A 56,609-nucleotide genomic window follows, 5' to 3' on the forward strand; every position below is an offset into this window, starting at 1 on the left:
ATGGACGCAGACTTCGCCAAGGAAACGGCAGCACTGACCCGCTCACAGATTTTGCAGCAGGCTGGCACCGCCATGCTGGCCCAGGCCAACCAGTTGCCCAACAACGTTCTGAGCCTGTTGCAGTAATGAAATAAACCACACGACAGCGCTATTAATAGAGGATTATCCGCCCTTCAGGGTGGATAATCCTTTTTCTATTTTAAAAGCAATTAAGATTATTTAAATAATTTAATTAATTCTCTTAAGTTTGACTGAAAACCTCCGTTAATCGAATTGTCAGTAAAAGAAACTGTACAAGGGTTAAGTAACCCAAAGCGACATAACCCTTCACACAGGTCATGTCAACTCAACCGCTAGGAGGTCCTATATGTTAGGCATCAATACCAACGCACCTTCATTGGGTGCACAAAACAATCTGAGCAGATCTGCCAGCTCCCTTGAAACTTCAATCGCTCGCCTGTCTTCTGGCTTGCGTGTTAACAGCTCCAAAGACGACGCTGCCGGCCTGGCCATTGCAGAACGCATGACCGCACAAATCCGCGGCTTCGATGTCGCAGCTCGCAACGCCAACGACGGTATTTCACTGTTGCAAGTGGCCGACGGCGCACTGGGTAAAATCAGTGACAACCTGCAGCGTATGCGTGAATTGGGCGTTCAGGCCAAAAACGGCACCTTGAACGACACCGACCGCTTGAACCTGAACCGTGAATTTGTAGAACTGGCCAATGAAGTGGGCCGTGTTGCAACAGGTACCACCTTCAACGACAACAACGTTTTTGCCGCAGCCAACAAGTCTGTTGAATTGCAGATTGGTTCCGGCAACGATGCTGCTGACACACTGAACGTGAACTTGACAGACGATGGCCTGGCTGCCGGTAATGACCTGCAAACCACCCTGGGTGGCGCAACTCAAGCCGCAATCGTGACCGCCTTCGGTGGTGTAGACACTGCCGCCAACGCAGAAACCGCGATTGACACCATCGACACTGCGATTGACGACATCACCAACCTGCGCGCGACCACTGGTGCGGGCCTGAGCCGTCTGGAACAAGTTGTTTCCTCACTGGAAACCACCAGCAGCAACCTGAGTTCTGCCCGTGGCCGAATCATGGATGCTGACTTCGCCAAGGAAACTGCGAACCTGACCCGTTCACAGATTCTGCAACAGGCCGGTACTGCCATGTTGGCCCAGGCCAACCAGCTGCCCAACAACGTGTTGAGCCTGCTGCGTTAATTCAGACCCAGTCTGATCAGTGACAAGAACCCGCCAAAAGCGGGTTCAAATCAAACAAAAAGCCCGGTGAATCAAGCTCACCGGGCTTTTAACGTTAAAGAAAACCCCTAAACCTGCCGTTAATCAAGTCATGGGGGCTTGTTGTGGCCTCGTAAAATTCGCAAAGGTGGCGAAAATGAATATTTCAAACATGGCTGATTATGCAACTGCCCTGCAAAAGCCGCAGGACGCAACGAACACTAGACCCGTCCAGAATACGGAAGTCAAACCGCCCATGGGTGGGAAGGCTGAATTGACCGTGGGCGAAGTGCTTGAAGTGGTTCAGAAGGCCAACGCGGCCCTGGCCAGCAATCAGTCCAACCTGAAATTTCTGGTCGACAGCGACAATGGAAAACCAATTGTTCAAATCGTGGACCGGGAAACCCAGGAAGTTTTGAAACAGATTCCATCGGTTGAAATGCTGAAAATCGCAAAAGCCATCGAGAAAATGCAAGGCGTTCTAATGTCTCGCGAAGTCTAGAGCGCAACAAGGGGAAGAAGTCATGGTAGGAATTTCATCTGCAGGTATCGGCTCAGGGCTGGATATTGAGGGCATCATCAGCTCTTTGATGGCCGCCGAGCGCATTCCTTTGGGCAAAGTGAGCCAGGAACGCACAGCGATCAACACCAAAATTTCAATTTACGGCATCATCAAAAATTCGTTCGCCGACTTGAAAACTGCCGCAGACAAGCTGAGCAGCCTGAACAACCTGAACCCCCTGAAAGCCACATCAAGCGACGACAAAATAGTGTCTGCCACCGCCAGTGCGGCGAGTGCCAAAGGCAGTTACAGCATTGAAGTCAGCCAACTGGCCAAGGCTCAAAGCGTTGCGGCACTGGGTGTAGCCACAGCCGACACCACAGTGGGTACAGGTAGCCTCACGATTACCTTGGGCAGCTACGATTCCGGCACCAACACCTTCACCAACAATGCCGACAAAACCCCCGTGACCATCAACATTGGCACAGGCCAACAAACCCTTGAAGGCATCAAACAAGCGATTAACGATTCAGACGCGGGTGTTACAGCCTCCATCGTCAACGATGGTGCAGGCTCGCGCCTGGTGCTGACCAGCAAGGACACCGGTGCTGTCAACGGATTCAAGCTGGAAGTGGCCGATGCCGATGGTAACAACACCGACACCACCGGTCTTTCCCTTCTGGCCTACGACCCCACTGCTGCCGCAGGTGCAGGTAAAAATGCAGACACACTGCAAGTGGCACAGAATGCCAACTTCACGATCAACAATTTGCCAGTCAGCAAAGCCAGCAACACGGTGACCGATGCTGTGGCAGGCCTGACCCTGAACCTGAAGGCCCAAACCACATCGCCCATCAATCTGGAAGTGGGTCTGGACGACACGGCCTTGAAAACCACACTGGATGGTTTCGTTGCTGCCTACAACAAAATACGCGGCAACCTGAAAGACCAGCAGCAAAAGGACGCGACACTGTCCAAGGAAACAACACCTTCAACACTTGAACGTGGCTTGCGCAATATTTTGCGTGAACAGGTTGCGCAATACGGCATCGGCTTAAGCGACATTGGCTTGAGTTTTGACAAAGACGGTGTGCTCTCGCTGAACAAATCAAAACTAGACACCGCGGTGGCCGCCGACCCCTCCATTCTGGAAAAAGTATTTGCAAACACCGCAACCACAACCGATGCGCGTGTGAAATACCTTGGGGCGTCCAGCAATACACAGGAAGGCACTTACGCAATCAACATCGACACCGCCTACGATGGCAGCAACACCATTGCCGGCACAATCAACGGCATCGCAGGAACGGGCACAGGCAATGTGCTCACTGGCGCCACGGGCAACCCTGCCGAAGGCTTGCAGTTTTCAGTGGTGCAAGGTGAATCAGGTGCGATGGGTTCCATCACCTTCAGCAAAGGCCTCGCCGAGCGGCTCAGTGACTGGATCGGCAGCCTGACTGATGAGGGTGGCACCCTGGTATCCAGAACCGACGGCCTGAGCAGTCGAAAGTCTCGCCTGGACGATCAGGAAGACCGCATTAACCTGCGCCTTGAACAGGTTGAAAAACGCTACCGCGCCCAATTCTCCGCACTGGACGCCATGTTGGCCAGCATGCAGCAGACGAGTTCTTATCTGAGCCAGCAACTGGCTGCACTTGCCCAACAGCGGTAAGCGCGGAACTGTGCCCTAAAACCCCTGTTTTTAGCCAGATCAAACAGGGGGCACTGACCCTACTATTTGTTTAAGACAAATTACCGAGTGATCGCACCATGATGTACGGCGCAAAAGCATATGCACAAGTGGGACTGGAAACAGGCATCAACAGTGCCTCGCCACATGGCCTGATTGTGATGCTTTACGAAGGAGCCATCGAGGCCATTCGCAAGGCCAAAATTTATCTGGAAATGCAGAACATCGAAATGAAGACCAAATCGGTGGACAAAGCCCTGCGCATCATCAAGGACGGCCTGACTGCATCACTCGACGTGAACGCCGGCGGTGCGCTGGCCCAGCAACTGCTATCCCTGTACGACTACATTGGCAAAGAACTGATTTTGGCCAACGCCCAGAACAGCCCTGAACGCATGGACACCTGCATCGCCTTGCTGGATGACCTGCGCAGCGCCTGGCTGGAAATCGGTCAAACTGCCACCAAACCATAACAAATTATTGAGGACCGCTCTCGACCATGATCTTCGCGACAGACAACAACGGTGCAATCATGAAGCTGTACGCCGCCATAGCGAATCAAAGCCAAGTGATGCTTGATTCGGCCAAGGCTGGAAATTGGGATGAGCTGTGCGCTGCTGAAGAACAGTGCTCAAGGCTGATCCACGAGCTTCAAGCCATCAAGGAAGCACAACAAACTGAATTGAACGAGAAAGAACGCAGTGAGCACATTGGTTATCTGAAAAAAATTCTGGCCGATGATGCTGCCATTCGTGACATCACTGAACCCCGCCTTAAGCAGTTGGAAGAATTTCTTCGCGCAGCCAACAACTCGCAGAAACTCAGCAACTCTTATGGGTCCAACTAAGCCATTGCGCTAAAGCAACGGGTGTGAGACATGACATTAACCCCGGTTAAATCGGCTCCACCCAACGTCAATTCCGTTCTTCAATCCAATCCGGGTGACCGGGTCAGTTCCGGCAAAGGCGAAATCGCGCCTGTTGTTGCCATACTGACCCGTCAGCTGCCCCTGCCCCAAGCCCAACAGCTTGCCGGGCAAACTGCATTGGTCCGTGTTGTCAAAGGCGGACCAGGCAACGAGGCAGAACTTGAATTTGCGGGCCAAAACATTCAGGTTAAATTGCCCCCGGGGCGACAACTGACTGCCGGTGAAATGGTCACCGTTGCCTTTGCGCTGTCCGGCAAAGGCGATGACTTGTCCGCCGGTGGCACCAGTGGCGGAAAAAAGATAGTCGATGCCCGCAACCTGCTAACCACATTGCCCACAATCACTGACGATGGCGAAGCACAGGATTCACCCAGTTTTGTGGATCGGCTTTCGGGAACCGCACGCCTGATTGGCCTGCTTGAACGCCTGGGACAGGGCTCGCCCACCCAGGTGTCCACTTCAGTGATGACCAGCCTGAAGCAGTTAAGCACCCAATTTCAAACACAAGCCACCGTACCGGGCAGTTTGCTTGCTGAACCAGACAAGGCAACACCCGATGCTGCCCGTGCTCCTGCCCAGCAAAGCACTGCATTGAACACTGCAAACACGCTGAGCAGCGCGCTGAACAACAGCCTGGCTGGCGTACTGGCGAAACAGGTGAGTGCTGCCGTTGAAAACAGTGGCTTGTTTTATGAATCGCACCTGCAACAATGGGCCAACGGACAACGCAGCACGGATCAAATTACAAAAGAGCCCCAGGCCAGATTCGGTCAAGAGCAAGTCATTTCCGAGAAAGGACTGAACCCGGCAGCAGCGGAGCAATCGGTCAAACTGGTGACCGCACAACTGGCCGCACTGGACAACAACCGCATCTCACTGGCGCTCAGTGGCTTGTTGGGGCATCCAGTTCAAATTGACATTGAACCCGACCACGAAGACGCCCCCAAACAAGAGGAACAAAACAGTGAAGAAGCCGCACGTCCCTGGGTTGCACGCTTGAAGCTGGACATGGCACATTTGGGTGAACTGAATGTTCGGGTGCGCATGGTAGGTTCACAATGTGACGTACAAATAACCGGGCCTGCGCACAGCAAACAAGCGATTGATCCCCATTGGCAAACCTTTCGGCAAGCCATGGAGGACAAGGGCTTGAAGCTGGTTCACGGTCAGTTCATGGTTCCCACGGGGTTTGAAATTGGCGAATAAACTGAGCCCACAACAAGCCGTGGCACTGGCTTACCTTGAACACTCGGGCGCACCAAAAGTGGTGGCCAAAGGTCAGGGCTTGATTGCTGAACAAATTATCCAGAAAGCGAAAGAATCGGGGGTGTTTGTTCATGAAAGCCGCGAGCTGGTTTCGTTGCTGATGAATGTCGATCTTGACCAACAAATTCCACCTGGCTTGTACCAGGCAATTGCGGAATTGTTGGCCTGGGTGTATCAAATAGAAAACAAAGAATTCAGTACAGAGGGAAAGTCATGAGTCACAACACCAGCATTTCACCCGAACGCGATCAAAAGCTTCTTGAAGAGTTCAGTTTAAGCGCATTGCCCACCTTGAAAAAACTCCTCAACACCATTGAGGAAGACGAGCATGAGTTGTATGTTTACCTGCAATCGAACCACACCCAGTTTGTCACCGAAATACTGAACATTGATTGGGCCAGTGGCCTGATGTGGCTGGGTACACCGTATGAAAAATCACTCAGTGCCCACTGCAACGCTTCCACAGCGTATGTCATGGTCAGCTTTCCCGATGGTGTCAAGGTACAGTTTGCTGGCATGGGTATTTTACAAAGCCAGTATCAGGGTGCCGACGCCTTGCGAATTGCCATACCCAAAACAATCGTTCGCTTGCAGCGGCGCAATTACTTCCGCGTAATGGCCGACGAGGAATTGAATGCGCAAGTGAAACTTGAAATTCCATCGGTGAGCAGCCCAATCAGCCTGATTGACATCAGCCTTGCCGGCTGCGGATTGAACCTGCAATCTGCACCCAGCCAGCACCAGGCGGGTGAAGTAATCAAGGATGTTCGCCTGACATTGCCCGACGGTGATGGCAGCATGCTGGTGGAACTGGTGGTGCGAAACATCAAACCCTTGGCAGACCACCCGGAGATGGTACAACTTGGATGTGAAATGAAACCCCTTGAAAAAGGCGCTGAGCGACGCCTGCAAAGATTTCTACTGGCCACCGAACGCAGACAGCGCGCAAACTTGCATTCAATCGACTAAAGGATCAAGCGCCAATCAACGGCGCTTGCTGCCCCCCATTAGCGAACCCAGAATACCGCGCATCAGTTCGCGGCCAACTTGTGAACCGATGCTGCGCGCCGCACTTTTTGCCATGCTCTCGGCCACACTTTGGCGCTTCCGACCGCCTGCGCCACTGGTGCCAAACAACATGTCACCCAATCCACTCAAAGTGCTTTTTTCCTCGGCAGTTTGTGTGCCTTTTGCAGCAGGTGTTTCCGCTGCATTCTGCGCCGCCATGGCCTGCTCGGTGCGTGCTTTGAGAATCTCGAATGCCGATTCACGGTCCACCGTTTTCTCGTACACACCCGCCACCAGTGAATTGGCAATCAATTCCTTGCACTGCTCGGGACTGGCCGGGCCAAACTTGCTGGCCGGTGGATAAACCCAGGCACGGCAAGTGGGGCTTGGTGTGCCCTTGGGATCAAGAAAGCTGACCAAGGCCTCGCCCACTCCCAGTTCAGTAATGGCTGCCTCGATGTCCAGCCCCGCGTTGGGGCGCATGGTTTCAGCAGCCACTTTCACTGCCTTCTGGTCGCGAGGTGTGAAAGCACGCAAAGCATGCTGAACCCGGTTGCCCAACTGCCCCAACACAGAATCGGGTACATCCAGGGGATTCTGCGTCACGAAATAAACACCCACACCTTTCGAACGGATCAGGCGAACCACCAACTCCACTTTTTCAATCAAAGGCTTGGGTGCATCGGTGAACAGCAGGTGTGCTTCGTCAAAGAAAAACACCATTTTGGGTTTTTCGACGTCGCCCACCTCGGGAAGATTCTCAAACAATTCAGACAACAACCACAGCAAAAACGTGGCATACAACTTTGGCGAATTCATCAACTGATTGGCGGCCAGAATGTTGATGATGCCCTTGCCGTTTGAGTCGGTTTGCATCAGGTCATCGATGTTCAGCATGGGTTCGCCGAAAAACTTGTCGGCACCCTGCCCTTCCAGGGCCAGCAAGCCACGTTGAATCGCCCCCACCGAGGCTGAAGAAACATTGCCGTATTCGGTGGTGAACTGCTTGGCATTTTCGCCCACGTATTGCAGCATCGCACGCAGGTCTTTCAAATCCAGCAACAACATGCCGTTGTCGTCTGCAATTTTAAACACCAGGTTCAACACGCCTTCCTGTGTGTCGTTCAAACCCAGCAAACGGCCCAGCAACAAAGGTCCCATGTCGGAAATGGTGGCACGCACAGGGTGTCCCTGCTCACCAAACACATCCCACAAAGTGACCGGGCTGCCAGCAAATTCTGGCACGGGAATGCCCGTCATTTTCATGCGCTCTTCAAATTTCGGGGAGGTTTTTCCGGGCTGTGAAATACCGGTCAGGTCGCCCTTTACATCGGCCATAAACACCGGTGTACCAATTCGCGAAAAGGCTTCAGCCAGCACCTGCAAAGTGACAGTTTTACCCGTACCGGTTGCACCTGTAATCAAACCATGCCGGTTGGCAAGCTGAGGCAACATGTGCAAGTCAGTTGCTGTTTCAGCGCGGTTGTCGCGGGCAATCGGGAAAGGTGCAATCATGGGCCGGGCTCCAATTCATCAATGGGTTCGATGAATTGGATTGTGCCACAGCCTCTCTGGAATTCAGAACGAATTCAAAACATTAAACAGGCATGTTCATGATGTCGTTGTAGGCTTGAAGAATTTTGTTGCGGGCCTGAACCACCGCCGTGAATTGCAATGACGATGTATTCATGGCAATCACGGTTTCTTCCACCGAGGCTGTCGGGTCATCCATCTGCAAGCGCTTTCCAAGGTCGGCAGCCTTGTCAGCCGACAGGCTTGCGCTTTCCAAAGCCTTGGCAATTGCATCCGCAAACGAAGCCTGGTCCAGGGCCTGTGGCTTGCTGGTCAGCGACGGGCTTTTAATCGCATCGGTTACCGCACTGCTTAACAGGCCACTCACGGCCCCCATTTTGTCGATCATAAAACACTCCAACGCGGAATTATTGTTTGTACCCTCTCTTTGTACAGGCAAGCGGGGTAAGCCATTGCCGCAAACAAGGGGCAAAACCCCCCTTATTTTTTAAACACCACCCTCAAGTTTTTGAAATAGATGCCGTTAAGGCCCCCTTTTTACCGGTTTGCTTGCGCACCGGCCAAAGCACAATGCATGGGTAGAACAATATTTAACCCACATGCAGGTATTACATGGCAGAAGCTCTCAGCAGCCCCGAAGTGATCGGCCCGGTTGGCAACAACCCGATTACCAATATGCAGCAACGTTTCGCAACACTGCCCCAGAAAAACAAAATGGGTATCCTGATTGGCGTGCCATTGCTGATCGCCATGATCGCCTCCCTGCTGATGTGGGCCAACCAGACCAGTTACCGTGTGTTATTCAGTGGCCTGAACGACCAGGACGGTGGTGCCATTGTTGAGGCACTGACCCAAATGAAAGTGCCTTATGAGTTCAACACTGCGGGCACGGCCATTCTGGTGCCTTCCGACAAGGTGTACGACACCCGCCTGGCCCTGGCCAGCCAAGGCCTGCCCAAAGGCAGCGTGAGCGGCTTTGAAGCCATGGACAACCAGAAGCTGGGCATTACCCAGTTTCAGGAACAAGTGAATTACCAGCGAGCACTGGAAGGTGAACTGGTTCGCTCCATTCAATCCATCTCGGCCGTGCAAAGTGCCCGTGTGCATTTGGCCATTCCGAAGCCATCCATTTTCATTCGTGAAAAACAAACCCCCAGCGCCTCTATTGTGCTGAACCTGTTTGGCAGCCGCACGCTGTCGGAGCCGCAAATCAACGGCATTGTGCATTTGGTGGCCTCCAGCCTGCCCGGCATGAACCCGGAGGATGTCAGCATCGTTGACCAATCCGGTCGCTTGCTCACTGGCAAAACACAATTGGAAAGTGGTTTGAACCCCACGCAACTGGCCTACACCAATCAAATTGAACAAAGCCTGACCAGCCGCATTGTTGACATTCTCAGCCCGGTGTTCGGCAGCGAAAACGTGCGCGCCACGGTGACTGCGAACATGGACTATTCCACTTCTGAGCGCACCGACGAAATTTACAAACCCAATGGCGACGCCACACAGGCCACCATTCGCAGCCAGCAAATCAGCGAGTCCAACGACGGTAGCAGCAACGCCAACCCCCAGGGCATTCCTGGCGTCATGGCCAACACGCCTCCGGGCGAGGCAGCTGCCAACATTGGACAAAACCCGCAGCAGGCCCTGGCCAATGGCAACAACGGCGCCACACAAACCAACAGCAGCACCCGCAAAGACTCCACCGTGAATTACGAAGTGGACAAATCGGTGCAGTACACCAAATCGCAAGTGGGCAAAATTGAACGCCTCTCAGCCGCCGTGGTGGTGAACTACAAAACAATCACTGACCCACGCGGCGAAACACGCCAGGTGCCATTGACACCCGAGGAAATCACGCAGCTGGACAGTTTGGTGAAGCAAGCCATTGGCTTTGACGAACAACGTGGCGATGCCGTGAATGTGGTGAACCAGGCCTTCACCAAAGTTGAAGAAGCAACAATCCCCATGTGGGCACAACAGGAAACCATGGACCTGGCGAAATCATTGGGCATGCCAATTGGCATTGCACTGATTGCAGCCATTCTGGTGTTCGGCCTGTTCCGCCCCATGATGAAACCCGCCGAAGTTGATTTGTTCGACGAAGGCCCTGAACTGCTGCCTGGCCAACGCATGCCTTTGCTGGCCAACCAGGTGGGCGGCGACAACGACGCAGAGTTGCTTGAGCAGCTTCAACGCGAAGGCACCCTGCCCGGCATGAATCGCCAGGAGAAAATGGAAAAGCTGCGCCAATTGGCCAAAGAACACCCACAAATTGTTGCCAGCATCGTGAAGAACTGGGTCAACGGCGAAACACAGAACGGCTAAGGCCCGCCTGACGAAGCACAACAAGGAATCAAGACCATGGCAGAAAGCGAACTCGGCATTCAAAAAGGCGCAATCCTGATGCTCAGCTTGGGCGAGGAAGAAGCCGCAGAAGTATTCAAATACCTGGGCCCCAAAGAAGTTCAAAAGCTGGGCCAGCAAATGTCGAAAACCAAAGATGTACCCATCGACCGCATTGAAGAAATTGCGGGGGAAGTGGTGCAAATTGCCCAAAGTCAAAGTGCATTGGGTCTGGATTCGGATGCCTACATTCGCAGCGTGTTGACTCGCGCCCTGGGTGAAGACAAGGCCGGTTTTCTGTTAGACCGTATTTTGCAGGGCAGCGACACCTCTGGCATTGAAGGCCTGAAGTGGATGGACCCGGGCACAGTGGCCGAACTGATTAAAAACGAACACCCCCAAATTATTGCCACCATTCTGGTTCACCTGGAACGCGACTTTGCCGCTGCAATTTTGAATCTGTTTGTCGATCGACTGCGCAGCGATGTGGTGCTGCGAATTGCGACCATCGATGGCATTCAGCCCAATGCATTGCTTGAACTGAATGACGTGCTGTCCAAAGTGTTGGCAGGTGGCGACAAGCTGAAGAAAACAACCCTGGGTGGCGTGCGTGCTGCGGCGGAGATTCTGAACTTCGTGGGTACCACCTCCGAAAAAACAGTGCTCGACACCATTCGCGAATACGACAACGAACTCAGCCAGCGCATTCAGGATGAAATGTTCACCTTCGATAACTTGCTCGACATTGACGATCGCGGCATGCAGAGCATTCTGCGTGACGTTCAAAGTGACCTGCTGGTGATTGCACTGAAAGGCGCCGACGAAGCCATTCGCGAGAAGGTGTTCAAGAACATGTCCAGCCGTGCGGCAGAAGCGCTGCGCGACGACCTCGAAAGCCGCGGCCCGGTTCGCCTCTCCGAGGTGGAAGCGGCACAGAAAGATGTATTGAAAGTGGCCAGAAAACTGGCCGATGCAGGCGAAGTAGTACTGGGCGGAGGCGGTGAAGATGCGTTCATCTAACCGCATTATTCGCGGCCTTGATGCCGCTGAATTGCCCAACTGGTCAGTTGAGCTGATTGGCTCACGCTACGAGAACCCGGTTGACCGCATGATGGCGGAAATTGACCGACACCAGAAAGAAACCAGTGCCCCACCCGCAGCCCCCACCGAGGAAGAACTGCGCTTGAAAGAATGGGAAGCGGCGTTGGCACGCCGCGAGAAACAGCTGGAAGAACTCGAGAAAGACACCCTGAAGCAGGCTGAAGAACGCGGTCAACAACTGGGCTACGAGGCAGGCTGGAACGCGGCACACAATGAACGTGTGGTGCTGGTTCAAGCGGCCACCACCATGGAAGAAGAATTCGAGCGCTTCAAAAGCGAGCTTTCGGAAAAGCTGCTTGACCTGGCCGTGCTGGTCAGCAAAAAAGTGATCGGCGACACCCTCGCCATGCACCCCGAGCAGGCTGCCGAGTTGTTGAACCACGTGCTGGAAAGCATGCAGTTGCACGGCAAAGCAGTCACGCTGCGTGCCCACCCCAACACCATCCGCGTACTTGAGGCGCAGTTTGGTGACCAGCAAATGCTGGGCAACCTGCGCCTGATCGAAGACCCCAAGCAACTGCAAGGCGGCTTCCTGCTTCAACACCCGGAAGGCGAAGTGGATGCCACGCTGCAAACCCGCTGGCTGAGAGCCATCGAAGCCCTGGGCCGCAACAACCCATTAAGCCCAGAGGACACTGAGTAAATGGCCGACCTGCTGGAATGGATTGACGAATGCAAATTTCTGGTTGAACACAGCCAACCCCAAATTGCTACAGGCAAACTGACCCGTGTGGCCGGTTTGGTGATGGAAGCCGTGGGCCTGAAACTGCCCGTGGGCAGCGTGTGCACTGTGGTGCAAAAAGGCGCCCCACCACTTGAAGCCGAAGTGGTTGGCTTTAACGGCGACAAGCTGTTTTTGATGCCTGCCACCGATGTGCACGGCATGACACCCGGCGCCAAGGTGATTGCCCAAGAACCCCCACCCATCGCACCCAAACTGGGTGTCAAAGCCCACCCCTGGCGCAGGCCCGAAGACAAAACCAAACACCTGCCCGTGGGCGACAGCCTGTTGGGCCGGGTAGTCGACAGCAATGGCCGCCCGCTGGACACCTTGGGCGAGTTGAAATTCGAAAAGCGCAGCCCTTTGGCTGCACGCCCAATCAACCCGCTGGAACGCGAACCCATTACCGAACCAATGGACGTGGGCGTGCGCGCAATCAATGCCCTATTAACCGTTGGCCGTGGCCAGCGAATTGGCCTGATGGCCGGTTCTGGAGTGGGTAAATCGGTGTTGCTGGGCATGATGGCCCGTTACACCAAAGCCGACCGTGTGGTGGTTGGCCTGATCGGCGAACGTGGCCGAGAAGTGAAAGAATTCATTGAACAGATTTTGGGCGAAGAAGGCCTGAAACGCAGCGTGGTGATTGCTGCACCAGCCGACGTCAGCCCACTGCTTCGCATGCAAGGCGCAGCCTACACCCAGGTGGTGGCTGAGCATTTTCGGGATCAGGGCCACAACGTGCTCATGATCATGGACTCGCTAACTCGTTATGCCATGGCGCAACGCGAAATTGCACTGGCCATTGGCGAGCCCCCTGCCACCAAAGGCTACCCGCCCAGCGTGTTTGCCAAACTGCCCACACTGGTTGAACGCGCTGGCAATGGCCGCAAAGGCGGTGGATCGATCACCGCGTTTTACACGGTGTTGACCGAGGGTGATGACCAGCAAGACCCCATTGCAGACTCCGCCCGCGCCATTCTCGACGGTCACATTGTGCTGTCGCGCCAGTTGGCTGAAAGCGGCCACTACCCGGCCATTGACATTGAACAATCCATTTCACGCGCCATGCACAACATTGTGCCCGCAGGCCACCTGAATGCGGCCCGCAGCCTGAAAGCTGCCTTCTCGAAAGTGCAGCGCAACCGAGACCTGATCACCGTGGGCGCTTACGCGCCGGGGGCAGACCCGCAATTGGACCATTCTTTGGCCCTTTATCCAAAGATTGAAAACCTGCTGCAACAGTCAATGTTAGAGAGTGCAAGTTTCGATGAAGCGCTGTCAGGCCTTCAATCGTTATTTCCCAATGAATTCAAGAACGACAAACACTAAACCGCTTGGACGCCCATGAGCAATGTGCTGCAAATCCTGATTGAACAGGCCAGCGAAAAGGCCGACAACCTGGCCCGAGCAATGGCCAGCACCCAGCAAAAGCTGGTGCTAGGTCAAGACAAACTGAACATGTTGCAAACCTACCGCGACGAATGCGAAGGCGGCATGCACAACAAGGCCACCACTGGCATGACAGGTCAACAACTGCGCAACCAATTGGCCTTTGTCGGAAAAATTACCCAAGCCATTGAACAGCAAACCCGTGAAATCGAATTCCTGAACACCACCCTGGCCCACCAGCGCACCCAGTGGCAAGAAGCACTGGCCGAGCAGCGCAAGTTTGAAGCCTTGGTGGAACGTGAAAAAATCAAACAGGCGAAGCTTGAAAACAAGCGTGATCAAAAAATGAATGATGAATATGCAGCGCGTATTTACCGGGTTCACACCGCAGGGGAACCCTCATGACCTCGAGCACTCAAGCCATGAACAACGTCAACAAAGTACAAACTGCCAATAACAGCAACAAGCCCAAGCCGGGTAAGGAAGAGCCCGGCTTGAATTTCAATGACTTGTTCAGTTCAGCCATGGGCCAATCGGCGCCCAAGGCCCAACTCAACAGCATTGAAAACCAGTTGCGGGAGAGTTTGTACAAACAAGACAAACCCAAGAAAAACAACGACAGCACAGCCAACGCCGAGGCCGCACAAGCCGCGCAGGCAGCTGTGTGGGCGCAACGCAACTGGATGCAAGCTGCACCCGCGCAACAAGCAGCAACGCAAGCCACGGCCAAAACCGCTGAGCCTGTGAAGCAGGCTTCCGCACCTGAAAGTGCACCGCGTGCAAGCGAAAAAACAGCAGAAAAAACAGCAGAGAAAGCACCTGACAACAATACCGACAGGAAGGCCACAGCTGGCGACACCACCAAGGCAGCGGACACACCCGCCACCCCTGAGAAAGCGTCGGCCACCGAAGCAACAGCTGACACAGCCCGCATGGCGGCTTCCAGCAGCAGACAAGACACCCAAACCCCATTGGCCAGTGCCACCAACAGCCCTGTTGCCCAGGAAAAGCCGCTGGACGCAAAAGCCAGTCTTGGCGCTGAGTTGCCTCCAGGCACATCGCCCCTGAACAGCACAGAACAGAACACCCCGGCAGAGCAGCCCGGTTTGGACAAATCACGCCCTGAGGTCAAAACCACAGCCCAGCTGAAAGCAGATGCAGCGCTGGCCAACAGCTCGGTACAAGTGCGCAATGAGTCAGCCACCACAAGCAACACAAGCGCCGTGACTGGCAACACCAACGCGGTGGCAGCCCAACTTGCGCCACAAATTGCCCAGCAGGCAAAAGGCATTAGCGAGGGCTTTGGCGAAGAAGGTTTGAAAGTGGGCCAGAAAATTCTGGCGGCAGGCAACCTGCAATCCACAGGCACAGCCACCGGCATTGCAGCGGGAACAAACGGCCTCACCGGCACAGCGGGTAGCGCACAGCAGGCCTTGATCAAAACACCAGTGAATCAACCCGGCTTTGCCAAGGAACTGGGACAAACCGTGCAATGGGCCATCGGCAAGAATTTGTCGACGGTGGACATCCGCGTGAACCCCGAAAGTTTTGGCCCCATGAACATGCGCCTTGTGCAAAAAGGTCAGCAGGTTCAACTCGTCATTCGCACGCAAGATGAAGCCTCGGCCAACCTGTTGACACAAGCCCTGGGCGGCCTGAAGGAAGTACTGGCCCAAAACGGCCTGCAACTGAACCAGGTTCAAGTTCAACACGGCAACACGCCAAACCCGCAGGGTCAGGCCAACCAGGGTCAAGCGCAGTTTGACCAAAACCGGGGCCAGGGCCAGGGCAATGGGCAACACGCAGCCAATGGCGACAATTCCCAAGCGGAACCAGGTACACCGGCCACCACAAACACAGCCAGAAAGCCGGAAGGCAAGCTTGACCTGTTTGCCTGACCAGCAAGGCCTGATCAACGAATAGGGTACAAACAACACGGCTTTTCGGGGGTTTGCTCGGAAACCTTTCAGACACAATAGAGTTTGAAAGTGACACCAACAGCATTTGAACTTACGGAGTTAAGCATGGCCAGAGTCGCCCCGGCACCCGCTGCAGCAGCCCCTGAGGCCACAGCGCCCGAAAAAGGATCCAAGAAAAAGCTGATCCTGATTCTTGCAATCGTATTGACCGTGCTGGCCGCAGGCGGCGCAGCAGCATTTTTCCTGCTGGGAGGTCAAGGTGGTGAAGGCGCTGCAGAGGAAAAGGTTGAAGAACCGGTTGGCCCGCCCACATTCGTGGTGATGGACCAATTTGTTGTCAACCTGGCCGAACCAGACACCACCCGTTACCTTCAAATTGGCATCACTTATGAAGTCAGTGGCCCGGCACAAGCCGAAGAAATCAAGAACTTCACACCGGTAATCCGCAGCCGCATTCTGTTGGTGCTTTCTGGCAAAAACGTCGGCAACCTCACCTCCATTGAAGGCAAACAGCAGCTGATGGATGAACTGGTTGATTTGGCCCGGGTCACCATCAAAGGCGATCCGAAAGATCCCACCCGCGGCATTCGCGACGTGCATTTTTCCAGCTTTGTGATTCAGTAACAGGAAGCCCAGCGCCATGCCCGGAGAATTTCTTTCACAAGACGAAGTCGATGCCCTGCTCAGGGGTGTCAACGGCGAAGAGGAAACGAAAGACGCGTCTGAGACTGCTGAAGGCGTTCGCCCTTACAACCTGGCCACCCAGGAACGTATTGTGCGTGGCCGCATGCCCACGCTGGAAATCATCAACGAGCGTTTTGCTCGCTTGATCCGCATTGGCTTGTTCAACTTCATGCGCCGCAGCCCGGAAATTTCGGTCGGCCCCGTGAAGGTATTGAAGTACAACGAATTCATTCGCAACCTGGTGGTGCCCACCAACCTGAACATCATGGCCATGAAGCCATTGCGCGGCAACGCCCTGTTCATTTTTGATCCCAGCCTGGTGTTTGCGGTAATCGACAATTTGTTTGGTGGCGACGGGCGTTTTCACACCCGGGTTGAGGGTCGCGATTTCACTCAAACCGAACAGCGCATTATTGCCCGCATGCTTGAAGTGATTCGGGAAGAATTTGTGAAAGCCTGGGCACCGGTGTTTCCCCTGAAACCCGAATACCTGCGCTCTGAAATGCACACCCAGTTTGCCAACATCGCAACCCCGTCCGAGATTGTAGTCACCACTTCATTCTCGATTGAACTGGGCGCTGGTGGTGGTTCGCTGCACATTTGTATTCCCTACTCCACGATGGAACCCATCCGCGATTTGCTGTATTCCAGCATGCAGGGTGACCAGGCCGAGCCCGACAAACGTTGGGTCACCATGCTGAAAAAGCAGGTGCAAATGGCAGAAGTGGATTTGGTGGCCAGCCTGGCAAGCACACAGCTGACCGTGGCCGACATCATGGAACTGCGCATTGGCGATGTCATTCCGATTGAAATTGACAAAGTGATTGAAGCACGCGTGGACAATGTACCCGTGTTCAATTGCAGCTACGGCACCAGCGGTGGCCAGTATGCACTGAAAGTTGAAGAAGTTCTGGCTGTGAGCAATGACTCCCATGCCGACGCGCTGAATCTGGAAGCCTTGCTGAGCAAGGAAACCAAGCAGGCTGAAAAAACACACGAATAGCGATCAAGATAAGGAACACACCATGTCTGAACAGCAAGTAGATACTGCAACCGACGCAGCCGATGACTGGGCAGCCGCACTGGCCGAACAAGCCAGCACCACGGCCACCAGCACCAGCGACACTGACAACCTGTTTGCACAGGCCAGCGACGCGAAACCGGCCTCTGGCTTGTTCCAGCCCTTTGCCGGAAGTGTGGCTTCGGGCACCCAGAACGACATCGACATGATCCTCGACATCCCGGTTCAGTTGACTGTTGAGCTGGGTCGGACGAAGATACCGATAAAGCACATCCTGCAACTGGCTCAGGGTTCCGTGATTGAACTGGACGGTCTGGCCGGCGAACCCATGGATGTGCTGGTGAACGGCTACCTCATCGCTCAAGGCGAAGTGGTGGTTGTCAATGACAAATTTGGTATTCGATTGACCGACATCATCACGCCCTCCGAGCGTCTGAGAAAGCTCAACCGTTGATACCCCTTTGCAGTACAAAGGCATGCAACTACAACAAAAAAACATGAATACGGTGGGAAAATTGATCACAAGGCGCAACCCTTTTTCAAAAGGCCTGCGCCTTTTGTTCTTGTCAGGGGCCTGGTTGATTCATGGCGCACTGTACGCGCAGGAAGCAGCCACTCCCGCAGCGGCGAACGCTGCCGACAACCCAATGGCAGGCCATCTGCTGCAAACCACACTGGGCTTGTTGTTCGTGGTGGGTTTGCTGCTTGCACTGGTTTGGCTGCTCAAACGCATGGGCATTGGCAACCAGCAACGTCGCGGTGGTTTTTACAAGGTGCTGGCCACCTCCGCATTGGGGCCACGCGAAAAAATCGTGCTGGTCGAAATCGGCGACACCTGGTTGGTGTTGGGCATGACCAGCAACAGCATCAATACCCTGCACACCATGCCCGCGGGCAGCATTGAACTGGATGAAATCCAGAACCCTGCCGTCAACTTCGCAAAAATGCTTGAACGTGTGAAGGCTGGCAAGGTGAAATCATCATGAATACCCTGCACTCCTCCACAAGCAGGTTCAGTGCACTTGCTGTGTTGCTCACATTGCTTGTGCTGGCCTTGCCAGAAGCGCAAGCCCAACAGGTACTGCCCGGCGTTACCGCCAGCCCAGGTGCCAACGGCACCACCAACTACAGCGTGCCCATTCAAACACTGCTGTTTTTCACCTTCCTCAGCTTCCTGCCTGCGTTGCTGTTGATGATGACGGGCTTCACCCGCATCGTAATTGTCATGTCCCTGTTGCGCATGGCCTTGGGCACACAAAACTCGCCGCCCAACCAGGTCATCATCGGGCTCAGCATGTTCCTCACTTTTTTCATCATGGCACCCGTGTTTGATCGCGTGTATGAAAACGCCTACCTGCCGTTTTCCAACAATGAAATCGAGTTTCAGGAAATGACTGAGCGGGCCAGTGTGCCCATGAAAGACTTCATGCTCAAGCAAACCCGAGAACCCGATCTGGCACTGTTCATGCGCTTGGGCAAAGTGGAAAATGTGGAGAATCCGGAAGACGTGCCTTTGCGCGTTTTGATTCCTGCCTTTGTCACCAGCGAACTGAAAACCGCCTTCCAGATCGGTTTCATGATTTTTCTGCCATTTTTGGTGATTGACCTGATCGTTGCCAGTGTGCTGATGTCCATGGGCATGATGATGCTTTCGCCCATGTTGATCTCACTGCCCTTCAAGATCATGCTGTTTGTGCTGGTCGATGGATGGACACTGCTGGTGGGCTCGCTGGTCGCCAGCTTCGAGACTTGAACTGAACTGAATTAAACTGAATTGAGCGTACGAACATGAACAGCCAAACCGTATTGAATTTGGGCCAGTCTGCACTGGAAGTGATGCTGATGGTGTCAGGCCCCTTGCTGGTGGTGGCCCTGGTGGTGGGTTTGCTGGTCAGTATTTTGCAGGCTGCCACGCAAATCAATGAAATGACCTTGTCGTTCATTCCGAAAATTCTGGGTATTTTTGCAACGCTCTTGCTGCTTGGCCCCTGGATGCTGGCCACCCTGGTGGATTACACGCAGCGTTTGATCATGAGCATACCCACCGTGATCGGCTAGGCATGGTCCCCATCAACGGCGAACAACTTGAAATCTGGATCGCCAGTTTTTTGTGGCCCTTCATTCGCATTCTGGCCATGCTGGCCACCGCACCTGTGTTCGACAACCGCACTGTGCAGCGCCGCACCCGTGTGGGGCTGGCTGCACTGATTGCCATCGTGATGATGCCCCTGTTACCCGCTCCACCCGTATTGAGTTCAGCGCAGGCCATTCCGGTTTTGATCCAGCAAATATTGATTGGTGTGGCCATGGGTTTTTCCATGCGCCTGGTGTTTGCGGCATTCGAAATGGCGGGCGATTTGCTGGGCCTGCAAATGGGTTTGGCCTTTGCCCAATTCATTGACCCGGCCCGTGGAACACAAACCCCGCTCATCGGCAGTTTTCTGGGTGTGCTGGCCAGCCTGGTTTTTTTGGTGATTGATGGTCACCTGTTGGTGATCGCAGCAGTGGTTCAAAGCTTCGAATTGATCCCGATCAGCGCCAATTTATCGGTGGTCAACACGCAAAACATTGCCATGGCGGGCAGCATCATGTTCATGCTTGCACTGCAAATTGCCCTGCCTGTGTTGGCAGCGGTGTTGATCAGCAACATTGTCATGGGTATTCTGGCGCGCGCCGCACCGCAGTTGAACGTGATGTCCATTGGCTTTTCGATCACGATTGGCGTAGGCCTTTGGATACTGTGGGTCAGCTTGCCCTATTTCATTGCTGGAATCGACAGTGCAATTGGTCGCCTCTTGAGCATTTCTGTATTGAACCCGGCTTGATCACTCCAGAAAAAAGTCAGTGTCTATCGTGCAGTCTTTGCCCGGCAAAGGGCCTTTCTGATGCCCCAAATCGCGCGACAAATGATAACGGATCACTTCCATCAACTGTTCCACCTCGAAAGGTTTGATCAAATAGTCGTTGGCGCCCAATGAAAAAGCCTGTTGCAGGTCACTGGCGTCACTTCGCGCGCTCAGCAGCACAAAGGGAAGCACCTTGAATTGAGCATCCCCACGCACAGCCCGAAGCAAATCAAACCCGTCCATATTGGGCATCATCAAATCGCTGACAATCATTCTGGGCAAAGCCACATCCTGTTCGCGGCACTCCTGAAGCAATCTGAGCGCCTCTCGTCCATCATGCGCCTCCACCACGTCCAGCCCACTGAGTTGCAGTAACTGTGAGAGGTTACTGAGAATGGTCAAGTCATCCTCTACGATCATGACACGCGGCATGCTTCCTCCTTCAACGACGGCAAATCAACACACAACCAGTGACGATTACGCCGGTTTTTAATCATAAGGCGCCCATTGATTAACCTTATCACCCGTTTGGTGAGCAAAAGGGTGAAAGGCAGGTACTCCCCCTTGAATGGCACCACGGTCTCCTCGTCGTGTGTCGGCTCCAACTGCCCGCCCTTGACCATCCAGACAGGCCACTCCAACAGCTCAATGCACAAATTCAAAGAATATTCATTGGGCATTTTGATGGTCAGCTTGCCTGCATGGGACTCTTTGCTTTCAGCAAACGACAACATTTGCCGCATGGTTTGTGTAAACACATACTCGTCAGAAAAAAAACTGAATTTTTCAAGACTGGAGTGCAATTCATATTCCAGCCAATGTTGCCCATGCCTGCGCCTTTGCTCAAAGGAGGAAAAATGGCAAAAAACTTTCTTGATGTCGAGCTGGGTAATGTTGAGATGATTGCGTGTGAAATTGGCCCCCATGAACATCAGTGTTTCATCCACCAAGGCACGCAGTGAACGCAAGGCCCCGCCAATTTGATCAATGTAATGCAAGGCCGACTCAATATTCACAGACTCTTTCTGCAAAGAGCTTTCCAAGAGTGCTTTGGCCGATCCAATCACGGTCATGGGTGTTCGAATTTCATGCGACAGATACGACACAAATTGGGACTTTCTGGACGACAAAAGCGACTCTTCATTCAACTCCTCCCGAATGGAAAGTTCCAGGTCCATTTCCTCAGTTCGGTCATGGATAATACCCACAGCCTTGCTGGGCAAGCCGTAGGCGTTTCTGACGGCCACCAGGTGTATTTCAAGTTTCAACAAAGAACCATACGCTGTTGCATAACGCACCTGAACCGAGGTGCTGGGCATATTGGCTGTGAGGCAAGCCTGCAGGGCTGCGTCAAGCCCCTTGATGTCTTCACCCACAATACCCGCACGCCAAATATTGGCAGACAACGGCCCTTGGGCCATCTCATCCAGCCCGAACAGTCGGCGCCAGGTTGAACTGAATGCCACCGTTTCCTGTTCAATGTCCCATTCAAACACACCGTCTTCAAGTGTTGCTACCGCAGCCACCAGGCTGTCAACGGACATTTCCCGGTCCTGTTGAACAGCCTCAATTGATTTCTCCAGTTGCTCATTGCGGCTGCGCTCCTGCTCCAGTTTTTGCGAGGTGGTTTCAACCTCGGCCAAAGCATCCCGCTTCAAGTCTCGCAGTTTCTGGTTGTCGTCCTGGAGCACCTGAACAAATCGGTCAAGTAACACATACACATAGCACAGCAACACCGAAATCATCACCAAGGCAAAAAAGCTGATGAATATCTCGAACCCTGCCCAACCTGTCCAAAGCCCGTACCATGCTACGGGCCCATCCGTGCTGTCCACGTGCACAAAACCGATCAGGCTCAGTGCAATCATTTGATTCAAGCCCACAATGCCAAAAATGTACACCATCCGGTTTCGCAAAGGCTTTGATCTTCCTACCGAGGTTTCATGCGCAAAACGACTCAACAAGCCCATGCAAACAAACAGAAACATGTACATCACAATCAGGCCTGCCCATCGAACCTCCATTACCTCTTGGTTGTTTGGAATAAAAATAAAGGCCATATGAATGACGAACTGGATCAGAATTCCAAGCGAAGTAAACAGCAGCATGAACAACTTGGCCCGGCCCTTGGCAGCCTGTACAAGATAATCCACATACAAAAACACGGTGATACACACCAGAAAAGTAAGCAGGGTACCGGAAATACTGAATAAGGATTCTTTTGCCGAAGGAAGGGTCAAGCCCACAAACGCCGAAGCAAAAAACATGGAAATAACGTAAAGGGTGATCAGAACCCCACGACGCACCAGATAGTGGCGATTGGCAATGAATGGCGGGTTTTTGATTCTGACTTCAACAGCCACTGTCATGGCCAAGAGCGAGGCGAAAAAACCAAAAGCCAACCCGGATAGATGAGCCTCTGAAATTGCCGCTGCTGCGAATGCAAAATCCTCCACTAGCCAATTCATGAATTTGCTCGCCCCAGGTGTGTTTGTCTTCAGCTTGGTGCTGATATTAATGTAGTGAATCTATCTTTGCCGCGCCACAACGCAAGACATTTACATAATCTAACAACATGGGGTGACCCACCTATCCCCCCAATCGGGTTAGCTAAGGGTTAAACCGGCTGCGGATACTACTTACTGCAAAAATTGCACCCAAAACAAAGGCGGTGAACATGCCCACTGCCCCCTCGTAAACCGTATTCGGAAAGCCATAAAACTTCCAGACCACTGTTACAAACACACCAGTACTCGACATGCAAAGCATTGCGAGGGAATTCAGCTTGGCGCCCAGCACTTGCCAAATCAGAATCGGGACAAACGCAGCACCCAGAGTACCCCAGGCCCAAACCACCAGCGAGAACACGCTTTGCTCGCTCCACAAGCCGATGCCCAAGGCAAACAAGGTGGTTAAACCGGTGGCTGCTTTCAACAGCCACCGATTCTCGGAAGGCCGGGAGGGCAAATCCTGGGTCAGTGCAGAAGAACACGACAGCACCAGCGAATCGGCGGTGGACATGGTGGCGGCAAAAATACCTGCCAACATCAGCCCAGCCAACCACGCTGGCAATAAATCGCGCGCCATGTTGGGCAGGGCCATTTCAGGATCGAAGCTGGCACTTTCACCAAAATACAAACGACTGAGTAAACCCACTGCGGTCGCAAAGCAGTAAAACAACAGGTAATAGCTGTAATACCAAAGGCGCACCTGGTTCATCTGCCGGGTGTTTTGCAGGGCCAGAAAGCGGCTGACAATGTGCGGCTGCCCCAACGCTGCTGCACCCGCAAACATCCAGCCCACAACGAAAGCCACAGGGCCAGCCCAACCGGAAATGTCCAGGCCGGTGGGTTGTGGGCTCATGAAACCATCAATGGCATTGGCCTGCTGAAGCACCGCTTGCAAACCACCCAGATGGCTCACCGCGGCAATCAGCAACACCACCATGGATGCAACCATCAACAGCGATTGCATGGCATCAGTCCAAATGGATGCACGCATGCCGCCGGCGATGCTGTAGGCAATCACCACCACAGCCACCATGCCCATGCCAATCGCCATGGGAATATCGAGCATGCCTTCCAGTGCTTTGCCACCCGCTGAAATTTGTGCGGCTGCATAGGTGCTTAGAAAGGCTACGCTGACCAGCGCAGCCAGTATTTGCCAACTTCGGCTTCGCGTGCCGCCCCAGCGGGCCAACAAACTGATGATGCCATTGGCATGCACGCGCTCTGCTTCATCGCGCATGCGCTCATGGGCAATTTTTGAAGCAATCAAGTCGCCCGCAATCCAGCCCACCATCAACCAAACCGACTGAATACCCACTGCGTAGGTGTAGCCAATCAGGCCGATGAACATGTAACCAGAGTTGTTGGTGGCCACAGCAGACAAACCCACCAGCCACGGTGGCACACTGCGACTGGCCACAAAATAATCAGCCGCACTGGCCTTGGCCTGCCGGGCCGAACTTAAACCGACCAGCAGCACAAGGCCCAGGCAAATGAAAAAGCTTGCGGCCAAATTAAGCGGGCACCTGCAGGGTCAGGGGCTCTATGGTTCGAGCAGCCAAAAATTCTGGCCGCGGTGCATCAGCGGCATACGGCGAATTCAGCGCATTGCTCACTGCGTTGTACACATAGAACAGGTTGGCACGCAAATGGTCACTGGTGTTTTTGCCTGCGCCATGCATCACATTGCAATCAAACAGCAACACCGAGCCTGCGGGTGCAACCACTTCCTGCACGCCACCATTTTCCTCGAGCAAATCGAGAAACAATGCGGGCGGCTTGCCCACGGCCTGCTTTTTGAAGGCTTCACGATAGCCATCGGTGTCTGGTGTTTCTCCGGGACAAGCCACAAAGGTTTTGTGGCTGCGCGGCATGAACTTCAGTGAACCATCCGCTGAAATTTCATCCGTCAGCAGCACTGTGGCGCTAATGGCGCGCATACCAGGCATTCCATCCTCGGCGTGCCAGGTTTCAAAATCACTGTGCCATTCAAAACCACTGCCATACTGCGGACTTTTGAAATTCAGTCGCGATTGGTGAATGTAGACGGAGTCATTGAGCAGAAACTGCACCACTTCCAGCATGCGCGGGTTGCTGGCCGTTTCTTTCAACAAACCTTCCATGCCATGCACACCAAACAGAGTGCGCAACTGATCGCTGTCGGCTTCCTTGATCAACTGACCCGCATGGGTTTGTGCGCAATTTTTGCTTACACGCTCGGCAGCGGCACGCAACTCATCCAGCTCATGCGCTGAAAACACATCGGTCAATACAAGGTAACCATCACGTTCAAACTGTGTCACCTGTTCCTGGGTCAACGGTGAGTCTTCGGTCCACTCGCTGTGTACTACTGGCTCGGCGCGTCGAATCAAAGCACCTTCAGATTTGTCACGTGTGGGATATGGATCTCTTACGGCTGAAACAATCATTGTGTTTTGCCTCCTTTTTATTTATTCGGCCAGCGCAGGGTATGCGCCGGTTTCATCGTGTACCTCCGCACCGGTCACGGGCGGGTTGAACACGCAGGCCATGATCATCGGCTCATCGAACGCACGCAAAATATGCGGGTCATGCAAGTTCAAGGCATACATGGTGCCCGCCTCAATCGGGTACACCTTGCCGTCAATCTTGCTTTCAATTTCACCCTTGCCACTGACGCAGTACACACTCTCCAAATGGTTCTTGTAGTGCATGTGCAATTCCGCCTTGGCGTGAATGGTCGTGATGTGAAAGGAAAAGCCCATTTTGTCGTCTCGCAACAGCATGCGAACACTGTCCCAACCTTTCGAATGAATGTGCTTTTCCGTGCCTTGTACATCGCTTAGTTTTCGAACAATCATGCTTTCACCTTTTTGCTGTTGGCTTCCTTCTCAACTTTGGCGCTAACCACTGCCACGGCTTTTTCCAGAATGGTCAAACCTTTCTTCAGGTCTTCCATTTCAATGTTCAAGGCAGCAAACACTTTCACCACCTGGCCATCATTGCCACAGGTTTCAATAATCATGTGGTGCTTGAAACACTCCGCCACGACCTCATCAGCCAATGCGCCGTTTTGCATTTCAATGCCCTGCATCATGCCGCGACCTTTCACCTGCACGGTGACGTTGTCATTGGCCTTCAAAATGCGATTCAGGCTTTGATTCACCACTTCAGCGCGTTGAGCAATGCCGCGCTCAAATGCCGGGTTGGCCCAATACTTTTCAAGCGCAGCTGCGGCAGTAATGAACGCATGGTTGTTGCCGCGGAATGTGCCGTTGTGCTCGCCCGGTTTCCAGAAATCAAGGTCGGGGCGAATCAGCGTAACCGCCATGGGCAAGCCCATGCCTGACAGTGACTTTGAAAGGCAGATCAGGTCGGGCTCAATGCCCGCTTCCTCAAAACTGAAGAACGAACCTGCACGACCAACACCGGCCTGAATTTCATCAAGAATCAACATGGCGCCCGCCTTGCGGGTTACCTTGGCCAGGTTCTTCAACCACTTCATTGAGGCCGGGTTCAAACCACCCTCACCTTGCACACCTTCCACAATCACAGCCGCCGGTGCGTCCTGACCACTCGACTTGTCGTTCAGCATCTTCTCCAGATACTCAGTGGTGTCCACACCCTCGCCCATGTAACCGTCATAAGGGTAACGGTCTACACCGCACAAGGTAGAGGCTGATGGTGTGCGGTGATGCGTATTTGCCGTACAGGCCAGCGCGCCTTGGGTTACGCCATGAAAGCCATTGGTGAAGGCAATAATCTGCTTGCGCCCGGTAATTTTGCGCGCCAGCTTGATGGCCGCCTCAACCGAGTTGGTGCCAGTGGGACCAGTGAACTGAATGCGGTACTGCATGCCACGCGGCTTCAAAATATGGCGGTTGAATGCATCAATGAACTTGGCCTTGGCAGCGCTGTGCATGTCCAGGCTGTGGCCGATGCCGTCATCTGCGATGTAGTCAAGCAATGCCGATTTCATCTCTGGATCGTTGTGCCCGTAGTTCAACGAGCCTGCCCCAGACAGGAAATCGAGATAATCCTGACCATTCATGTCGGTCATGTAGCTGCCCTTGGCCCGCACAAACAGGGTTGGAAAGCTGCGACAGTAGCTGCGCGCCTCCGACTCGTTTTTCTGGAATGTGCGAATTTTGCTCAGGGTTTGAAAGTCGATTGACTTGCTTGAGTCACTCATTGTTGTACTCCTTGAGTTTGTAGGAATGTCGCCAGAGGCGTAGTTGGCAAAGCAATTTCCACCAGCACTTCGGTGTTGTGTCGCCCGCCAAAATGAGACTGTTCTTCGAACCAGTCTTGTGAAGACAAATCACTGCCCCAATCGCGAGCCAATGATTTGAAAAGGCCCCAAGACGCCGCATTGTCGGGCGTAATGGATGTGTGAATTTTGCTGATCCCGTTTTGTTGCGCCAGCACCCAATTGATCAGGCGCTTGCCCAGACCAAGTCCGCGGGCTTTTTCACCCACGGCCACTTGCCATACGAAAAAAGTGTCTGTCTGTTTCGGAGGAATGTAGCCAGAAACCCAAGCCACCACCTCGCCGTGCAGGGTCGCAACCACGCAGGTGGGCGCAAAATGACTGCACTGAAGCAAATACAGATAATGAGAATTCAGGTCGAGAGGCTTGCAAGCGTCCACAAGATCAAAAACGGCGGTACCGTCTTCGAGCACGGGATGTCGCAAAACGACATCAGTGTTTGACATTTGGATGAGATGGCTCTGTTATTGGCAGACCCATTTGTTATTAACAAATAAACTACTTCTCATCCTTTCGTAAAAGCTCCTTGAATTGAATCAACAATTTAAAGAGTTTTTATGAAAGAACAATTCAATAATAGTTTATTTTATAAACGATTGCAAATCGTCCTGTACAAACCCCGAACAACCCCGCAACTGTTAAATTTGGTGGGATTGCTCTAAGCGCTGGAATTTTCAACTCACCAGCCCTGTTAATCACTACAATTCATCAAAATGAATTAAATCACCGGGTTAGCGCGCATGGACAGCACCTTACAAGATTCCCTAATTTCGCTTCGCCGAATTATTCGCGCCACAGAATCAGGCGCCCGTGAACTGGCCAAGAAGGCTGACATGGCCACGTCTGAATTGCTGACATTGCAATCGGTGGCTGACAACCCGGGCATTTCTCCCGGTGAACTGGCCAAGTCGCTGAGCCTTTCCCCGGTTACCTCCACCGTCATTCTTCAAAAGCTTGAAAGCCGCGGTTTGATCGAGAAAATTCGAAGCACTGTCGACAAGCGCAGGCTTGAAGTGGTGCTCACCGAAAAAGGCAAGCACGAGGTGAATGATGCGCCTTCCAGCCTGCAAACGCGTTTTGCTGAACGCTTTGCTCAACTGCAAGGCTGGGAGCAACACCAGATCGCTTCGGTGCTAGGGCGTGTAACCGCCCTGTTGGGCGCTGAGGCCATTGATGCCTCGCCCATTCTGGATGTGGGCGAGATCGACAAACCAGTGAAGTAAAACATGTCAAATATGAATTGACTTATTGTTTATTTTTTTTAATAATTGTTTCCAATTTACAACAATTCACACTTTCTGGGTTTGACTGGGCTTCATGTTTGATTTAGGCGCATTTTTTCGACGCAACAGAAAAGTATTGTGGTTTGCAATTGCAGCATTCATGGGGACTTTTGTGTCTATTCAAGTCAGCAAGGCGCTGGCCACGCGCGACTCGAACTACGGTGAAATAGCCGAGTGCACCTATGTGCATCAGGCCCCCGAGCTTCAAACTCCGCTTACCCAGCAAGAGCCGGTCAGCAAATACTGCGCCAAAAAAGGCTGATTTACGCCCATCACATGGCCTCGACCAAAACCTGGTTCTTCCCGGTTTTTTTTGCCTGATACATCAATTGATCGGCCCGGGTCAATACCTTTTCCAGACTGATGTCTTCAAAGTTGCTCACTTGCAAAACGCCAACACTGGCAGACACCGGCAATGCCGGACAGGTGTAATCAGTGGCTTCGGCAATGGCTGCCTTGATACGTTGACCCAGGTTTTCTGCCACGTCCTGCCGAATGGTGCCCAGGCTCAAGACCACAAATTCGTCCCCAGCCAATCGATACACCTTGTCATCAGCCCGCAGACGAACTGACAACTTGCTGCTGATTCGCTTCAACAATTTGTCGCCAGTGGCATGACCCAGGGTGTCATTGACCAGTTTGAAATTGTCCAGATCGAGAAAAGACAACACGAAAGGCTCTTTGGCATTGAGCGTGCGCCACACCGCCGCTTCAAGCGCCTTGCGATTCAAGCTGCGGGTTAAAGGGTCGGTCAGGTTTTCCTGACGCAGCGATTTCGAGCTGGCCTGAATTTTCACGCTGACGCCATAAAACTGAATTGGCAAGACCATCAGCAAAAACAAATTGGCGTACACCAGTTCAAGATGAGCCTGCCAATACGGCACAAACACAGCCAAGCCCAGCACAATCAGAACACCAAGGCCAATGTGACAGGCCAGCATACAGGGCCCATAACGGATACCCCGAATCAGGGCAACCACAGCGATCATTGGAGAAAGCACGGAGAGGAATTCCGGGGCGACCACCAGGCCCCAAGCAATCAGAGGCAGGTCGGAACAGTAACTGAGAAGTTCAAATTTCTCCCAGTGGCGCTCACGGTTTGAAATCAGCCACGCTTGTGCCAGGGCCAAATGAAAATAAATACCCAGCATGACCATGAAGGCCATGAGCGCGCTGCTGCCGACTATTGCGCCGCCGGGTGAAAGAAAGAATACGATCAGAAACGACAGGCCGGCAAATGCCATTCTCTGCCTTGCGCGAGAGGCACTGTCGGAAATATCAAGAACGTATTTTAGTTTGAACATGCGGTTGAGATATCTCATGGTGCACCACCGGGGGAGTATCCCCCCGGTGGGTGTGTCAACTCATGATCTCAGTGACGCATTACTGCCTTCCAGTTCCCAAAATCGATCAGGCTGCAGCCACCGCCAGGTCTTCAAGGTCGGTGGGAATGTCAAAGTCCAGCAGGCGCTCAACATTCAACACCAGAACAAACTCCTCATCCACCTTCCCGATGCCACGCAAAAAGTCGGTTCGCACACCTGCGCCGAATTGCGGAGGCGGGGCAATGAACTCGGCGCCAATATCGACCACGGCATTGACCGCATCAACCATGAAACCAACCACCTGCGTTTCCTCAGCCATTTGCGACTCAAGAATGACAATGCAGGTGCGCCGGTTGATCTCGGTTTTGCCTTGCCCGAACCGGGCACTCAAATCCACCACGGGGACCACGGACCCCCGCAGGTTGATCACACCACTGATGCATTGCTGCATCATGGGCACCACCGTAATGCGGCCAAACTCGATGATTTCCTTGATTCGGAGAATTTCCACCGCCAGCTTTTGACCATGTACCTGAAAGGTCAGGTACTGGTGGCTGGCGCTGTCACTCTCCATGGCCTTGGCCAATTGTTCATTGACATTGCTCATGGTAGATACTCCTTTTAGAAATCGTCGAAACTGTCAAAACCATCCACGCTGGCGTGGCCTTTTGACTTGTTCGCTGCTGGTTTGCGCTCAACAGGGCTGGCTCCGCGGCTGCCTGATCGACCCGTCCCGGTGTCAAAGAAGCTCATTGCGTTGTTCAACATGCCAGCCTGGCCACTCATTTCTTCTGCGGTTGCAGCCAACTCTTCAGACGCGGCTGCGTTCTGCTGGGTTTGCTGGTTCAGGCTCATCATGGCCTGGTTGATTTGCGCCACACCGTTGGTTTGCTCGTTCGATGCTGCAGTAATTTCCTGAACCAGGTCTGATGTCCGGTTAATCGCCGGTACCATTTCCTGCAACAGGCTACCTGCACGCTCCGCCTGCTTCACGCTGCTGCTGGCCAAGTCACCGATTTCCTGTGCGGCCACTTGGCTGCGTTCTGCCAGCTTGCGTACTTCGGCTGCCACCACTGCGAAACCTTTGCCGTGTTCACCGGCGCGGGCCGCTTCGATCGCTGCGTTCAAGGCCAGCAAGTTGGTTTGGTAAGCAATGTCATCCACGATGCCGATTTTGTCCGCAATCGCTTTCATGGCGTTCACGGTCTCGGTCACTGCGCGGCCACCCTCTTTTGCCTCTTCAGCAGCTTTGGTCGCAATTTGGTCGGTCACGCGGCTGTTCTCGCTGTTCTGCTTGATTGAACCGGCCATTTCTTCAATACTGGCTGACACTTCTTCAACACCGGCAGCCTGGCTGCTTGCGCCCTGCGACAGGCTCTGTGATGTTTTGGAAATTTCGCGTGCGGCATTGGTGAGTGAATCTGCGTTACCACGCACTTCCTGAATCACGTCACTCAAACGATCAATCGTCATGTTCACGTCGTCTTTCACTTCACCGAACAAACCTTTGTAGTCCGCTGTAATCTTCTGTGTCATGTTGCCGTTGGCCAGCAACTTCAACACGCGGCCCACGTCTTCCAGGCCCACAGAGGTGGTGGTCAACAAACCGTTCACGTTTTGTGCCAAGGTTTTCAGGAATCCTTCCTTGTCATCTTCTCGAATGCGATCGCTGAAGTCGCCCTCGGATGCACGGCCAACGATTCCGGAGATTTCATTCTCGATTGCCACTTCACCGGTGCGGTCACTCCACTCCACCACCGTGCCCAAACGCTCACCTTCTTCGTTAATCACTGGCGATGCGATCAAACGGAAGCTGAGCTCACCCACTTTGATACCGGTTCTCAAAGGTGAATTGAGGGCAGACAGCATGCTGCGCTGATGTGCGGGATTTTTGTGGAATACATCAATGTTGGCTCCAATCAGTTTGCGCACGTTGAAGTTGGGCAAGCTCTTGCGAATCATGTCCTCATTGCGCGTCATCATGGTGTTCAGCGAGTTGTTCAGATAAGTGATGTGGTTCTGATTGTCGGCAATCATCACGTTGGTGGTTACTGAATCCAAAGCAATCCGAATTGCCAGATTTTCTAGTGCTGTCTTGCGTTCTTTCTCTGCACGCTCTTCTTCGCGCTTGGCCATGGCCACTTCACCTGTGCGGTCTTTCCACTCAACCACAGTACCCACGCGGGTGCCAGAAGTATCAAACACCGGGGTTACCAACAAGTTGAAATGGCGTTCACCAATCGTCAGGTTGGTGCTGTAGGAATCGCGCAGGCGGGCCAACATGCCACGCTGGTGGCTTGGCACTTTGTGGAAGCTGTCAATGTTGGCACCCAGAATTTTGCGGGCATCAAATTGTGGCAAGTCTTTCTTGATGTCGGTCTCTGCTTCCACCAACATTTTTGACAGCGAATTGTTCACATACACAATGTTGTAGTCGGCGTCGGCAATCATCACGTTGGTGGCCACGCTTTCCAGGGCTTGAACCTGGCGTTGCGCAAACATGGTTTCCGCTTCCAGTTTCTTCATTGCATCGCGAATGGCTGAGGGCAGTTCATCGGCTGCGCCTTTCAGCGTTTCTTTCTTCCACAGCTGGTGTACGCTGCGCACGGCAGTTTCTTCCACCTTGCGGGCGCGTTCATTCACGCTGGCAATCATCTCGTTGATCTTGGTGACCACTGACAACACATCACCGCTCAGGTCTTTGGTGGGCAATGCCTGCAAAGGCTTTTCCAGATTGGTTTTCAAGCCGGAAATTTCCACTTCCAGGCTGTCAGCAACCATGGCCAGCTGACCGCTTTTCAAAAAATCAAATGCACCCATGTTCGTTTTCCTTTGTAAAATTACGCGTTGGCCTGCTCAAGGCTTGCTGAAATACTGCTGACTTCTGTGATTAATTTAGGTACATCTATGATCAAGGCCACATCCCCGTTGCCCATGATGGTGGCCCCGCTGATTGCCCTGTTCTGTTCAAACAAGTTGCCCAGTGGCTTGATCACTGTTTGTGATTCGCCGTGTAATTGATCGGCCACAATGCCGGCTTTCACACCGCCAAAGCTGACCACAATAATGTTCTCGCGCTTGGGTCGCTTCGCGTCGGGATGAAACACCTTGCGCAAACGCACTGCCGGCAGAAACTCGCCACGCAAGTCGTAATGAATGTCCATGCGATCGTCGGTGCCCAGTGCATCCACTGGCAATTCCAGGCATTCACGCACATAGGACAGTGGAATCACATACACCGAACCACCCACGCCAATCATGAAACCGTCAATAATGGCCAGGGTCAGTGGCAATCGAATTTCGAAGGTGCAACCGTTGCCGGGGCGTGAACGCACCTGCACGGAACCTCGCAGTGCTTCAATGTTTCGCTTCACCACATCCATGCCCACACCGCGACCAGAAATGTCAGTCACTTTGTCTGCCGTGGAAAATCCAGGTGCAAAAATCAACATATTCACTTCAGCATCGCTGAGCATCTGCTCGGGCGTCACAATGCCCTTCTCAATGGCTTTTTTCAGAATTTTGTCGCGTGCCAACCCACGGCCATCGTCGTTCACTTCAATCACAATGTGGCCACTGTCGTGGTAGGCATTCAATTGCAAACGACCCGTCGCAGGTTTGCCTGCTGCCACGCGTTCTTCCGGTGTTTCAAGGCCATGGTCCAAGGCATTGCGCACCAGGTGCATCAAGGGGTCGCCAATTTTTTCAACAACCGATTTGTCCAGTTCGGTGTCTTCACCTGAAATTTCAAGTTGAATTTGCTTGCCCAAGCCCATGGCGGTGTCGCGCACCACGCGCTGAAAGCGCTGGAATGTTTCGCCAATTTGAACCATTCGCAAGCCCAGTGCACCATCGCGAATTTCCTCGATCAAACCAGCCACTGCGCTGGTTGATTCCAGCATGGCGGTGTGGTTCAAATGTTTGGCTTGTTCAACAGTACCCGCATTGGCAATCACCAGTTCGCCCACCAAATTGATGAGTGCGTCCAGTTTGTCAGAAGGTACACGGATGAATGAACTGGTCGGTGTGGCCTTGCCTGCGGCTTTGGACTTGCCTGAAGCCGTGGCAACAACCGCGCCTGTGTCCTCAATCACCTCGGGCAGTGTTTCTTCTTGGGGTCTGGGAAAGCCTGCCTCTTGCAACAGTTCTGTGGCGCGCGCGGCACCCTCGGGCAGAGCATTCACCAAATCGTCCCACTGCGCAGGTGTGCAGTTGTGGGCAAGTATTCGAACCTTGCTTTCTTCCGTCAAAAACTCAAATGCATCTTCAATACCGGCCTGGCCTTTGTCAGTCACAAACCGCAATTCGAACCCAAGGTAACAAGCCTCGGAATCGAGGTCTGCGAAACTGGGCAAGGCATCCAGCACTGGCACCACGGCCTGCAACTCGCCGTAGGTTTCCATGTATGAAAAAATAGGGGCTGGGTCAAAGCCATCGCACAAGGTGCTGCGGCCCAAACGCACCGACACATGCCAGGTAAGCTGACCATGGTCGGCTTCAACTGCCTTGGCCGCTATGCCGGGCATGGGCTTGTCCTCTTGCAGCAAATAAGCCTTTAAGCGGGCTGTGAGGCCAGCCTGTGCGCCCGCCATCTCAGGGCTGACGTGTTCAGCACTGCCGCCTGCTTCAATGCAATCCACCAGTTCGGAAATGTGATCCCGGCACTCGAGCACCAAGGTACTCATATCGGCGTCAAACGCTATCTCGGCATTGCGTACCCGGTCCAGCACGGTTTCAAGGTCGTGTACAAAATGCGTAATCACCAACAAGCCGAACACACCTGCACTGCCCTTGATGGTGTGAGCAGCGCGAAATGCAGCATTCAATACTTCCGTGTCGTTGGGGTTCTGCTCCAGCTGCAACACATAGCTTTCTACCTCAGCCAGCAGTTGTCGGGCTTCGGTGAAAAATATGCCGCGTGAAGCATCAAGGTCAAGTTCAAAGGCCATGCCTTAGTTCTCCAAAAAACCAGCGTTGATCCAGGACTGCACACCCAGACGAGCGGCCTTCATGGCCACCACTTCCGAGGGCTTGGTCCAGTGCACGCGCAGGTTCACAGCAGGGTCGTTTTGAATGGTCACCAACATTTGCATGCCTGCGGTGTCCACTTCCTGACAGTTGCTCAAATCAAGCACCACTGAAATTCCCTGACTCAAAGACTGCCGAATCACTTCAACCAGGCCTGCGCAATCCGCGATCGTCAGGGTATCCAAGGCCACTTGGGTGTGACTGGTGGATGCAATGCTGTTTTCCATTTCGTTTTCAAGGTCTTCTTGCATAATCAGTTCGCTGTGCATGTGCATCCTCCCTGCGGCCTTAGGCCACCAATTTGTTCACTGCTGCAATCATTTGTTCAGGCTTGAAAGGTTTCACCATCCAGGCTTTCAGGCCCGCAGCCTGCCCTTCGCTTTTCAATTTGTCGTCCGATTCCGTGGTCAGCATGATGATGGGTACAAACTTGTAAGCCGCCATCTTTTTCACCTCGCGTACAAAGGTGAGTCCGTCCATGTTGGGCATGTTCAAATCACTCACGATCAAGCTGATCTTTCGACCATCCAGCTTGGTCAGTGCATCTTTCCCATCGCAACCTTCCACCACGTCAAAGCCCTGGCTTTTCAGGGTCATCGACACCACTTGGCGCAGGGAAGTGGAGTCATCCACGATCAATACAGTTTTGCTCATACGGGTTCTCGTTCCGGGTATTTAGAAAAAGGTGAGTTCGTCATTGCTTGCACTCGGCTTGGCGTTTGCATTGGTGCTGCTTTTGCCGCTGTGGTTTACACGTTCTTCAGCCATGGTGTATTTGCGCTCCAGTTCATGCATCAGCGCGGCCACATTCAGGGCTTCAAGGCCATTGTTCAGCTGGCTTTTCATCTGGGTCAGGCTGTCTTGTACATGGCCCAGAATTTGGGACACACGGTCTTGAAACTGAAAATGCACCACTGCATTGTTCAAGCTGGAAGACACCTGATTGGTGTTGGCAATGATCTGCTCGCTGGCTTGGTGCAGCGGACCTGTAACTTGCTCAAACTGATCAACCACGCCACTCAGGGTTTCACTGGCCTGGCTGAGCACCTTTTCATCGCTGCTCTCCATGCGTGCTGCGCCATCGCCTGCCTTCTTGGCGGCTGTCGCAATCAGTTGAACACGCTCACGAATCTTCACGCCAGTTTCAGCAGACAACATGGAAAGCTTGCGAACCTCGTCGGCCACAATTGAAAACCCCCTGCCGTCTTCGCCCGCGCGAGCGGCTTCAATGGCTGCATTCAAAGCCAGCAAGTTGGTGCGCGCTGCCAGGTTTTCAACGGATGCTGCCATCTTGGCCAACTCCTCGGTTGAGGAAATAAAGCCCTTCACCTCTTGCATGATGGTGGCCTTCTCATCGAAGGAATTTCGAATACTGCTCAGCATGCCATTGAGGCTTTGCGCCACGTGGTCTGCCAGCCCGTTGCTGCCACCTGTGGTGTTACCCAGCACCTGGGCTGCGCCAGTGGCCACACCCACCGTGTCGTTCAATTTGCTGTGAATTTCAGAGAAGGCTTCCGCCAGGTTCACAATGCCCAACTCCATTTGAGAATTGGCAGTGCCCAACTGGCTGTTCAACGTGGGCACCCAAACGTCGGCCAACTGAAGCAGTTCAACTTTCTCAGTGTCTGTTTTACTCAATGTGTTCAGGGTGGAAGACAAAACATCAATTTCAGCCTGCAGTGCCAGCTGCTGTTTTTTTCCAATTTCATGAACGGCCAATGCACACAGCAACAGCGCCGCACTGCCAAAGGCCAGTGGCCACACACTGCCCTGAATAAAGGCACTCAGCACCAGAATTCCTGCCGATGCTGCAATCAAGGCCATGGGCAACACGGCCGGGTTTTGCACTTTGTTTTTATTGTGTTTTTTCATGAACTGACATTCCTATCAATTGTTTGACCGGGCACACTGCGGGTTCAAGGGGAGCGGGGGAATGTTCCAGGGCCTCATACCATCCATTGCACAAAGCACCACGAACAGTGAGGTAGCCAGTGGCTGCCCAGTGATGGAGAAGCTGCAGGAATTCGAATGGGGTGCTGCGCATAAAGTCCTCCGTTGGACCACTTTGTTAAACGCAGTGAACTTAACTATTTCACGCTTGAAGAAAGTTTGCGCCGATACCCATGTGGGCAATAGGGAGAAAAGAAATGGAAAAGGGGGCCAATATTGGGTTAATGCAGTTGGGGGAATGCAAGAAAAGGTTAACTGTGTGAACAAATGTAAAAAACCCGCTGCTGGAGCGGGTTTTGGGGTAATACGGGGAGAAACTTATTGGGCGGTTTCTGGCTTTAAAGTCATGCCCAGTGGCCCCTTGATGGTGCCGTCTTCATTGAGGTCATAAATGGTGGTTTCACCATCGCTGGTAATTTTCACTTTTTTGTCTTCGAGCACATAGGCGGCTTCACGGGTTATGCCCATGGTGGATACATACACTGTACCGTTGCCTTGAAACTCATACTTCTGCAAACCCAGGTCGTCTTTGTAAACACCATCCAGCTTGTTACCGCATGCTGTCAATAAACCGAGCAAACCCAGCATGACGAAGGCGTTACGAATGTTCATGCTCAAATTCCCCTATCAAGATCAGGCCGTCCAAAACTCCTGCAGGGCCTTGGCCGTGCGGATCGGAATTTCAACCATGGGCAAGTGGCCCACGCCGTCAAAAAGTAACACATCCGCGTGGGGAATAATGGCTTGATAAGTGTAAGCGCCGGTGTAATGTACCAGCCGGTCTTCTTTGCCCCACATAATCAGGGTGGGCGCCTGCGTGGCCGACATGCCGGGGCCATTGGGATTGGGGGCATTCACGAACATTTGGTGAAACAAATGCCGGTTCACATGGCGGCGATTGATCAGGTCTTGCGCCATCACCGGGGCCAACGCCAAAGCAATTGCCCGGTTGTGAATGGCCAGGCACATCAATGTGTGTGCACCCGCCAGGCTTTCAACAATCATCGGGTTGCGGCCCTCTTTCAGGCCCGCTTCAAATCGGGTGTGGTCACTGCCCTTGCCGCCCGCCGGGTTCATCAAACACAGCGTTTGAACCAAATTCGCATGGCGCCCCGCCAACAAAGCAGACACCAAACCACCCACAGAGTTGCCCACCACATGGGCTTTGCCTGGCACGTGGTTTTCAATCCATGCGGCAACACGGGCCACTTGGTCGTCCAGCCCATAGGGCACATTGGCATTGAACTGGCTTTCGCCCCAACCAGGCAAATCAAGTACAAACAGGCGGTGCTGCTTCAACAAAAAAGGCACCAGCGACAACCAGTTTTCCTTGTTCGACGCAAAACCGTGCAGCAACACCACGGGTGTGCCTTCGGGGTTACCGCCTTCAAGCCACACCAGTTCATGGTCCAGCACTGTGGCCTGCTGGCGCTTAAGCCCGGAAAGGCCTGAATGCAGTTTGTTGATCAGGGGCACCGCGCTGCGGTTTTTCCATTGGCGAATTTTCAAACCATGCGGCGGACGGGCCAGGCTCAGGTACTTGGGTGCAACATCGTCAAGAAACGCAAGCTCAAGATGATGCATGCCGGCGAACTCTGTGCCAGTGCTGATATTGCCCATGAATCTATATCTCCGGTGGAAATCAAACGTTTGTTTGTTTTATCGACTGTAACATCGCTTGATGTAAAGGTATGGGCATGATGCCTTCCTGTCAACGATAAAAATAGAGGGGTTTTTACTAATTCAGGTGCTGAGTCTGTGGCTGACTCACTCGTCATACGGCTGTATGCCTGTGGCAGTCAGCAGGTAGGCCGCATCGCCCAGTTCGCTGCTGAACTTGCTGGCGGTCAATTCGCCCCACACCCAGTAAGCCTGCATGGCACCCACTGCGGGCTGAGGTTCGCTGAGTTTGACGTGAATGATTTGATTGGCAGGTGGTGGTGGCGTGTGAATGCAGGCACCGAAATACGGCACCAGCAACAACTCGTCTACACCTTTTTCGCTTTGTTCAATCGGAATGGCAAAACCGGGAATGCGCACTTTTTTCCCGGTGTAGGCCGGGTTGATTGGGGCATCGTTCCAGGCTTTGCGCATCTTTTCCAGCGCCTCTTGAGCCTTTGGATCGTTGTCCTGCAGTTCAGCGATATTCATGCCGCGAAATGCAGCCATCGGGTCCCAATCGGCAGGCATCAAGTTGTCCCACTGCAACTCTGGAAAAGCGGGATCAAACTCGGTGGCCTTTTTGGGTGTGCCAGCCAGCCTGTCGCCCACCGCATATTCACCGTCGGTTGTGGCTGCATCGCTGGAAAGCTGGGCCAGTGTCTGTTCCAGTTGGGTAGCGCCCTTGGCGCTTTGGGCTGGTTTACCGAGAAACCAGGATGCAAGGCCATAGCCCAGTGCGGTCAGCACCACCACGGCCACGATCATCACCAATACCTTTCCAATTTTCATGAACAATACACCTGCACGTTACTTCGCTGTTGATTCAATTCGTTTTGGGGTTCAATCCATCTTGCAACTGGTTTCGATAGGCCTGAAACGCGGGCACAAGGCCCAACAAGCTGCCAAATGCGGCAAAAGCCAGCACTGCTATCAAACCCGTGGTCAACTCTGAAAGCCCCACAAGCTGCAATCCGAATTGTGCCTGAACCCAGGGTGCAAGTGCAGCACCGCCCAGCGCAAGTACCAATACGCCCAATGCAACACCCACCCACATTACCAATGCACTCTCGAGGAACAACAAACCAAACACAGTGCGCGGCCCCGCGCCGGTTGAACGCAACACGGCCAACTCGCGCCTGCGCTGCCCCAAGGTCACCAACATGACGCTTGTCAGCCCCAGTGCACTGACCACCGCCACCAAGGCCGCCACAAACAACAACACCCGTTCAACCACACCCACGGTTTGCCACAAAGTGCTTAAAGCCACACCGGGCAATATTGCACTGAGTGCTGCATCGGGCCGGTTTTCAAGCTCGCGCTGCATGCGAAACACCCCTGCCCTGTTGTTCAAACCCAGCAGCACGGCAGTGACTGACTTGGGCTGTAAGTTAAACCTGGTGACATACTCGGCAGGAATTTCTGCACCTGGCACTGGCACACCAGCGGCCCAGTCCACATGAATGGCCTCCATGCCCGCCAGGCTAATGTGCACGCTTTGGTCAACAGGCGTGCCTGTGGCTTGCAACACACCCACCACCGTGAAAGGTTTGTCCGCATGGCTGGGTTCGGTCCGCTGAATTTGCATGCCATGGCTTAACGCAATTTTATCGCCCACCTGGTGTTTCAGGCGTTTGGCCACCTCAGCGCCCAGCACCGCCTCAAACAACACGCTGGCGGGTTTACCCACGCTGTAATCTTCAAAAGAACGGCCTTGGGCAAACTGAAGGTTTTGCCTTGTGCCATACAAAAACTGGTCAAAATAAATTGCCTTGGTGCCCACCACGGCAAAGCCCCGGTATGAATCGCCCAGCGCAATGGGCAGGGCCGACTTCACACGGGGGTCTTGTTCCAGGCGCTCGAACTCGGCATAGGGCACATTGCGCGTGGCCTGGCCGATGCGAAAAACGCTGTAGAGCAACAGAGAAACCGGGCTTGTTTGTGCACCCACTATCAAATCGGTGCCCGCCACTGCATTTGAAAAACTGGCTTTGGCGCTTTGCCGCGCCAAATCGATGCCCAGCAACAGGCAAGTGGAGGTGATTACGCTGAGCAAGAGCAGCAACAAGCTGCCTTTGCGGCTCCAGGCACTGCGACTGGCCAACAAAAACAGGGTCTGTATCATGCCTGCCACTGCTCCATGCGCTGGCGCCTTGCGCAGTGCCGGGCCAAATCGGGGTTGTGACTAACCAGCAACACTGCAGTATTTTGCTGTGCGGCCTGCCCAAGCAGCAGCTGAACAAATTGTGCCTGATGGCCCGCATCAAGTGCCGAGGTGGGCTCGTCGGCAATGATCAAATCGGGTTGTCCAATCAAGGCCCGTGCGGCAGCCACGCGCTGCTGTTGCCCAACCGACAAGGTGGACACGGCTTGATCAAGGTACTTGCCCATGCCCAGGGCATCCAGAAGGTTCTGGGCAGCCTGGTTCACAGAAACACTGTGCTTCAGTGCGTTGCGTTTGCGGCGTTTTGAAAACTTGCAAGGCAGGGTGACGTTGTCAAGCACACTCAAATAGCTGAGCAAATTGAATTGCTGAAACAGAAAACCAATGTGGTCAACCCGCATGGAATCGCATTGACTGGCCGACAAAGCGCCCAGGTTTTGGCCCATCAAACAGACCTCGCCACTTTGTGGCAACAGCACGCCTGCCATCAAATTTAGCAGGGTGGTTTTGCCGCTGCCACTGTCACCTTCCAGAAAAACCGTGTCGCCGGCCTGCATGGAAAACTCGGGAACCCTCAGCTCAAACCCGCTGTTGGCGTATTTGAAAGCAATGTTCTCGCAGTGAAGAACTGCTGCGGTCATTGAACCACCAAGGTGCTCTGTTTGGGGGTGAGGCTTACGCCAATCTGCCCCGTGGGAAACAGGGCCTGGACTTCAATTTTCTCGAAGCCAGAAAACTGGCGAAACACGCGCACATCGATGACCTTGAGTTTGGCCGGCTCGGCACATTCAAACTCGTAAGCGGCACGGAAGTCGGCATGCCCGTCTTCGGACGCGTGATGCTTGTGATCATCACCGGGACCATGACTGTGGGGATTCAGCACATCGGAATACAGTTTGTAGGACGTCCTTTTGCACTGGGCCTCGGGCGAGAATGCAAACATGCCATTGGCCTGCAACAGTGACTTCACCCTGCGGGCCTTGACCTTTTCCGCATCGGTTTTCGGGCTGTGCTCGAACCCAAGCACATTTTCCAAAGGCGAATACAGACTGATGAAAAGGCCATTGCCGTCCAGCACCACTTCAAGCTCGCCAGCGCCATGCACATGCGCCGCGTCGTTGTGTCGGGAGTGACTGTGCCCACTTCCAGCCCAGGCGTTTCCACCCAACAAGGCCAATGCGGCAATGGTGGCCAGTTGACCAATCCGGGTTCGAACTACATGCTGTGTCATGAATGTCCCTTTGTTGTATTTCGTTGTGTCGACCAATAGACCCACCGCTTGGGCAAGAGGTTCCCGAAGCAAACCCGCCTACACTGGCCCGAATTCGCGCCAGAAACCCTTGTAAATGGCTTGTTCTGCATCACCACGCTTTTCCAGCGGACAGGCCAGGCGGACAATCATTTTATGCGCCAATTCATTGTAGGCTTGCCAGAACACCTCGGGTTTTGCGCCGGGCAAATCCACAAATTCCGACACCTCAATCCGGTCAAAATACTGATCGGCCTCTTCAAGCCAACTGGCCGACACTGCATTGGCCACTTGCAGGGCCACCTGCTCGGCCCGCGCCGTGTCGGCTTTGAAGGGCAGAATGATTTCAATGGTGTACAAACTGAATTTGCCCAACATGGACAAATGCTTGATGGTTTGTGTCAACACCATGGCGTTGGGCACGGCAAGGCGACGCCCCGTGTATTTGCCCGACATGCCTATTTCAAACAGCTTGGTGCTGAGCAAATCGATGTCAATTACCCGGCCATTTTGTGTGCCAATTTCGATGTAATCGCCAATCCGGAACGGCTTGGACAGTGAAATATTCACATAACCCAGCAAGCTGAGCACCACTTCCTTGCCAGTAATGATCATTGCACCTGCAATGGCCACCACACTGAGAAACGCACCCGTAATTTGCGAGGCCCACACCGAAATCAGCAGAAAAAACACCGACATTCGAACCAGGTTCTTCAAGAAAACAAGTTGCGAGCGCGCCTTTTCAGGGTGATAGGGGTGGAGTTTGCGCAGCGACCAGGACAAAGCCCGGTTTACAAAGAAACCGCTGGCCATCAACCCGAAGGTGATGGCCAGTTTGATCAAAAACAGGGTGGTGGGATCTTTCAGTAATTCCATGCCTGCTATGGTAACAGGGGAAGGCCTCCAATCAAGGGCAAACCACCGCCTGAACTGTTGCCTTCCTGGCATGCATCTGCATTCTGGTAGCTGGCGTCGATCACTTGGTCAATCCATTGATTGATCAGTGCCACACCTTCGGTGTGAACCACGCTGCGTGCCAGCGGTGGCATTTTCGCAGCCAGCTCCACGGCCTCGGGGCCCATGCGATAAGGCACAATGGAATCGCTCGACATGGCCGGGTGAATGTCATAAGTGCGGGTGCCCCGCCCTTCCGAGCCACTGGCCGTTGGCTTTTTACAAATACCATAGGTGCTGTCCACCGCCCGGAACACATCCACATAGAAGCCCGTGTTGGAGGCCTGCCCATTCACGTTGTGGCAATGCGCACAGTTCACTTCCAGGTAAGCACGCGCGCGCGCCTCAATGTCACCTTTCGAATTGGCTGGCATGCCTGAATCGCCCGGATTGTTGAACCTCGGAATGTGGTTCACGTTGGTGGCCACCTGGCGCTGATCCAGATTAAAACTGCTGGGGCAACCATTCATCAAACCGGTTTCGCACATGAACTTCAACTGGTTTTTGCCACTGACCGGGTGTTGGGCCTGACCGGTGAACAAGGGTGATTCATTCAAATAGGCACGGTTCAAATTGCGTGGCTTGGGGCCAATCGGTGCCGAACCGGGGTCCACATCATTGTTGCTGTGGCAAATGGCGCATTGGCTGGCATTGGGGAACATGTAGGCATTGGTGCTGCCCACCTGCCGCTTGCCAGAATCCACGTCCACATAGTCCCAGGTAGCCGCCGCGCTTCCACCAAACTGGGTCAGCACCGCCTTGCGTTTGCCATTGCCCGCATCTTGCCAAATGTACTCCAGCGCTTCCCAATAGTTTTGACCATCGGTGCGTTGGCGCTTGATCAGCAAGCGTGTTTCATAAGGCGTTTCACGTGCGGCGGGTTGATCCACGAAGGAGAAAGTTTTCACAATGATGGTGCCCACCGGAAACTCGATGGTGGAATTCACGCGGCTTTCTTCGTCTTCCAGGAAGCGGGCCTGCTTGCCCTCCGGAATAAACATCACGCGGTGCTTGATGGAGTAATCGCTGAACAGTTTGCTGTTCAACACATACGGCATGCCCTGCCCGTTGGGTCGGCTGGCCGGGTTTTGATCATCGGCAAACAGGTTGTACTGGGCCAAATCAGGGCAGTTCACTTGCGCTGCGGCCTCGTTAACTACGCCTGCCTTCAAGGGCACCTCACACAAAGCCTTCACAGCCTCTGCGGTAGGCTCGGGCGCAAACTGGCCACTGGGCACAAAGGGCTCGAATTCAAAGTCGGGCAAGCGCGGCAAATCTGCGCCAAAGCGGGCCATGCAATCGTGTTTGCTGATGTCGAACTCACTGGGCAACAGCGGGATGCCTGTGGCAATCGACTGAATGTATTCGAGCGACAAATTGGCTGTAGGGTCGTTGGTGTTCAGGTTGATCACCGCATCCAGGCCGCGAGTGCCGTGGAAGTTGGAAAAGGCCAAACTGTCTGAACCAAAATTGTTGTTGGGGTTGATACAGCTGAACCACCAGGCTGGCACTTTGCGTTGGCCGTTGGTCTCGAACTTGTATTTGTTGTAGCGGCAACTGGGGTTGGGGTTGTGGTTGCCCTGAATGGGTTTTCCATCGGCATCCACGGCTACATTGTCGCCATTGCGGTCTTTGGGCAAATCGCAACTGCTGTTCAGCGTGTCGGTATAGCCGTCCCACACAATGTGCGCACCCCGGTAACCACCCCCACCCAAGGCGTTTTTCAAACCCACCACCGCCGGAAAGGCGCTGGTTACCTGCCCACCTTGAGTGGCCAGAATGGATGCAAAGTCTGGCTGCGGCAAATCATTGCCATTGTTGATGAAGGTGTTGTCAAAAATGTTCACCGCCTCGGAGTACACATCCATTCGACGATCGCCGTTCTCGCCCAGCAAATCATAGCTGGTCAAAATAATGCCAGCGGTGCCGTTGTTCTCGAACACGTTGTCGTAAATATCAATTTTGTCGTAAGCCAGCGTAATCAGGCCTGAACCACGCGGCACGTTGGCCACGATCGAACCGGGCACGGCAAAGTTGTAGGTGTTGTTGTTGCGGGAAATGTTGTTGTACACCCGTGAGCGCGAGCCATACTGCGTCAGGTTGTCCAGGTCGTAGACCAGAAAACCACCGGAATTGCATTCGGCCAGGTTCTCGGAATATTCACCATCCACCACGTTCTCAATCTCGAACCCGAACACGTTGAAGGCTGCCCGGCTTTTGCGAATTTTGGCAATGTTGGTTTGGCCCACATAAATGCCGGCATCAGAGGCACCAATACTTTCAGTTTCTTCAACCAAAATGTTACGGCTTTCAACCGGGTAAATGCCGTAGCGGCCAGACGCCGTGCTTACCGTGTAGTCAGGCGAAGTGTTGTCGGTTTCCAGCGGGTTGGGGTTGGCCGGGTTGTGGCGTGCAGGGTCCGTACAGGCCACCTTGATTTCATCGCGGAAGTTGGCCGCAGTAATTGGGCGCTCTTCGGGCAACTTGCGGCCGCTGCTCCAAATGGCACGTACTTTCTTCAAGGTACCGTGGTTGACGCCCTTCATTTTGAAGGCATCACCCGGTGAATCACCAATGGTCAGGTTGCGCACAGTAATTCCGCGCACGTTCGACGCCAGAAAGCCCTCTTGCGAGGTGCTGTCGCGAAAAGACAGGAAGGTTTCGTCCATGCCACAGCCTTCAATGATCACATCCTCGGTGGTTGTAATCTGAATGCCGGTTTTCAAATCGAAAAAGCCGCAGTCAAACCGCAAAATGTCTTTGGGCTTGAGCTGCACCATGGCCTTGACCATTTCCTCGGTGGCATTCGGCCCGGGCTCGATCAGGAACACCCTGCCCGTAGACTCGGCCGGGTTGATCACCGTGCCTCCACCAGCGGTATTGGTGGGGTCATCGCCGCCTGAAGACAAGCATGCGCTGAGCGCCAGTGTGGACAGGGAAAGGAGTACTGCTTGCAGTGCACGTTTGGAGTGAGCCACGTCCAACCTCGATCTTGTTATATGCATATGAGAAAAAACTGCTTGCCTGTACCTGTTACCACGCTAGAATCAGATTGGATTTGGCATTGTGTCGGCTAATTGACACTGCATGCGTCATGATTCATATTCGACCCGTAACGTGAACAAAAGCATTCACTCAAATAAGAACCGGAGGGACAGCAATGACTGATTTGAAACAACGCGCCGCACGCCTGCTGGCGGGCATGGCACTGGCTGGCAGTGGCTTGCTGTTGGGCACTGGCGCCATCGCCAACGAAATGACACCCGAGAAAAAACTGCAGGCCGCCAGCCTGGCTGCCACTTGCGCCAACTGCCACGGCACCAACGGCGTAGGCGTGCAAGGCAGCGCAGTCACCGGGCTTGCCAACCTGAGTGTGGAATACATCAAAACCAATATGATCTGGTTTAAAACCGGGCAGCGCCCCGCCACCGTGATGCATCAACTTGCCAAGGGCTACACCGACGAGCAAATCGACATCATCGCCAACTACCTCGGCAAAAAAGACTAAGGAGCGCACCATGCAAAGAAGACAATTTTTACAAACCAGCGCACTGGCCACAGCCCTGTTGGGTGGCATGCCCTTGTCAGCCACCGCAAAAACCGCCAAAGGCAAAGTGGTGGTGATTGGTGGTGGTTACGGCGGTGCCACTGCGGCCAAATACCTGCGCATGCTTTCGGGCAACCAGCTGGATGTGACCCTGGTTGAACCCAATTCCACTTTCATTTCTTGCCCAATGAGCAATTTGGTGGTGGGAGGCATTCGCAAGATCAACGAAATCAGCACTCCCTACACCGGCCTTTCACGCAACCACGGCGTGAAAATGGTGAAAGATTACGTGACTGCCATTGACGTTGAAAAACGCACTGTGAAACTGAAAAACGGCAAAACCCTGCCCTACGACAAACTGGTGTTGTCGCCCGGCATTGATTTGCAACTGGACAAAATCGAAGGCTTGGCCGCAGCCAATGCCAGCGGTCAAATCCTTCAAGCCTGGAAAGCCGGCCCAGAAACCGTGGGCTTGCGCAAACAATTGGAAGCCATGCCCGATGGCGGCACCTACATTCTGAACGTACCCCTGGCCCCCTACCGCTGCCCCCCCGGCCCTTACGAGCGCGCGAGCATGGTGGCCAACTACTTCAAGCAGTACAAGCCAAAATCGAAAGTGCTGTTGCTGGATGCAAACGCCGACGTGACGTCGAAAGGCAAGCTGTTCAAAGGCGTTTGGGAAAGCGAGTACAAAGGCATTCTGGAATATCGCCCCAACATGAAAGTGACTGGGGTGGATGGCGCGACGAAAACGGTTCGCTTCGAGTTTGAAGACCCCATCAAAGGCGATGTACTGAACATTCTGCCCGACCAGCGCGCAGGCAAACTGGCAGTCGATTCCGGCATTGCCAACCTGAACAATCGCTGGGCCGAAGTGAACTACATGACCTTCGAATCGACTGTTGCGCCCAATGTGCATGTGATCGGCGATTCAGTGCAAGGCGCACCCTTGATGCCGAAAAGCGGCCACATGGCCAACAGCCAGGCCAAAGTGGTTGCGGCCGCCATTGTTGCGCAGCTTAGCGGCTGGGAACCCAATGCCACACCCTTGACCAACAACACCTGCTACAGCTATGTCACTACCAGTAACGTGATTCACGTGGCCAGCGTGCATGTGTACAACGCCGAGAAGAAAACCTTCTTGACTGTTGAGGGTTCAGGCGGCGTGTCTGCCGCACCCAACGAGCTGGAAGGCACTTACGCCTGGAACTGGGCCCAGAACATTTGGGCGGATACGCTGGTGTAGCACGCGTTCCAACATCAGTTCAAATCGGGAAGGCCAGCAATTGCTGGCCTTTTTTTATCGTCAGAAGACCCCGTATTTACCCTGTGTAGTGTTCTATTTACTCAACAGGACACTTTTTTGACCGTTAATTGAATTGTAGTAAATGCGCATACAAGCGTAATTTAAACAAAACGAGCCAGTAATCCTGAAAGTATTTTGGAAAAGGGACAATCAAATGGCCAGTCAAACACCTGTCAATGGTCACCCAAAACTGGGCATGGCCGATGTTGCAAAACTTGCTGCCCGCGAGGGTTACTTGTTTGGCTTAAGCTTTCTGTTTCGCCAACGCGTAGCGCAATTCGTGCCTGAATTCAGCCCAAACTTCCACAACCGCCAGTTGCCCATTGTGTTCATGGTGCCGGGTTACATGGAAAAACCGGGTTGCTTTGCCACCCTGTATGAAGAATTGCTGTGGAGCGGCGTGCGAGTGGCCTTGTATCAACCACGCTATGTGTTGGCCTCGGTGCACGACATGGCACGTGATTTCGGGCACTACATGGACACGGTGCTTGGCCAGCCCGAATGCGAAGGTGCAAACACCTACCTGGTGGGCCATTCCATGGGCGGCTTGATCGTACGCAAGGCCATGAGCACGCGGTGGCACAGCCAAACCCAGGTGCAACACCTGTTCACCCTGGCTTCGCCCAACAATGGCACGCGCATGGCCCACCTGGGTGTAGGTGACTGTGCCGCAGACATGCTGCCCAACAGCGACTTTTTGAATCAACTGAATGTGGAAGACGACTCGCACCGGCAAAAAATGAGCAGTGTGATCGCCATTCCCGATGCGCTGATTTTGCACCACCGGTATGCCCATCTCGAAGGCGCAGCCAACCATGTGATCGACCGCACGGGCCACATGGCCTTGCTGGATGAACCCAGACTGATTGAACTGTTAAAACGAAAAATGCAGGGCCAGAACCCGCATCAATTATTGGGCGCCTGATTCGCCAAAGTGATTAGCTGCGCTTGCTGACCGATTTGAAATACAACTCGGACTGCATTTCACGCACATGCACGCTGATTTGGGTTTGCGGTCCACCGGTTTGAAGGCAGGTTCTTTCAAGCACCTTGAGCAGCACTTGGCCCAAGTGCTCTTGAATTGAAAACTCCCGCCCACTGAGCAGCTCGACTGTGGCTGCCACAAATGCATGATCTCCGCTTTCAGCGGCGGCCACGCCCATGCGGTAGGAACGCAAGCCATGAATACGGGTTTTGATGTCGGCATCCATAAAAATACCCAAACCCATCAAGGCTTTATTGACCTGAAGCAGCACCCAGGACTCGTCCAGATGGTGCAGATTGTCACTGTATTCAATTGTGATGTGGGGCATGCTCAAAGCCTGTTTATGTGACAAAACCGTGAAAGTTCATAGTTTTGTCTAGTATAAATTACCTACAAATCTGCTTGCCGATCCGGAAGCTTAGCGCGAAAATGTTTACATTGAGTGCTGTAACAGTGCTCAACCTCATGTCTCCTCTTCTCCGCAAGCGAGAAAGGTTAAGCCGGCTTCCAAGGAAGTCGGCTTTTTTTTATTCTTTTTCAATGTGCCTTTCAATTAACTGCGCCAAAACCTCGGGCTGATCGTGGTGAACCATGTGCCCCGCGTTGTCCACAATCACCGATTCCCACTTTGGCACGCAATCAAAACGCGTACGGAATGCATCAAAATCCACTGGCTCGCCAGCCCGGCTTAACCACAACCCTGCCTCGGTTTGTTTGGCCTCAACATGCAATACTGGCGCAGCAATATGACTCCAACAGGCTTGGGCCTCGGCCAGGCGGTAACCGATCGGATTCATGATTTTGTGGGCGGCATCGCCCAGCAAACTGTAACCATCGTTTTCAACCCTGCTCCAGAATTGCGCCAGGTACATGGCTTTCTCGTCGCTCAATCGGTGGTTGGTTTTTTGCAAACGCTTGGCCACTGCTTCAAGGCTGTTGTAGGTGCGCAGTTCTTTGGGGGTTTTAATGTCGTCCAGCCAGTTGCCGTAACGCTTTGGGGCTTTTTCTGGAGGTGAATCGAGCATGCCAAAACCTTCAAGGTTCACCACGCTGCGAATGCGCTGAGGGCGAACACCCGCATACATCATGGCAATATTGCCCCCCATGCTGTGCCCCACCAGGTTCACAGGCTGTGTGGGCGAGAAATGATCCAGCAAGGCATCCAGGTCGGCCAGGTAATCTGGAAACCAGTAAGAACGGATACCGGGCGAACCATCTGCCACGGGCCAATCGCTCAAGCCAAATCCTCGCCAGTCGGGCGCCACCACCCGGTAATCCTTTTTCAAGGCATCCACCACAAACTGGTAGCTGGCGCCCACATCCATCCAGCCGTGCACCATCACCAGCAAAGGCGCATCTTCAGGGCCCCAGCAATGCAAATGGCTGCGCAAACCACGCAAGTCGACAAATCTTGATTCATGCTGCTTCAAAGGCTGATAAATATTCACTGCTTGCTCGCTTTTTTGGCCGATACATTGTCGGCCAAGGCTTGTTGAAAGGTGTTGAGAACGTGGGCGGGCATCGGCACCACTTTGCTGGCCGAGTAACTGAAAAATACAAAACCTGATTTCGCCAGGGCAATCAGGCGGCTGTCGGCAGCCCGTGTAATTCTGAAAATAATGTCGCAACCGTATTTGTTGAAGTCCATTAGCCCGACTTCAAACAGGAGTTGATCGCGCGCATGGGCCTCGCTTTTGTACATGGTGGCCAGGTCGGTCACGATGATGCCGGTTTTGTCCTCCGACAATTCGGGCACGCCCATGTGAAACAGAAACCGCGCCCGGGCCTCCGAAATCATGGAGATCATGGAGTCGTTGGCCAAATGGTTGCCCGCGTTGATGTCCGTGATCCGTACCGTCAGTGCAGTGGTGTAAAAGAAGTTGTCGTCCGGAAAGTCCAGTTGCAGGCGTGCCATGAAAATATTTGGTTTTGTTTGTGCTGATTGAAAGTGTATGCGATATGCCCCCCTGCTGAATTTGACCCTGCACTCTAAACGGGAAAGAAAAACTGTCGAATTCAAAAAATCAACTTATCATTCATCAAAACTTAATCAAAACAGGAGACAAGCATGCCCAAACTGGACGCCGCATTGATCGACGCGCTGGGAGAACCCATGCCCGAGCTTGAACAGCTAAGTGCCGCGAATCAAAAGAAACTGGCCACAGACCTGGCCGCTGCCCACCAAGCCCACGATGCATTTTTAAAAGAAAGCATGGACAACGCGCTGGAGCATATTCCCCGCCTGTTGCGCGGCACCGTCAAAAAAATTCTGGGACTGTAAATCATGGACAGAAACACCGAACTGCGCCGCCTGGCGCAAGCCCTGCACAAGTCTGCCGACGAGTTGGCCTACCTGGACAAACTCGATGCCCTGGCGTTGCAAAAACTGCGCACCAATTTTCAAAACAGCCTGCTGAACAAATTCGGCCCGGTGTTCGAAAAAATTGCCGGTGCCGGCAAACTGGCCCCCGACTCTATCAGTGCAACCTTGTGCACCAAGGTTTTTGGCCCGGCGATTACGGCCAATATGTCGTACTTCACCCCCATGAGCAAAGCGATCAGCCTGTGCAAATTGTTTGATGCTGACTTTATGGCCGAGGTTGCAAGGGAACAGATTCCCGAGCGTGCCGTGGACATGTTGTCTGACCTGCCTGTTGAGCAATTGAAGAAAGTGGCAGCCAAACTGGTTGAACATGGCGACTTCCATGTGCTGGGTGGTTTTACAGACTACATTCCCGAGAAGAAAGCCATTGAGATCATGGAAGTGATCAAGGACCCAGCCGCGAACCTGCATATTTCGTTTTATGCCCAGCGCAAAGACCGAATTGCGAAACTAGCCAATATGCTGAGCGATGAAAAACTGATTGAACTGATCGCCGTCGCTTTCACCGAGGAGAACCTGCTGGTTGAGGTGGGCTTGATCACAGCCGAAATGGATGAAAAGGCACAGGCTCGCATGGCCAAACTAACGGACAAGGTCAACAAGACTTACCGGGCCAAGGCCAAGGCCAAAGCTGAAGAAATGGGTTATGCGGATCGTTTGATTGCCTTTTTTCAGGCCTGACGCCGCACAAACTGACAACAATTGTAAACGGGGCAATTAAACCACCTTAATCACCCGATGCAAGCAAGTGCGGAAGGACTACTCTTGGCCCCAAACCAATGAGTTCCTCCCGCCATGGCCTCGCCTAAAACACCTGCCAGTAACCACGACCACCAGTCTTCACTGGGGCTCTTGCCATGGCTGATCGGTATCGCTTTGTCAGCCTGCCTTCTCAGTCTGGCCTTGTTCAATTCCATACAGGTTCAAAGCGAAACCCAGCGGGTGAAGGCAGAAGTTCGTTACACCCTGGACCACTATGCCAACACGCTTGAGAAAATTGTCGGCAAAGCCAGTGCCAGCCTTCATGCCATTGAGGTGTTTGTGCGACAAACACCCCGGCTGGACCAATCCAGTTTTGAGCAATTTTCTACCCTGCTTTCTGTCGATAACCCCGCCATTCGAAGCCTGCAATACGCCCCCGACGGCATACTGACATTCTTGACCAACCCGGCACTGAATCAAAGTGCAATTGGGATGAACCTTTACAAAGCGCCGCTCACTGCCCCTTTCCTCGAAGAAGCAGCGTTGACCGGAAAAACCATCATGGAAGGCCCCCGCGAACTGGTCCAAGGCGGCCATGCCTTGATTCTTCGCTATCCGGTTTTTCGGCAACGCAACCCGGACAACAATCGGGACCTCATGGGTTTCGCTGCCGTGTTGATCGACTTTGAACACCTTAAACAAAAAGTAATTGAACCCTTGGAACAACAAGGGCTGTTGGTCAGTGTTCAACAAAAAAGCCCAATGAACGCCAACTGGCAAAAAGTACATGGAGACCCCGCCACCACGCTGAGTGACCCGATTTCGTCCACCGTGTTTTTCCCCTACGGCGAATGGACCATTGAAGTGGCGCCCAAACAGGGGTGGAGCAAACCCATCGGATTACATCCCTACCTGGTGTTGTTGGCCGTGATTACCATGACCATGGTGGTCTGGATGTCCCTGTACGAATATCGTTCCCGAAGAGCCATGAAGGCCGCGTATGAGTCGGCAAAATCGGCAAACGAACTGAAAGACAAGCTGATTGCCAATGTGTCGCATGAAATTCGAACACCACTGACTTCGATCAACAGCATCGCGATTATGCTTGATGCCCCAGGCTACCCTGTCGAAATTCAGGAACTGGGCAGGGCCATCAAACAATCCAGCGAATCTGTGCATACGATTGTGAATGACCTGCTGGACCTGTCGAAAATACGTCAGGGATACTTTCGCCTCAACAACAATGATTTCCGAATCGATGATCTGATCGACAACACGGCAAACATGCTGCAACAGCAGTGGCTTCAAAAACCAGGCGTTGAACCTGTGTTGCTGGAACTTCCTGCAAGCCGGGCCACCTACCACGGCGACCGTGGCCGAATTGAACAAGTCATTCAGAATCTGATTTCAAATGCATTCAAGTTCACCCACTTCGGACGAGTCACCGTGCAAATCCGCGTCGTGGCGGAAAGCAGGGAACAAGATCAACTGATTGTTGTGGTTTCCGACACTGGCGTTGGCATTCCCGGGCACGACATTGAACGGATTTTCGATGCCTTCTATCAAGTCGACTCATCACTTCAAAAACGTTACAACGGCGCTGGGCTTGGTTTGGCCATTTGCAGGCAAATCATTGAAGTGATGGGAGGCACCATCCATGTGCGCAGTGAACCCAATATTGGAACCCAGTTTGAGTTTCGATTGCCGCTGCCGCATGGCAACCTGAGTCAGGGTCGAGCCAAACCGGTGGTCAATCCAGGTAGCCGGATTTTGCTGCAAATCGGTGAAACGCCGATGGAATCAAGGCTTGCCCAAACACTGGAACCCGATTGGCAAGTTCAGTTTATTCATCACAGTTCTACACAAGAAAAAATATTGCCTGTTCACAACAATGCGCGCATTTTGCTGGACATGCCCGGTCCATTCACTGCATCCAAAGCCGAGTGGCTGAGCCAGTTTCTCGACAGGCAAGCCAATTTGGGGCAAGACATGGTTTGGCTTGGTACCGAGTTGCCCGCAATCGCTGAACAACGCCAGATTCGCCTGTTGATGAAACCACTGACGCGAAGCCGCCTGGACCGGGCCTACAAACCGGCTGGCAAGCAAGAATCGCCCGTAGAACAAGATCAGCCTCAGCAAGCCCCACTTCGCCTGTTGCTGGCCGAAGACAACACCTTGAATGCCAAGGTGTTTAAAAAATTACTGGAAAACCGGGGGGTTGCGGTGAGCTGCGTGAACAACGGGGCAGATGCACTTGCGCTTTTAACCAGCGGTAACGCGCATTTCGATGCGGTGCTCATGGACTTGCAAATGCCCGTGATGGACGGGCTGGAGGCAACCAGGTTGATACGCAAGCGCGAGGAACTTCAGGGTTTGCTGGTGTACGCAGTCTCGGGACATGTCAGCAACAGCATGAGAAATGAATGCCTCAACATTGGTTTCACCAATTTCATTACAAAACCTTTTGATCCGGACTTGTTGATTGAAGACATTCAGGCCCGCCTACAAGAACACAGCCGTACCTACTAGCATGCGAGACATGGATCAAACATTTGCAAATTGGGCGTATGCCACCCTGGTGGGTATTTTGGGGGCAAGCCTCAGCATCGCGATGGGCGTGCACCTGCAAAAAAATGCACAGGCCACTGAAACACTCGCTTTTGAAAACTTGCTGGACCAGCGAACCGCTGAGCTGCAAGGAACCATCAACGAATACAAGTTGAACCTTCAAAACACCGCGAGCCTGATCACCGCGTTTGGACAAGACGAACTGACACCAGAACGATTCCGGAATTATGTGAACAGCCTGAATTTGAATGAGAACTTTCCTGGCGCTTTGGGGCTTGCGTTTGCAAGAAAGGTTCCGCTGGACAAAGAAGCTGAATTTCTTCGGGAAATGAAAATGAAGGGCCTGCGCGATTTCCAGATCCGCTTTATCAGCCCTTCTTCTCAAGACCGTTTTGTGATGCAGTACATTGAACCCATTGAGGACAACCACTCTGCACTGGGCCTGGACCTTGGCTCTGAAAACGTTCGGCGTGAAAACTGCCTCAGTGCCTTTTCCAGGGCGGGACTGGCTGTATCCAGGCCAATCACCATGATTCAAAATGCGCATGTTGGACGATTGGGTTTTACCATGCTGATGCCTGTGTTCAACAAAGCCGTGCCTTCAAGTGACCTGGGCGCGCGTTATGAAGAATTGGTGGGCTGGGTGTCATTTCCGATCTCGATCGACCGGTTGCTGAAAACATGGCTGGCGAAAGACCCAACACTGCAAGTCCGAATTTCGGTGCTGGAGGAAAAACACACGCCCGTGCTCTTCTTTGACAACGTCGAACCCAAGCACTTCTCGCTTTACCCCAACATCGCGGTCAGCCGGGATTTGCAGTTGGGCAACCGGCGCTGGCGTTTGGAGTACTGGCCCAGCAAGCCAGACAATCAATCGCCACTCAGCTCGGGGTATCTGGCATTGACCCTTTTGGGCATCGCCTTGAGTGGATTTGCGGCTTACCACGCCAAACGGATGTTGGATCGTCACGACGAGCTCAGATTGCACAAACAATTGGTCAACAATTCTTCCGAAGCCTTGATTGCTGAGGACACCCGGGGCCGCATCCTGGTGTGGAACCATGCGGCAGAGGAACTGTTTGGCCTGGATCGCGCCAGTGTTCTATACGACCAAGAACAAAACCTGACCGTGCCAGACGAATTGCTAAGCTCGGAAAAAAGACTGCATGAGCGAGCGGAACAAGGCGAAACACTCAAAAATATTCAAACACTTCGGATCAGCGACTCAGCCAAGCGCATACACCTTCGCATGAACCTGGCCCCCATCTACGGCCACAATCGCAGACTGGTGGGCTACACCAAATCATTCAGGGATGAAACCGATGCGCGAATGGTCTGGAAAGACATGCATGCCTTGGAGGAATTGATTGCCCATGCACCCGACGGTGTGATTACGCTGGACAGGTCTCGCAAAATAAAACTGGCCAATCCAGCCGCACTGGTATTGCTTCAAGGGGCCAATATCAAATCCACCCTGATTGGCCAGAGAATGACGGATCTGCTGGCCACAGACGTGCTGCCCGAATTTGAAAACGAGGTGTTAAATCCACTTTTCAAGAACAGCCGGGTTGAAGTTGTTTTTAACTGGCCCGTTCCAGGACACACCGAGCACATGCCCTTGTTCTTTCGGGGATTCGCGCTGAACTACCCGGACCTTGGAGAATCAATTTGGGCACTTCGTTTTGAAAAAACAAACAAAACGTACACGCCAAGTTACGATTAATTACCTTTAATAATCAGCATCTTAATAATTTAGAACAGTATCTCTAACAAATTTATTTGATTTTCAGTGAACAGTTGTGCACAATTAATTCCAAGCAGAACACACAAAGTGTCTGCCGGGTTAAAGCGAAAGCCCCAATTTCGCATCAAATGAAAAGGGATACCAAAATGAAAAACTTTATCGACTCAGTAGTTCGTACACCTGGCATGTTGTTCATGGCCATGATGACCACAGGCTTCACCATCAATGCAGGTGTGCAGTACATCAACGGCACCGGCTTCGAAGGCCCGAATTTGTTGGCTGCCGGTTGCCTGGTGGTTGGTCAGGTTGCCTTGGCGGTGGTTCACCAAATGCGCCGTTTCGGTCAAGACAACAAACTGACTTTGCAATAATGCGGTTGGTGAATACGCGGCAAGGGCTACAACTTCAACAAGCAGCCCTGCCGCCTTCGCCGAAAATTCCAGCAATGCCTCCCTCTCTCCAGCTGCACCTTCGCACTGTCACAATCCAGTCTTAAATCTGTCAAACGCAGGCAACACTGCCGCAACACACTGCTCGCATTGATCACTCATCAAAGCAAAGCACATGCGCGTTTCTATCATCGGTAGTGGATATGTAGGCTTGGTTACGGCCGCCTGTTTGGCTGAAGTGGGCAACAAAATTTTGTGTTGCGACATCGACGACGCCAAGATTGCCCAACTCAAAAACGGCCAAAGCCCGATTTACGAACCTGGTCTCGACGAATTGCTGGAACGAAACATTCGCGAGCAACGCCTGGACTTCACCACACGAATTGAAGACGCCGTGAACCACGCCGAGCT

The 56,609-nt window shown here is 53.3% G+C and carries 60 protein-coding genes (1 of these 60 running past the window's edge); 33 read left to right on the top strand and 27 right to left on the bottom strand.

Annotated features, from left to right (window positions below):
- From FCS97_RS16140 to FCS97_RS16180, 9 genes are all read left to right on the top strand, one after another.
- A partial coding sequence (locus FCS97_RS16140; RefSeq protein ID WP_256366111.1) for a flagellin occupies positions 1–126 on the top strand: 126 nt, incomplete at its 5' end.
- Between the two features lie 241 nt (positions 127–367).
- The gene (locus tag FCS97_RS16145) at positions 368–1,234 is read left to right on the top strand and encodes a flagellin N-terminal helical domain-containing protein (protein WP_138519469.1); all 867 of its coding nucleotides are present in this window, start codon (positions 368–370) and stop codon (positions 1,232–1,234) included.
- A 175-nt stretch (positions 1,235–1,409) separates the two neighbouring features.
- Positions 1,410–1,754 carry a flagellar protein FlaG gene (locus tag FCS97_RS16150; RefSeq protein ID WP_171035352.1) on the top strand — a complete coding sequence of 115 codons (345 nt, stop codon included), beginning with the start codon at positions 1,410–1,412 and terminating at the stop codon, positions 1,752–1,754.
- A gap of 22 nt (positions 1,755–1,776) precedes the next feature.
- A complete protein-coding gene (gene fliD, locus FCS97_RS16155; protein ID WP_138519471.1) occupies positions 1,777–3,426 on the top strand; it encodes a flagellar filament capping protein FliD in 1,650 nt (549 codons plus the stop codon).
- Between the two features lie 98 nt (positions 3,427–3,524).
- A complete protein-coding gene (gene fliS, locus FCS97_RS16160; protein WP_138519472.1) occupies positions 3,525–3,917 on the top strand; it encodes a flagellar export chaperone FliS in 393 nt (130 codons plus the stop codon).
- A gap of 26 nt (positions 3,918–3,943) precedes the next feature.
- Positions 3,944–4,291: a flagellar protein FliT gene (locus tag FCS97_RS16165; RefSeq protein WP_138519473.1), complete on the top strand. Its 348-nt coding sequence runs from the start codon at positions 3,944–3,946 to the stop codon at positions 4,289–4,291.
- Positions 4,292–4,321: 30 nt separating this feature from the next.
- The gene (fliK, locus tag FCS97_RS16170) at positions 4,322–5,578 is read left to right on the top strand and encodes a flagellar hook-length control protein FliK (protein ID WP_138519474.1); all 1,257 of its coding nucleotides are present in this window, start codon (positions 4,322–4,324) and stop codon (positions 5,576–5,578) included.
- The gene (locus FCS97_RS16175) at positions 5,568–5,855 is read left to right on the top strand and encodes an EscU/YscU/HrcU family type III secretion system export apparatus switch protein (RefSeq protein WP_008252515.1); all 288 of its coding nucleotides are present in this window, start codon (positions 5,568–5,570) and stop codon (positions 5,853–5,855) included. Before fliK ends, FCS97_RS16175 begins: the two co-directional genes overlap by 11 nt.
- The gene (locus FCS97_RS16180; RefSeq protein WP_138519475.1) at positions 5,852–6,607 is read left to right on the top strand and encodes a flagellar brake protein; all 756 of its coding nucleotides are present in this window, start codon (positions 5,852–5,854) and stop codon (positions 6,605–6,607) included. Before FCS97_RS16175 ends, FCS97_RS16180 begins: the two co-directional genes overlap by 4 nt.
- Positions 6,608–6,622: 15 nt before the next feature.
- Here FCS97_RS16180 and FCS97_RS16185 read toward each other — a convergent pair whose 3' ends face one another.
- Together FCS97_RS16185 and fliE are read right to left on the bottom strand one after the other, a co-directional pair.
- On the bottom strand, positions 6,623–8,161 hold the full coding sequence (locus FCS97_RS16185; RefSeq protein WP_138519476.1) for a helicase HerA-like C-terminal domain-containing protein: 1,539 nt from the start codon (positions 8,159–8,161) through the stop codon (positions 6,623–6,625).
- Positions 8,162–8,243: 82 nt separating this feature from the next.
- Positions 8,244–8,567, bottom strand: coding sequence for a flagellar hook-basal body complex protein FliE (gene fliE, locus FCS97_RS16190; RefSeq protein ID WP_008252509.1), 324 nt, complete (start codon positions 8,565–8,567; stop codon positions 8,244–8,246).
- A 224-nt stretch (positions 8,568–8,791) separates the two neighbouring features.
- Between fliE and fliF the strand changes: the two genes are divergently transcribed.
- The 13 genes from fliF (at position 8,792) to fliR (ending at position 20,185) form a co-directional block, all read left to right on the top strand.
- The gene (fliF, locus tag FCS97_RS16195; protein ID WP_246066411.1) at positions 8,792–10,507 is read left to right on the top strand and encodes a flagellar basal-body MS-ring/collar protein FliF; all 1,716 of its coding nucleotides are present in this window, start codon (positions 8,792–8,794) and stop codon (positions 10,505–10,507) included.
- Between the two features lie 36 nt (positions 10,508–10,543).
- On the top strand, positions 10,544–11,545 hold the full coding sequence (fliG, locus tag FCS97_RS16200) for a flagellar motor switch protein FliG (protein WP_138519477.1): 1,002 nt from the start codon (positions 10,544–10,546) through the stop codon (positions 11,543–11,545).
- The gene (locus tag FCS97_RS16205; protein WP_138519478.1) at positions 11,532–12,269 is read left to right on the top strand and encodes a FliH/SctL family protein; all 738 of its coding nucleotides are present in this window, start codon (positions 11,532–11,534) and stop codon (positions 12,267–12,269) included. Before fliG ends, FCS97_RS16205 begins: the two co-directional genes overlap by 14 nt.
- The gene (gene fliI / locus FCS97_RS16210) at positions 12,270–13,676 is read left to right on the top strand and encodes a flagellar protein export ATPase FliI (protein WP_138519479.1); all 1,407 of its coding nucleotides are present in this window, start codon (positions 12,270–12,272) and stop codon (positions 13,674–13,676) included.
- A gap of 15 nt (positions 13,677–13,691) precedes the next feature.
- On the top strand, positions 13,692–14,141 hold the full coding sequence (fliJ, locus tag FCS97_RS16215) for a flagellar export protein FliJ (RefSeq protein WP_138519480.1): 450 nt from the start codon (positions 13,692–13,694) through the stop codon (positions 14,139–14,141).
- Positions 14,138–15,634 (top strand): flagellar hook-length control protein FliK, encoded by a 1,497-nt coding sequence (locus FCS97_RS16220; RefSeq protein WP_138519481.1) that lies wholly within the window; start codon positions 14,138–14,140, stop codon positions 15,632–15,634. The genes fliJ and FCS97_RS16220 overlap by 4 nt, the downstream gene beginning before the upstream one ends.
- Positions 15,635–15,760: 126 nt before the next feature.
- Positions 15,761–16,279: a flagellar basal body-associated FliL family protein gene (locus FCS97_RS16225; protein WP_138519482.1), complete on the top strand. Its 519-nt coding sequence runs from the start codon at positions 15,761–15,763 to the stop codon at positions 16,277–16,279.
- A gap of 16 nt (positions 16,280–16,295) precedes the next feature.
- On the top strand, positions 16,296–17,342 hold the full coding sequence (fliM, locus tag FCS97_RS16230; RefSeq protein ID WP_138519483.1) for a flagellar motor switch protein FliM: 1,047 nt from the start codon (positions 16,296–16,298) through the stop codon (positions 17,340–17,342).
- Positions 17,343–17,364: 22 nt separating this feature from the next.
- Positions 17,365–17,814: a flagellar motor switch protein FliN gene (gene fliN, locus FCS97_RS16235; RefSeq protein WP_138519484.1), complete on the top strand. Its 450-nt coding sequence runs from the start codon at positions 17,365–17,367 to the stop codon at positions 17,812–17,814.
- A 22-nt stretch (positions 17,815–17,836) separates the two neighbouring features.
- On the top strand, positions 17,837–18,346 hold the full coding sequence (gene fliO / locus FCS97_RS16240) for a flagellar biosynthetic protein FliO (RefSeq protein ID WP_138519485.1): 510 nt from the start codon (positions 17,837–17,839) through the stop codon (positions 18,344–18,346).
- Positions 18,343–19,113, top strand: a complete 771-nt coding sequence (gene fliP / locus FCS97_RS16245; RefSeq protein WP_246066412.1) for a flagellar type III secretion system pore protein FliP — start codon at positions 18,343–18,345, stop codon at positions 19,111–19,113. The genes fliO and fliP overlap by 4 nt, the downstream gene beginning before the upstream one ends.
- 35 nt (positions 19,114–19,148) lie before the next feature.
- Positions 19,149–19,418: a flagellar biosynthesis protein FliQ gene (gene fliQ, locus FCS97_RS16250; protein WP_008252485.1), complete on the top strand. Its 270-nt coding sequence runs from the start codon at positions 19,149–19,151 to the stop codon at positions 19,416–19,418.
- A 2-nt stretch (positions 19,419–19,420) separates the two neighbouring features.
- Positions 19,421–20,185: a flagellar biosynthetic protein FliR gene (gene fliR, locus FCS97_RS16255; RefSeq protein WP_138519486.1), complete on the top strand. Its 765-nt coding sequence runs from the start codon at positions 19,421–19,423 to the stop codon at positions 20,183–20,185.
- Here fliR and FCS97_RS16260 read toward each other — a convergent pair whose 3' ends face one another.
- The 7 genes from FCS97_RS16260 to ectA form a co-directional block, all read right to left on the bottom strand.
- Positions 20,186–20,638, bottom strand: a complete 453-nt coding sequence (locus FCS97_RS16260) for a response regulator (RefSeq protein ID WP_138519487.1) — start codon at positions 20,636–20,638, stop codon at positions 20,186–20,188.
- Positions 20,623–22,674 (bottom strand): histidine kinase dimerization/phospho-acceptor domain-containing protein, encoded by a 2,052-nt coding sequence (locus FCS97_RS16265; protein ID WP_138519488.1) that lies wholly within the window; start codon positions 22,672–22,674, stop codon positions 20,623–20,625. The genes FCS97_RS16260 and FCS97_RS16265 overlap by 16 nt, the downstream gene beginning before the upstream one ends.
- Before the next feature lie 142 nt (positions 22,675–22,816).
- A complete protein-coding gene (locus FCS97_RS16270) occupies positions 22,817–24,226 on the bottom strand; it encodes a sodium/proline symporter (RefSeq protein ID WP_138519489.1) in 1,410 nt (469 codons plus the stop codon).
- Position 24,227: 1 nt separating this feature from the next.
- Positions 24,228–25,142 (bottom strand): phytanoyl-CoA dioxygenase family protein, encoded by a 915-nt coding sequence (locus FCS97_RS16275; RefSeq protein ID WP_138519490.1) that lies wholly within the window; start codon positions 25,140–25,142, stop codon positions 24,228–24,230.
- Between the two features lie 21 nt (positions 25,143–25,163).
- Positions 25,164–25,553 carry an ectoine synthase gene (locus FCS97_RS16280; RefSeq protein WP_138519491.1) on the bottom strand — a complete coding sequence of 130 codons (390 nt, stop codon included), beginning with the start codon at positions 25,551–25,553 and terminating at the stop codon, positions 25,164–25,166.
- Positions 25,550–26,884, bottom strand: coding sequence for a diaminobutyrate--2-oxoglutarate transaminase (gene ectB / locus FCS97_RS16285; RefSeq protein ID WP_212746507.1), 1,335 nt, complete (start codon positions 26,882–26,884; stop codon positions 25,550–25,552). The genes FCS97_RS16280 and ectB overlap by 4 nt, the downstream gene beginning before the upstream one ends.
- Entirely contained in the window at positions 26,881–27,408 is a 528-nt protein-coding gene (ectA, locus tag FCS97_RS16290; RefSeq protein ID WP_138519492.1) for a diaminobutyrate acetyltransferase, read from the bottom strand. Before ectA ends, ectB begins: the two co-directional genes overlap by 4 nt.
- A 294-nt stretch (positions 27,409–27,702) precedes the next feature.
- Between ectA and FCS97_RS16295 the strand changes: the two genes are divergently transcribed.
- Both FCS97_RS16295 and FCS97_RS16300 read left to right on the top strand, forming a co-directional pair.
- Entirely contained in the window at positions 27,703–28,185 is a 483-nt protein-coding gene (locus FCS97_RS16295; RefSeq protein WP_138519493.1) for a MarR family winged helix-turn-helix transcriptional regulator, read from the top strand.
- A 94-nt stretch (positions 28,186–28,279) separates the two neighbouring features.
- The gene (locus FCS97_RS16300; RefSeq protein ID WP_138519494.1) at positions 28,280–28,507 is read left to right on the top strand and encodes a hypothetical protein; all 228 of its coding nucleotides are present in this window, start codon (positions 28,280–28,282) and stop codon (positions 28,505–28,507) included.
- A 10-nt stretch (positions 28,508–28,517) separates the two neighbouring features.
- Here FCS97_RS16300 and FCS97_RS16305 read toward each other — a convergent pair whose 3' ends face one another.
- The 15 genes from FCS97_RS16305 to FCS97_RS16375 form a co-directional block, all read right to left on the bottom strand.
- Positions 28,518–29,567 (bottom strand): GGDEF domain-containing protein, encoded by a 1,050-nt coding sequence (locus FCS97_RS16305; protein WP_138519495.1) that lies wholly within the window; start codon positions 29,565–29,567, stop codon positions 28,518–28,520.
- An 88-nt stretch (positions 29,568–29,655) separates the two neighbouring features.
- The gene (locus FCS97_RS16310; protein WP_138519496.1) at positions 29,656–30,177 is read right to left on the bottom strand and encodes a chemotaxis protein CheW; all 522 of its coding nucleotides are present in this window, start codon (positions 30,175–30,177) and stop codon (positions 29,656–29,658) included.
- A gap of 14 nt (positions 30,178–30,191) precedes the next feature.
- A complete protein-coding gene (locus FCS97_RS16315) occupies positions 30,192–32,390 on the bottom strand; it encodes a methyl-accepting chemotaxis protein (RefSeq protein WP_138519497.1) in 2,199 nt (732 codons plus the stop codon).
- 20 nt (positions 32,391–32,410) lie between these two features.
- Positions 32,411–34,519, bottom strand: coding sequence for a chemotaxis protein CheA (locus tag FCS97_RS16320; protein ID WP_138519498.1), 2,109 nt, complete (start codon positions 34,517–34,519; stop codon positions 32,411–32,413).
- Positions 34,520–34,522: 3 nt separating this feature from the next.
- Positions 34,523–34,867, bottom strand: a complete 345-nt coding sequence (locus FCS97_RS16325; RefSeq protein ID WP_171035353.1) for an STAS domain-containing protein — start codon at positions 34,865–34,867, stop codon at positions 34,523–34,525.
- 19 nt (positions 34,868–34,886) lie between these two features.
- The gene (locus FCS97_RS16330; protein ID WP_105028561.1) at positions 34,887–35,252 is read right to left on the bottom strand and encodes a response regulator; all 366 of its coding nucleotides are present in this window, start codon (positions 35,250–35,252) and stop codon (positions 34,887–34,889) included.
- 21 nt (positions 35,253–35,273) lie between these two features.
- Positions 35,274–36,470 (bottom strand): methyl-accepting chemotaxis protein, encoded by a 1,197-nt coding sequence (locus FCS97_RS16335; RefSeq protein WP_138519500.1) that lies wholly within the window; start codon positions 36,468–36,470, stop codon positions 35,274–35,276.
- A 396-nt stretch (positions 36,471–36,866) separates the two neighbouring features.
- Positions 36,867–37,160, bottom strand: coding sequence for an LPS-assembly lipoprotein LptE (locus FCS97_RS16340; RefSeq protein WP_138519501.1), 294 nt, complete (start codon positions 37,158–37,160; stop codon positions 36,867–36,869).
- A gap of 21 nt (positions 37,161–37,181) precedes the next feature.
- The gene (locus FCS97_RS16345; protein WP_138519502.1) at positions 37,182–38,168 is read right to left on the bottom strand and encodes an alpha/beta fold hydrolase; all 987 of its coding nucleotides are present in this window, start codon (positions 38,166–38,168) and stop codon (positions 37,182–37,184) included.
- A 147-nt stretch (positions 38,169–38,315) separates the two neighbouring features.
- Complete coding sequence (locus FCS97_RS16350) at positions 38,316–38,999, bottom strand: DUF3299 domain-containing protein (RefSeq protein WP_138519503.1); 684 nt, start codon at positions 38,997–38,999, stop codon at positions 38,316–38,318.
- A 34-nt stretch (positions 39,000–39,033) separates the two neighbouring features.
- A complete protein-coding gene (locus FCS97_RS16355) occupies positions 39,034–40,332 on the bottom strand; it encodes an ABC transporter permease (RefSeq protein WP_171035354.1) in 1,299 nt (432 codons plus the stop codon).
- Positions 40,329–41,012, bottom strand: coding sequence for an ABC transporter ATP-binding protein (locus FCS97_RS16360; protein ID WP_138519504.1), 684 nt, complete (start codon positions 41,010–41,012; stop codon positions 40,329–40,331). Before FCS97_RS16360 ends, FCS97_RS16355 begins: the two co-directional genes overlap by 4 nt.
- On the bottom strand, positions 41,009–41,602 hold the full coding sequence (locus FCS97_RS16365) for a DUF2796 domain-containing protein (protein ID WP_138519505.1): 594 nt from the start codon (positions 41,600–41,602) through the stop codon (positions 41,009–41,011). Before FCS97_RS16365 ends, FCS97_RS16360 begins: the two co-directional genes overlap by 4 nt.
- Positions 41,603–41,680: 78 nt before the next feature.
- Positions 41,681–42,496, bottom strand: coding sequence for a mechanosensitive ion channel family protein (locus FCS97_RS16370; protein ID WP_171035355.1), 816 nt, complete (start codon positions 42,494–42,496; stop codon positions 41,681–41,683).
- A gap of 5 nt (positions 42,497–42,501) precedes the next feature.
- Entirely contained in the window at positions 42,502–45,552 is a 3,051-nt protein-coding gene (locus tag FCS97_RS16375) for a parallel beta-helix domain-containing protein (protein WP_212746508.1), read from the bottom strand.
- Between the two features lie 182 nt (positions 45,553–45,734).
- Between FCS97_RS16375 and FCS97_RS16380 the strand changes: the two genes are divergently transcribed.
- From FCS97_RS16380 to FCS97_RS16390, 3 genes are all read left to right on the top strand, one after another.
- Positions 45,735–46,082 (top strand): c-type cytochrome, encoded by a 348-nt coding sequence (locus FCS97_RS16380; protein WP_246066413.1) that lies wholly within the window; start codon positions 45,735–45,737, stop codon positions 46,080–46,082.
- Positions 46,083–46,092: 10 nt separating this feature from the next.
- Positions 46,093–47,367, top strand: coding sequence for an NAD(P)/FAD-dependent oxidoreductase (locus tag FCS97_RS16385; protein ID WP_171035356.1), 1,275 nt, complete (start codon positions 46,093–46,095; stop codon positions 47,365–47,367).
- Between the two features lie 214 nt (positions 47,368–47,581).
- The gene (locus tag FCS97_RS16390) at positions 47,582–48,352 is read left to right on the top strand and encodes a lipase family alpha/beta hydrolase (RefSeq protein WP_138519508.1); all 771 of its coding nucleotides are present in this window, start codon (positions 47,582–47,584) and stop codon (positions 48,350–48,352) included.
- A 13-nt stretch (positions 48,353–48,365) separates the two neighbouring features.
- Here FCS97_RS16390 and FCS97_RS16395 read toward each other — a convergent pair whose 3' ends face one another.
- From FCS97_RS16395 to FCS97_RS16405, 3 genes are all read right to left on the bottom strand, one after another.
- Positions 48,366–48,740 carry a 5-carboxymethyl-2-hydroxymuconate Delta-isomerase gene (locus FCS97_RS16395; protein WP_138519509.1) on the bottom strand — a complete coding sequence of 125 codons (375 nt, stop codon included), beginning with the start codon at positions 48,738–48,740 and terminating at the stop codon, positions 48,366–48,368.
- A 199-nt stretch (positions 48,741–48,939) separates the two neighbouring features.
- The gene (locus FCS97_RS16400) at positions 48,940–49,860 is read right to left on the bottom strand and encodes an alpha/beta fold hydrolase (protein WP_171035357.1); all 921 of its coding nucleotides are present in this window, start codon (positions 49,858–49,860) and stop codon (positions 48,940–48,942) included.
- Complete coding sequence (locus tag FCS97_RS16405; protein ID WP_138519510.1) at positions 49,857–50,327, bottom strand: thioesterase family protein; 471 nt, start codon at positions 50,325–50,327, stop codon at positions 49,857–49,859. The genes FCS97_RS16400 and FCS97_RS16405 overlap by 4 nt, the downstream gene beginning before the upstream one ends.
- A gap of 153 nt (positions 50,328–50,480) precedes the next feature.
- Between FCS97_RS16405 and FCS97_RS16410 the strand changes: the two genes are divergently transcribed.
- The 6 genes from FCS97_RS16410 to FCS97_RS16435 form a co-directional block, all read left to right on the top strand.
- Positions 50,481–50,693, top strand: coding sequence for a hypothetical protein (locus tag FCS97_RS16410; RefSeq protein WP_138519511.1), 213 nt, complete (start codon positions 50,481–50,483; stop codon positions 50,691–50,693).
- A 3-nt stretch (positions 50,694–50,696) separates the two neighbouring features.
- On the top strand, positions 50,697–51,476 hold the full coding sequence (locus tag FCS97_RS16415) for a hypothetical protein (protein WP_138519512.1): 780 nt from the start codon (positions 50,697–50,699) through the stop codon (positions 51,474–51,476).
- Positions 51,477–51,590: 114 nt separating this feature from the next.
- Complete coding sequence (locus tag FCS97_RS16420) at positions 51,591–54,026, top strand: ATP-binding protein (protein ID WP_138519513.1); 2,436 nt, start codon at positions 51,591–51,593, stop codon at positions 54,024–54,026.
- A 10-nt stretch (positions 54,027–54,036) separates the two neighbouring features.
- Positions 54,037–55,788, top strand: a complete 1,752-nt coding sequence (locus FCS97_RS16425) for a CHASE domain-containing protein (RefSeq protein ID WP_171035358.1) — start codon at positions 54,037–54,039, stop codon at positions 55,786–55,788.
- A gap of 167 nt (positions 55,789–55,955) precedes the next feature.
- Positions 55,956–56,180: a hypothetical protein gene (locus tag FCS97_RS16430; RefSeq protein ID WP_138519515.1), complete on the top strand. Its 225-nt coding sequence runs from the start codon at positions 55,956–55,958 to the stop codon at positions 56,178–56,180.
- A gap of 193 nt (positions 56,181–56,373) precedes the next feature.
- A protein-coding gene (locus tag FCS97_RS16435) for a UDP-glucose dehydrogenase family protein (RefSeq protein WP_138519516.1) crosses the window boundary here: on the top strand, positions 56,374–56,609 show its 5' portion. Its footprint extends 1,183 nt past the window's final position; 236 of the gene's 1,419 nt are visible here — the first part of the coding sequence; its start codon is at positions 56,374–56,376; the stop codon falls past the right edge of the window.

Origin of the sequence: Limnobacter alexandrii (genome assembly GCF_005871185.1) — a bacterium.
GTDB classification, from domain to species: Bacteria; Pseudomonadota; Gammaproteobacteria; order Burkholderiales; family Burkholderiaceae_B; genus Limnobacter; species Limnobacter alexandrii.

What these genes read in the sequence shown, in the direction of transcription:
- FCS97_RS16275 (WP_138519490.1), bottom strand. Translation starts at nt 25,142, where the DNA reads ATGATTGTTTCAGCCGTAAGAGATCCATATCCCACACGTGACAAATCT.
- FCS97_RS16320 (WP_138519498.1), bottom strand. Translation starts at nt 34,519, where the DNA reads ATGGCCTTTGAACTTGACCTTGATGCTTCACGCGGCATATTTTTCACC.
- fliG (WP_138519477.1), top strand. Translation starts at nt 10,544, where the DNA reads ATGGCAGAAAGCGAACTCGGCATTCAAAAAGGCGCAATCCTGATGCTC.
- FCS97_RS16150 (WP_171035352.1), top strand. Translation starts at nt 1,410, where the DNA reads ATGAATATTTCAAACATGGCTGATTATGCAACTGCCCTGCAAAAGCCG.
- fliO (WP_138519485.1), top strand. Translation starts at nt 17,837, where the DNA reads ATGCAACTACAACAAAAAAACATGAATACGGTGGGAAAATTGATCACA.
- FCS97_RS16325 (WP_171035353.1), bottom strand. Translation starts at nt 34,867, where the DNA reads ATGCACAGCGAACTGATTATGCAAGAAGACCTTGAAAACGAAATGGAA.
- FCS97_RS16330 (WP_105028561.1), bottom strand. Translation starts at nt 35,252, where the DNA reads ATGAGCAAAACTGTATTGATCGTGGATGACTCCACTTCCCTGCGCCAA.
- FCS97_RS16395 (WP_138519509.1), bottom strand. Translation starts at nt 48,740, where the DNA reads ATGCCCCACATCACAATTGAATACAGTGACAATCTGCACCATCTGGAC.
- FCS97_RS16220 (WP_138519481.1), top strand. Translation starts at nt 14,138, where the DNA reads ATGACCTCGAGCACTCAAGCCATGAACAACGTCAACAAAGTACAAACT.
- FCS97_RS16430 (WP_138519515.1), top strand. Translation starts at nt 55,956, where the DNA reads ATGAAAAACTTTATCGACTCAGTAGTTCGTACACCTGGCATGTTGTTC.
- FCS97_RS16370 (WP_171035355.1), bottom strand. Translation starts at nt 42,496, where the DNA reads ATGGAATTACTGAAAGATCCCACCACCCTGTTTTTGATCAAACTGGCC.
- FCS97_RS16425 (WP_171035358.1), top strand. Translation starts at nt 54,037, where the DNA reads ATGGATCAAACATTTGCAAATTGGGCGTATGCCACCCTGGTGGGTATT.
- FCS97_RS16345 (WP_138519502.1), bottom strand. Translation starts at nt 38,168, where the DNA reads ATGGGCAATATCAGCACTGGCACAGAGTTCGCCGGCATGCATCATCTT.
- fliP (WP_246066412.1), top strand. Translation starts at nt 18,343, where the DNA reads ATGAATACCCTGCACTCCTCCACAAGCAGGTTCAGTGCACTTGCTGTG.
- FCS97_RS16405 (WP_138519510.1), bottom strand. Translation starts at nt 50,327, where the DNA reads ATGGCACGCCTGCAACTGGACTTTCCGGACGACAACTTCTTTTACACC.
- FCS97_RS16180 (WP_138519475.1), top strand. Translation starts at nt 5,852, where the DNA reads ATGAGTCACAACACCAGCATTTCACCCGAACGCGATCAAAAGCTTCTT.
- FCS97_RS16410 (WP_138519511.1), top strand. Translation starts at nt 50,481, where the DNA reads ATGCCCAAACTGGACGCCGCATTGATCGACGCGCTGGGAGAACCCATG.
- FCS97_RS16300 (WP_138519494.1), top strand. Translation starts at nt 28,280, where the DNA reads ATGTTTGATTTAGGCGCATTTTTTCGACGCAACAGAAAAGTATTGTGG.
- fliM (WP_138519483.1), top strand. Translation starts at nt 16,296, where the DNA reads ATGCCCGGAGAATTTCTTTCACAAGACGAAGTCGATGCCCTGCTCAGG.
- FCS97_RS16280 (WP_138519491.1), bottom strand. Translation starts at nt 25,553, where the DNA reads ATGATTGTTCGAAAACTAAGCGATGTACAAGGCACGGAAAAGCACATT.
- FCS97_RS16305 (WP_138519495.1), bottom strand. Translation starts at nt 29,567, where the DNA reads ATGAGATATCTCAACCGCATGTTCAAACTAAAATACGTTCTTGATATT.
- FCS97_RS16340 (WP_138519501.1), bottom strand. Translation starts at nt 37,160, where the DNA reads ATGAACATTCGTAACGCCTTCGTCATGCTGGGTTTGCTCGGTTTATTG.
- FCS97_RS16350 (WP_138519503.1), bottom strand. Translation starts at nt 38,999, where the DNA reads ATGAAAATTGGAAAGGTATTGGTGATGATCGTGGCCGTGGTGGTGCTG.
- ectB (WP_212746507.1), bottom strand. Translation starts at nt 26,884, where the DNA reads ATGAGTGACTCAAGCAAGTCAATCGACTTTCAAACCCTGAGCAAAATT.
- FCS97_RS16385 (WP_171035356.1), top strand. Translation starts at nt 46,093, where the DNA reads ATGCAAAGAAGACAATTTTTACAAACCAGCGCACTGGCCACAGCCCTG.
- ectA (WP_138519492.1), bottom strand. Translation starts at nt 27,408, where the DNA reads ATGTCAAACACTGATGTCGTTTTGCGACATCCCGTGCTCGAAGACGGT.
- FCS97_RS16390 (WP_138519508.1), top strand. Translation starts at nt 47,582, where the DNA reads ATGGCCAGTCAAACACCTGTCAATGGTCACCCAAAACTGGGCATGGCC.
- FCS97_RS16360 (WP_138519504.1), bottom strand. Translation starts at nt 41,012, where the DNA reads ATGACCGCAGCAGTTCTTCACTGCGAGAACATTGCTTTCAAATACGCC.
- fliF (WP_246066411.1), top strand. Translation starts at nt 8,792, where the DNA reads ATGGCAGAAGCTCTCAGCAGCCCCGAAGTGATCGGCCCGGTTGGCAAC.
- FCS97_RS16420 (WP_138519513.1), top strand. Translation starts at nt 51,591, where the DNA reads ATGGCCTCGCCTAAAACACCTGCCAGTAACCACGACCACCAGTCTTCA.
- fliN (WP_138519484.1), top strand. Translation starts at nt 17,365, where the DNA reads ATGTCTGAACAGCAAGTAGATACTGCAACCGACGCAGCCGATGACTGG.
- FCS97_RS16225 (WP_138519482.1), top strand. Translation starts at nt 15,761, where the DNA reads ATGGCCAGAGTCGCCCCGGCACCCGCTGCAGCAGCCCCTGAGGCCACA.
- fliJ (WP_138519480.1), top strand. Translation starts at nt 13,692, where the DNA reads ATGAGCAATGTGCTGCAAATCCTGATTGAACAGGCCAGCGAAAAGGCC.
- FCS97_RS16355 (WP_171035354.1), bottom strand. Translation starts at nt 40,332, where the DNA reads ATGATACAGACCCTGTTTTTGTTGGCCAGTCGCAGTGCCTGGAGCCGC.
- fliK (WP_138519474.1), top strand. Translation starts at nt 4,322, where the DNA reads ATGACATTAACCCCGGTTAAATCGGCTCCACCCAACGTCAATTCCGTT.
- fliD (WP_138519471.1), top strand. Translation starts at nt 1,777, where the DNA reads ATGGTAGGAATTTCATCTGCAGGTATCGGCTCAGGGCTGGATATTGAG.
- fliI (WP_138519479.1), top strand. Translation starts at nt 12,270, where the DNA reads ATGGCCGACCTGCTGGAATGGATTGACGAATGCAAATTTCTGGTTGAA.
- fliQ (WP_008252485.1), top strand. Translation starts at nt 19,149, where the DNA reads ATGAACAGCCAAACCGTATTGAATTTGGGCCAGTCTGCACTGGAAGTG.
- FCS97_RS16165 (WP_138519473.1), top strand. Translation starts at nt 3,944, where the DNA reads ATGATCTTCGCGACAGACAACAACGGTGCAATCATGAAGCTGTACGCC.
- FCS97_RS16260 (WP_138519487.1), bottom strand. Translation starts at nt 20,638, where the DNA reads ATGCCGCGTGTCATGATCGTAGAGGATGACTTGACCATTCTCAGTAAC.
- FCS97_RS16185 (WP_138519476.1), bottom strand. Translation starts at nt 8,161, where the DNA reads ATGATTGCACCTTTCCCGATTGCCCGCGACAACCGCGCTGAAACAGCA.
- fliS (WP_138519472.1), top strand. Translation starts at nt 3,525, where the DNA reads ATGATGTACGGCGCAAAAGCATATGCACAAGTGGGACTGGAAACAGGC.
- FCS97_RS16295 (WP_138519493.1), top strand. Translation starts at nt 27,703, where the DNA reads ATGGACAGCACCTTACAAGATTCCCTAATTTCGCTTCGCCGAATTATT.
- FCS97_RS16145 (WP_138519469.1), top strand. Translation starts at nt 368, where the DNA reads ATGTTAGGCATCAATACCAACGCACCTTCATTGGGTGCACAAAACAAT.
- fliE (WP_008252509.1), bottom strand. Translation starts at nt 8,567, where the DNA reads ATGATCGACAAAATGGGGGCCGTGAGTGGCCTGTTAAGCAGTGCGGTA.
- FCS97_RS16335 (WP_138519500.1), bottom strand. Translation starts at nt 36,470, where the DNA reads ATGAAAAAACACAATAAAAACAAAGTGCAAAACCCGGCCGTGTTGCCC.
- FCS97_RS16415 (WP_138519512.1), top strand. Translation starts at nt 50,697, where the DNA reads ATGGACAGAAACACCGAACTGCGCCGCCTGGCGCAAGCCCTGCACAAG.
- FCS97_RS16315 (WP_138519497.1), bottom strand. Translation starts at nt 32,390, where the DNA reads ATGGGTGCATTTGATTTTTTGAAAAGCGGTCAGCTGGCCATGGTTGCT.
- fliR (WP_138519486.1), top strand. Translation starts at nt 19,421, where the DNA reads ATGGTCCCCATCAACGGCGAACAACTTGAAATCTGGATCGCCAGTTTT.
- FCS97_RS16310 (WP_138519496.1), bottom strand. Translation starts at nt 30,177, where the DNA reads ATGAGCAATGTCAATGAACAATTGGCCAAGGCCATGGAGAGTGACAGC.
- FCS97_RS16380 (WP_246066413.1), top strand. Translation starts at nt 45,735, where the DNA reads ATGACTGATTTGAAACAACGCGCCGCACGCCTGCTGGCGGGCATGGCA.
- FCS97_RS16205 (WP_138519478.1), top strand. Translation starts at nt 11,532, where the DNA reads ATGCGTTCATCTAACCGCATTATTCGCGGCCTTGATGCCGCTGAATTG.
- FCS97_RS16365 (WP_138519505.1), bottom strand. Translation starts at nt 41,602, where the DNA reads ATGACACAGCATGTAGTTCGAACCCGGATTGGTCAACTGGCCACCATT.
- FCS97_RS16265 (WP_138519488.1), bottom strand. Translation starts at nt 22,674, where the DNA reads ATGAATTGGCTAGTGGAGGATTTTGCATTCGCAGCAGCGGCAATTTCA.